At 67.4% G+C, this 42,942-nt stretch carries 48 protein-coding genes and 1 tRNA gene (1 of these 49 only partly in view); 25 read left to right on the top strand and 24 right to left on the bottom strand.

Going from position 1 to position 42,942, the window contains the following annotated elements:
- Positions 1–287 precede the first annotated feature (287 nt).
- The 5 genes from BIV04_RS02130 to BIV04_RS02110 all read left to right on the top strand — a co-directional run bounded on the left by BIV04_RS02130 (position 288) and on the right by BIV04_RS02110 (position 5,474).
- Positions 288–1,424, top strand: coding sequence for an LLM class flavin-dependent oxidoreductase (locus BIV04_RS02130; RefSeq protein WP_071253735.1), 1,137 nt, complete (start codon positions 288–290; stop codon positions 1,422–1,424).
- A gap of 19 nt (positions 1,425–1,443) precedes the next feature.
- Positions 1,444–2,085, top strand: a complete 642-nt coding sequence (locus BIV04_RS02125; protein ID WP_071253733.1) for an FMN reductase — start codon at positions 1,444–1,446, stop codon at positions 2,083–2,085.
- Between the two features lie 105 nt (positions 2,086–2,190).
- Complete coding sequence (locus BIV04_RS02120) at positions 2,191–3,069, top strand: DUF1684 domain-containing protein (RefSeq protein ID WP_071253732.1); 879 nt, start codon at positions 2,191–2,193, stop codon at positions 3,067–3,069.
- Between the two features lie 42 nt (positions 3,070–3,111).
- A complete protein-coding gene (locus BIV04_RS02115; RefSeq protein WP_071253730.1) occupies positions 3,112–4,773 on the top strand; it encodes a bifunctional 3'-5' exonuclease/DNA polymerase in 1,662 nt (553 codons plus the stop codon).
- A gap of 197 nt (positions 4,774–4,970) precedes the next feature.
- Positions 4,971–5,474, top strand: coding sequence for a DUF3145 domain-containing protein (locus tag BIV04_RS02110; RefSeq protein WP_071253728.1), 504 nt, complete (start codon positions 4,971–4,973; stop codon positions 5,472–5,474).
- A 105-nt stretch (positions 5,475–5,579) separates the two neighbouring features.
- Here the strand turns inward: BIV04_RS02110 and BIV04_RS02105 are convergent, their stop codons facing one another.
- The 6 genes from BIV04_RS02105 to aceE all read right to left on the bottom strand — a co-directional run bounded on the left by BIV04_RS02105 (position 5,580) and on the right by aceE (position 13,317).
- Positions 5,580–6,818 (bottom strand): beta-ketoacyl synthase, encoded by a 1,239-nt coding sequence (locus tag BIV04_RS02105; RefSeq protein ID WP_055972470.1) that lies wholly within the window; start codon positions 6,816–6,818, stop codon positions 5,580–5,582.
- Between the two features lie 156 nt (positions 6,819–6,974).
- Entirely contained in the window at positions 6,975–7,223 is a 249-nt protein-coding gene (locus tag BIV04_RS02100; protein ID WP_043592609.1) for an acyl carrier protein, read from the bottom strand.
- 81 nt (positions 7,224–7,304) lie between these two features.
- Positions 7,305–8,315 (bottom strand): beta-ketoacyl-ACP synthase III, encoded by a 1,011-nt coding sequence (locus BIV04_RS02095; RefSeq protein ID WP_071253726.1) that lies wholly within the window; start codon positions 8,313–8,315, stop codon positions 7,305–7,307.
- On the bottom strand, positions 8,312–9,232 hold the full coding sequence (locus BIV04_RS02090) for an ACP S-malonyltransferase (protein WP_071253724.1): 921 nt from the start codon (positions 9,230–9,232) through the stop codon (positions 8,312–8,314). Before BIV04_RS02090 ends, BIV04_RS02095 begins: the two co-directional genes overlap by 4 nt.
- Positions 9,233–9,338: 106 nt before the next feature.
- A complete protein-coding gene (locus tag BIV04_RS02085; RefSeq protein WP_255364114.1) occupies positions 9,339–10,565 on the bottom strand; it encodes a CdaR family transcriptional regulator in 1,227 nt (408 codons plus the stop codon).
- A 7-nt stretch (positions 10,566–10,572) separates the two neighbouring features.
- On the bottom strand, positions 10,573–13,317 hold the full coding sequence (gene aceE, locus BIV04_RS02080; RefSeq protein ID WP_055972479.1) for a pyruvate dehydrogenase (acetyl-transferring), homodimeric type: 2,745 nt from the start codon (positions 13,315–13,317) through the stop codon (positions 10,573–10,575).
- A 264-nt stretch (positions 13,318–13,581) separates the two neighbouring features.
- On the opposite strand from aceE, the gene BIV04_RS02075 reads away from it, so the two are divergent.
- The 5 genes from BIV04_RS02075 (at position 13,582) to BIV04_RS02055 (ending at position 17,808) form a co-directional block, all read left to right on the top strand.
- On the top strand, positions 13,582–14,055 hold the full coding sequence (locus tag BIV04_RS02075; protein WP_043592615.1) for a peroxiredoxin: 474 nt from the start codon (positions 13,582–13,584) through the stop codon (positions 14,053–14,055).
- 83 nt (positions 14,056–14,138) lie between these two features.
- A tRNA-Val gene (locus BIV04_RS02070) sits at positions 14,139–14,214 on the top strand.
- A 489-nt stretch (positions 14,215–14,703) separates the two neighbouring features.
- A complete protein-coding gene (locus BIV04_RS02065; protein ID WP_071253722.1) occupies positions 14,704–15,282 on the top strand; it encodes a recombinase family protein in 579 nt (192 codons plus the stop codon).
- 529 nt (positions 15,283–15,811) lie between these two features.
- Entirely contained in the window at positions 15,812–16,837 is a 1,026-nt protein-coding gene (locus tag BIV04_RS02060; RefSeq protein ID WP_071253720.1) for a hypothetical protein, read from the top strand.
- Positions 16,838–17,310: 473 nt separating this feature from the next.
- Positions 17,311–17,808, top strand: coding sequence for a hypothetical protein (locus BIV04_RS02055; RefSeq protein ID WP_071253718.1), 498 nt, complete (start codon positions 17,311–17,313; stop codon positions 17,806–17,808).
- Positions 17,809–17,956: 148 nt separating this feature from the next.
- Here the strand turns inward: BIV04_RS02055 and BIV04_RS17490 are convergent, their stop codons facing one another.
- A complete protein-coding gene (locus BIV04_RS17490) occupies positions 17,957–18,265 on the bottom strand; it encodes an ROK family protein (RefSeq protein ID WP_143048560.1) in 309 nt (102 codons plus the stop codon).
- Here BIV04_RS17490 and BIV04_RS17360 point away from each other — a divergent pair.
- From BIV04_RS17360 to BIV04_RS02045, 3 genes are all read left to right on the top strand, one after another.
- Entirely contained in the window at positions 18,155–18,463 is a 309-nt protein-coding gene (locus BIV04_RS17360) for a glycoside hydrolase family 125 protein (RefSeq protein ID WP_255364113.1), read from the top strand. The two genes, BIV04_RS17490 and BIV04_RS17360, sit on opposite strands and share 111 nt — an antisense overlap.
- A gap of 241 nt (positions 18,464–18,704) precedes the next feature.
- A complete protein-coding gene (locus BIV04_RS02050) occupies positions 18,705–19,961 on the top strand; it encodes an MFS transporter (RefSeq protein WP_255364112.1) in 1,257 nt (418 codons plus the stop codon).
- An 81-nt stretch (positions 19,962–20,042) separates the two neighbouring features.
- A complete protein-coding gene (locus BIV04_RS02045; protein WP_071253714.1) occupies positions 20,043–20,669 on the top strand; it encodes a DUF1349 domain-containing protein in 627 nt (208 codons plus the stop codon).
- Between the two features lie 188 nt (positions 20,670–20,857).
- Here the strand turns inward: BIV04_RS02045 and BIV04_RS02040 are convergent, their stop codons facing one another.
- The 4 genes from BIV04_RS02040 to BIV04_RS02025 all read right to left on the bottom strand — a co-directional run bounded on the left by BIV04_RS02040 (position 20,858) and on the right by BIV04_RS02025 (position 24,845).
- Entirely contained in the window at positions 20,858–21,607 is a 750-nt protein-coding gene (locus tag BIV04_RS02040) for a DNA-3-methyladenine glycosylase (RefSeq protein WP_218141785.1), read from the bottom strand.
- A gap of 96 nt (positions 21,608–21,703) precedes the next feature.
- Positions 21,704–22,390 carry a hypothetical protein gene (locus BIV04_RS02035; RefSeq protein WP_071253711.1) on the bottom strand — a complete coding sequence of 229 codons (687 nt, stop codon included), beginning with the start codon at positions 22,388–22,390 and terminating at the stop codon, positions 21,704–21,706.
- A 122-nt stretch (positions 22,391–22,512) separates the two neighbouring features.
- Positions 22,513–23,910 (bottom strand): MFS transporter, encoded by a 1,398-nt coding sequence (locus BIV04_RS02030; RefSeq protein ID WP_255364111.1) that lies wholly within the window; start codon positions 23,908–23,910, stop codon positions 22,513–22,515.
- A gap of 347 nt (positions 23,911–24,257) precedes the next feature.
- A complete protein-coding gene (locus BIV04_RS02025; protein ID WP_071253707.1) occupies positions 24,258–24,845 on the bottom strand; it encodes a TetR/AcrR family transcriptional regulator in 588 nt (195 codons plus the stop codon).
- Positions 24,846–24,900: 55 nt separating this feature from the next.
- On the opposite strand from BIV04_RS02025, the gene BIV04_RS02020 reads away from it, so the two are divergent.
- From BIV04_RS02020 to BIV04_RS02010, 3 genes are all read left to right on the top strand, one after another.
- A complete protein-coding gene (locus tag BIV04_RS02020; RefSeq protein WP_071253705.1) occupies positions 24,901–25,680 on the top strand; it encodes an SDR family oxidoreductase in 780 nt (259 codons plus the stop codon).
- A 133-nt stretch (positions 25,681–25,813) separates the two neighbouring features.
- A complete protein-coding gene (locus BIV04_RS02015) occupies positions 25,814–26,266 on the top strand; it encodes a nuclear transport factor 2 family protein (protein ID WP_071253703.1) in 453 nt (150 codons plus the stop codon).
- Positions 26,267–26,401: 135 nt separating this feature from the next.
- Complete coding sequence (locus BIV04_RS02010) at positions 26,402–26,701, top strand: putative quinol monooxygenase (RefSeq protein WP_071253701.1); 300 nt, start codon at positions 26,402–26,404, stop codon at positions 26,699–26,701.
- A 67-nt stretch (positions 26,702–26,768) separates the two neighbouring features.
- Here the strand turns inward: BIV04_RS02010 and BIV04_RS02005 are convergent, their stop codons facing one another.
- Together BIV04_RS02005 and BIV04_RS02000 are read right to left on the bottom strand one after the other, a co-directional pair.
- Positions 26,769–27,227 (bottom strand): nuclear transport factor 2 family protein, encoded by a 459-nt coding sequence (locus BIV04_RS02005; RefSeq protein ID WP_071253697.1) that lies wholly within the window; start codon positions 27,225–27,227, stop codon positions 26,769–26,771.
- Positions 27,228–27,328: 101 nt separating this feature from the next.
- Entirely contained in the window at positions 27,329–27,958 is a 630-nt protein-coding gene (locus tag BIV04_RS02000; RefSeq protein ID WP_071253695.1) for a DsbA family protein, read from the bottom strand.
- 117 nt (positions 27,959–28,075) lie between these two features.
- Between BIV04_RS02000 and BIV04_RS01995 the strand changes: the two genes are divergently transcribed.
- Positions 28,076–28,639 carry a TetR/AcrR family transcriptional regulator gene (locus tag BIV04_RS01995; RefSeq protein WP_071253693.1) on the top strand — a complete coding sequence of 188 codons (564 nt, stop codon included), beginning with the start codon at positions 28,076–28,078 and terminating at the stop codon, positions 28,637–28,639.
- A gap of 337 nt (positions 28,640–28,976) precedes the next feature.
- Here BIV04_RS01995 and BIV04_RS01990 read toward each other — a convergent pair whose 3' ends face one another.
- Entirely contained in the window at positions 28,977–29,834 is an 858-nt protein-coding gene (locus BIV04_RS01990) for a helix-turn-helix transcriptional regulator (protein ID WP_071253691.1), read from the bottom strand.
- Between the two features lie 106 nt (positions 29,835–29,940).
- Here BIV04_RS01990 and BIV04_RS01985 point away from each other — a divergent pair, with 106 nt between their 5' ends.
- Positions 29,941–30,705: an SDR family NAD(P)-dependent oxidoreductase gene (locus BIV04_RS01985; RefSeq protein ID WP_218141783.1), complete on the top strand. Its 765-nt coding sequence runs from the start codon at positions 29,941–29,943 to the stop codon at positions 30,703–30,705.
- 73 nt (positions 30,706–30,778) lie between these two features.
- Complete coding sequence (locus tag BIV04_RS01980) at positions 30,779–31,030, top strand: hypothetical protein (RefSeq protein ID WP_071253689.1); 252 nt, start codon at positions 30,779–30,781, stop codon at positions 31,028–31,030.
- A gap of 435 nt (positions 31,031–31,465) precedes the next feature.
- On the opposite strand, the gene BIV04_RS01975 is transcribed toward BIV04_RS01980, so the two are convergent.
- Complete coding sequence (locus tag BIV04_RS01975; RefSeq protein ID WP_071253687.1) at positions 31,466–32,041, bottom strand: VanZ family protein; 576 nt, start codon at positions 32,039–32,041, stop codon at positions 31,466–31,468.
- Between the two features lie 252 nt (positions 32,042–32,293).
- Here BIV04_RS01975 and BIV04_RS01970 point away from each other — a divergent pair, with 252 nt between their 5' ends.
- Positions 32,294–32,545, top strand: a complete 252-nt coding sequence (locus BIV04_RS01970) for a hypothetical protein (RefSeq protein WP_071253685.1) — start codon at positions 32,294–32,296, stop codon at positions 32,543–32,545.
- Between the two features lie 154 nt (positions 32,546–32,699).
- Here BIV04_RS01970 and BIV04_RS01965 read toward each other — a convergent pair whose 3' ends face one another.
- Positions 32,700–33,428, bottom strand: a complete 729-nt coding sequence (locus BIV04_RS01965) for a hypothetical protein (RefSeq protein WP_143048507.1) — start codon at positions 33,426–33,428, stop codon at positions 32,700–32,702.
- A 212-nt stretch (positions 33,429–33,640) separates the two neighbouring features.
- On the bottom strand, positions 33,641–34,582 hold the full coding sequence (locus BIV04_RS01960; protein WP_255364110.1) for an SDR family NAD(P)-dependent oxidoreductase: 942 nt from the start codon (positions 34,580–34,582) through the stop codon (positions 33,641–33,643).
- Between BIV04_RS01960 and BIV04_RS01955 the strand changes: the two genes are divergently transcribed.
- Positions 34,571–35,197 (top strand): TetR/AcrR family transcriptional regulator, encoded by a 627-nt coding sequence (locus BIV04_RS01955; RefSeq protein WP_056261578.1) that lies wholly within the window; start codon positions 34,571–34,573, stop codon positions 35,195–35,197. The genes BIV04_RS01960 and BIV04_RS01955 overlap by 12 nt on opposite strands.
- A gap of 95 nt (positions 35,198–35,292) precedes the next feature.
- Here BIV04_RS01955 and BIV04_RS01950 read toward each other — a convergent pair whose 3' ends face one another.
- Genes BIV04_RS01950 through BIV04_RS01940 form a run of 3 tightly spaced genes read right to left on the bottom strand, consistent with a single transcriptional unit; the run spans position 35,293 to position 37,180 of the window.
- Positions 35,293–35,499, bottom strand: a complete 207-nt coding sequence (locus BIV04_RS01950; RefSeq protein WP_043594869.1) for a tautomerase family protein — start codon at positions 35,497–35,499, stop codon at positions 35,293–35,295.
- A gap of 38 nt (positions 35,500–35,537) precedes the next feature.
- Positions 35,538–36,440 (bottom strand): SDR family oxidoreductase, encoded by a 903-nt coding sequence (locus tag BIV04_RS01945; protein ID WP_071253679.1) that lies wholly within the window; start codon positions 36,438–36,440, stop codon positions 35,538–35,540.
- Complete coding sequence (locus BIV04_RS01940; RefSeq protein WP_143048506.1) at positions 36,440–37,180, bottom strand: SDR family oxidoreductase; 741 nt, start codon at positions 37,178–37,180, stop codon at positions 36,440–36,442. Before BIV04_RS01940 ends, BIV04_RS01945 begins: the two co-directional genes overlap by 1 nt.
- Positions 37,181–37,275: 95 nt before the next feature.
- On the opposite strand from BIV04_RS01940, the gene BIV04_RS01935 reads away from it, so the two are divergent.
- On the top strand, positions 37,276–37,992 hold the full coding sequence (locus tag BIV04_RS01935) for a TetR/AcrR family transcriptional regulator (RefSeq protein ID WP_071253675.1): 717 nt from the start codon (positions 37,276–37,278) through the stop codon (positions 37,990–37,992).
- Positions 37,989–38,489, top strand: a complete 501-nt coding sequence (locus tag BIV04_RS01930; RefSeq protein ID WP_071253674.1) for a VanZ family protein — start codon at positions 37,989–37,991, stop codon at positions 38,487–38,489. Before BIV04_RS01935 ends, BIV04_RS01930 begins: the two co-directional genes overlap by 4 nt.
- A gap of 485 nt (positions 38,490–38,974) precedes the next feature.
- Here the strand turns inward: BIV04_RS01930 and BIV04_RS01925 are convergent, their stop codons facing one another.
- Positions 38,975–39,937: an NADP-dependent oxidoreductase gene (locus BIV04_RS01925; protein WP_071253672.1), complete on the bottom strand. Its 963-nt coding sequence runs from the start codon at positions 39,935–39,937 to the stop codon at positions 38,975–38,977.
- A gap of 136 nt (positions 39,938–40,073) precedes the next feature.
- Here BIV04_RS01925 and BIV04_RS01920 point away from each other — a divergent pair, with 136 nt between their 5' ends.
- On the top strand, positions 40,074–40,991 hold the full coding sequence (locus tag BIV04_RS01920) for a LysR family transcriptional regulator (RefSeq protein ID WP_071253670.1): 918 nt from the start codon (positions 40,074–40,076) through the stop codon (positions 40,989–40,991).
- A 16-nt stretch (positions 40,992–41,007) separates the two neighbouring features.
- Here BIV04_RS01920 and BIV04_RS01915 read toward each other — a convergent pair whose 3' ends face one another.
- The 3 genes from BIV04_RS01915 to BIV04_RS01905 are packed head-to-tail and all read right to left on the bottom strand — an operon-like array spanning position 41,008 to position 42,693.
- Positions 41,008–41,478 carry an EVE domain-containing protein gene (locus tag BIV04_RS01915; protein WP_083396054.1) on the bottom strand — a complete coding sequence of 157 codons (471 nt, stop codon included), beginning with the start codon at positions 41,476–41,478 and terminating at the stop codon, positions 41,008–41,010.
- Positions 41,475–42,332 carry an NAD(P)H-binding protein gene (locus tag BIV04_RS01910; RefSeq protein ID WP_071253667.1) on the bottom strand — a complete coding sequence of 286 codons (858 nt, stop codon included), beginning with the start codon at positions 42,330–42,332 and terminating at the stop codon, positions 41,475–41,477. Before BIV04_RS01910 ends, BIV04_RS01915 begins: the two co-directional genes overlap by 4 nt.
- A complete protein-coding gene (locus BIV04_RS01905) occupies positions 42,325–42,693 on the bottom strand; it encodes a VOC family protein (protein ID WP_071253665.1) in 369 nt (122 codons plus the stop codon). Before BIV04_RS01905 ends, BIV04_RS01910 begins: the two co-directional genes overlap by 8 nt.
- A gap of 57 nt (positions 42,694–42,750) precedes the next feature.
- On the opposite strand from BIV04_RS01905, the gene BIV04_RS01900 reads away from it, so the two are divergent.
- Positions 42,751–42,942: the 5' end (the start) of a MarR family winged helix-turn-helix transcriptional regulator gene (locus BIV04_RS01900; RefSeq protein WP_071253663.1), read on the top strand. It continues 267 nt past the right edge of the window; only the first 192 of its 459 coding nucleotides appear in the window; it begins with the start codon at positions 42,751–42,753; its stop codon lies beyond the right edge, outside the window.

Genomic DNA, 42,942 nt, shown 5'->3' with positions numbered 1-42,942 from the left:
CCGGAGTTGCCGACACGGGCCGGTAACTTCTGCCTCCTGCAGCACCGGTCGCCGTGGGTCCCGTGTTTCCGGGACTGGGCTTCGGCGGTGCAGCACCAGTCCGGAGTTGCCGACACGGCGAGCGCCGCACACGCAGGTCCGGGCCGGGGCCGGGGTTGAGGCCGGGGCCGGGGCCGGCGTCGGCAGCGGCACGTTCCGACGGCGGTGGCGCACCCGGGAATGCCACGCCCCACCCTCCGGTTCACCGAAGTGCATGCAAACGCATGCAGATGTTCTAAGGTGGAGCAATGCAGTTCGGAATCTTCAGCGTCGGCGACATCACGACCGACCCCACCACCGGCGTCACCCCGACCGAGGGCGAGCGTCTGAAGGCGATGGTCACCATCGCGAAGAAGGCGGAGGAGGTCGGCCTCGACGTCTACGCCGCGGGCGAGCACCACAACCCGCCCTTCGTGAACTCGAGCCCGACGACCCTCCTCGCCTACATCGCCGCGCAGACCGAGCGCATCGTGCTCAGCACGGCCACGACCCTCATCACCACGAACGACCCGGTCAAGATCGCCGAGGACTTCGCGCTGCTGCAGCACCTGGCCGGCGGTCGTGTCGACCTCACGCTCGGTCGCGGCAACACGGGCCCGGTCTACCCCTGGTTCGGCAAGGACATCCGTCAGGGCATCAACCTGGCGATCGAGAACTACGCCCTGCTGCACCGTCTCTGGCGCGAGGACGTCGTCGACTGGAAGGGTCACTTCCGCACCCCGCTCCAGGGGTTCACGGCGACCCCGCGTCCGCTCGACGGCGTCGCGCCCTTCGTCTGGCACGGCTCGATCCGCAGCCCCGAGATCGCTGAGCAGGCCGCGTACTACGGTGACGGTTTCTTCGCCAACCACATCTTCTGGCCCGCCTCGCACACGAAGCAGATGGTCGAGCTCTACCGCAGCCGCTTCGAGCACCACGGGCACGGGCGTGCCGACCAGGCGATCGTCGGTCTCGGCGGTCAGGTCTTCCTGGCAAAGAACTCGCAGGACGCCAAGCGCACCTTCCGCCCCTACTTCGACAACGCCCCGGTCTACGGCCACGGCCCGTCGATGGAGGACTTCACGAGCCAGACCCCGCTCACCGTCGGCAGCCCGCAGGAGGTCATCGACCGCACGCTCGGCTTCCGCGACTACGTCGGCGACTACCAGCGCCAGCTCTTCCTGATGGACCACGCCGGCCTGCCCCTGAAGACCGTCCTCGAACAGCTCGACATCCTCGGCAGCGAGGTCGTGCCCGTCCTGCGTCGCGAGTTCGCCGTGAACCGTCCGGTCCACGTGCCCGACGCCCCCACGCACGCCTCGCTCGTCGAGGCCGCGACCCGGGCGTCGCAGTCCACGACCGCACCCACCGCGCACGACGCGCTCACCGCGTCGTCCGCCCGCTGAGACACGCAGGAGGCGCGCCATGAGCACCAAGAAGATCGTCGCCCTGTCCGCGGGGCTGAGCCAGCCCTCGTCCACCCGTCTGTTGGCCGACCGCCTGGTCGAGGCCACCACGCGTGACCTCGTCGGCCGCGGCTCGTTCGTCGAGGTCGAGGTCGTCGAGCTGCGTGACCTCGCGCACGAGGTGACGGACGCGATGCTCACCGGCTTCGCGCCTCCTGCCCTCGCCGAGGCGCTCGAGAAGGTGACGAGCGCCGACGGCGTCATTGCGGTCACGCCCGTCTTCTCGTCCTCGTACAGCGGCCTGTTCAAGTCGTTCGTCGACGTGATGGACCACAAGGCCCTCACGGGTACGCCCGTGCTGATCGGGGCGACCGGTGGCACGGCCCGTCACTCGCTCGCCCTCGAGTACGCGGTGCGACCCCTGTTCGCCTACCTCCAGGCCGTCGTCGTGCCCACCTCGGTGTTCGCGGCGTCCGAGGACTGGGGAGAGGGCGACGGCACCTCGACCACGCTGCCCGAGCGCGTGACGCGTGCCGCGGGCGAGTTCGCCGAGCTCGTCGCCCGGCACGAGGGCGCTCTCGACGACCCGTTCGCCGCGGTCGTCCCCTTCGACGAACAGCTGCGACGCCTCGCCGTGGGCGGCGACGACCCACAGCCCTGAGACGTCGGACGAGGAGGCGCGGTGCCGGTCTCGACCACGTCCCGTCCGCCGGGGCATGAACCGCGCCTCCTCGGCGTTGCCCATCGTCAGACCCCAGGAGGACCGATGACCGACAGCACCGACAGCACCGACAGCACCGCCGGCGCCACCCGCACGCCCGAGGACGCGGCCGCGCAGGCCGAGCTCGATCGCTTCCACACCCTGCGCCGCACCCGCGTCCTGTCGCCGCAGGGCCCGCTCGCCCTGACCGGTACGCAGTGGGTCGACCTGGAGCAGACCGTCTGGGGCGTGCCGGGCCGCTGGGCGCCGACGCCGCAGGGCGTGTCGGGACTGGCCCTGACGGCCACCGCCGCGGACGGCATCCACGTCGACGGCGACCTGGTGGACGGCACCGTGATCGTGGCGGGTGACGACTCCCCGGCCCCGAGCAGCCTCCGGTTCTCGGAGACCACGACCGGCACGGTGATCGCGAACGACGACCACACCGGCTACGCCCTGCGCGTCTGGGACTCCGCGTCGGACGCGGTCACGGGGTTCGGCTCGATCGACGCCTTCCCGTTCGACCCGGACTGGGTCGTCACCGCCGACTTCGTGCCGACCGCGGCGGATGCCCAGATCGACATCCGCCACCAGAAGGACCTCGACCTCAGTCGCCCCAAGCCGCTGCCCGGTCTCATCCGGTTCACGCGCGACGGGGTCGACCACGAGCTCGCCGCCTTCCCGTCGGGTGACGGCGACCGGTTGCAGCTCGTCTTCGGCGACGCCACCAACGGTGACAGCACCTATTCGGTCGGGCGGTTCCTGTTCCCGACCCCGAACGGCGACGGCACCATCACGCTCGACTTCAACAGGGCCGTCCTGCCGCCCTGCGCCTTCTCGTACGCCTTCAACTGCCCGATCCCGCCGGCCCAGAACCGGTTCGCGACGGCCGTCGAGGCGGGCGAGAAGAACGTCCTCGACTCCGCCGGGCACCCGCTGCACTAGGAACGGGCCGACGGTGTCGGCGCGGGGTGGGATGATCAGGCGGTGTTCTTCCTGCTGCGTCGCCTGCCCGACGGCGACGTCGAGCTGACGCGGTACGAGCGTGGTGCGTCGGGCCGTCTCGAGGTGGTGGGCGTCGAGACGATCGCCGCGTCCGACCTGCCGACGCGCGTCGCCGGGCTCGAAGGCGAGGCCTCGCCGCGCTGGGTCTGGGACGACACCCCGAGGTGGTACCCGCGCCTCCTCGACGCCGGGATCACGGTGGCCCGCTGCGTCGACCTCCGCCTCGTGCACGCGATCCTGCGGCGGTCGACGGCAGCGCCCGGCTTCCCGGTCGGAGGCGCGGCCCCCGGCCCGTGGGACGTCGCCCAGGCGGTGCCCGGCGAGTCCGACGGCCTCTTCGAGGTCGTGCCCGAGTCGCTGCCCGACCCGGCGGGCGAGTTCCTGGCCCAGCGAGAGGCGATCGAGGCGTCGCCGACCCGCGGTCGACTCGAACTGCTCGTCGCCGCCGAGTCCACCGGCGCGTTGATCGCGGTCGAGATGCGACACCGAGGCATCCCGTGGTCACCCCGGGTGCACGACGAGCTCCTGACCGCCGCGCTCGGGCCGAGGCCCTCCCCGGGTGAGCGCCCGGCTCGCATGCGTGCTGCCCTCGACGAGGTGCGACAGGCCCTCGACGCCCCCGACCTCAACCCCGACTCACCGGCCGAGTTGATCCGCGCCCTGAACCGTGCCGGTGTCCTGGTGCAGTCGACGCGCCAGTGGGAGCTCCAACGGCACGAGCACCCCGCGATCGAGCCGCTGCTGCGCTACAAGAAGATGCAGCGGCTGCTCGTGGCCAACGGCTGGGCCTGGCTCGACGCCTGGGTGCACGGCGGGCGCTTCCGCCCCGACTACGTGCCGGGCGGCGTCGTGACCGGTCGCTGGGCCACGAGCGGAGGAGGCGCGCTGCAGCTCCCCAGGGCGGTCCGAGGCGCCGTCGTGGCCGACCCGGGCTGGAAGCTCGTGGTCGCCGACGCCTCGCAACTCGAGCCGCGCATCCTGACCGGGTTGTCGGGCGACCGCTCGATGGCGCGGGCGGGGTCCGGCGACCTCTACGAGGGAATCGTCGCCAGCGGAGCCGTCGCGACCCGCGCCGAGGCCAAGGTCGCCATGCTCGGCGCGATGTACGGCGCGACCCAGGGCGAGAGCGGCCGGCTCGTGCCGCGCCTGGCCCGACGGTTCCCCGACGCCATGGCATTCGTCGAGACGGCGGCCCGCACGGGCGAGGCCGGGGGAGTCGTCGACACGCTGCTCGGACGCAGCTCACCCCGGCCTTCCGACGATCCGGATGCCGCCGGTGGTGCCGAGGCGGGCGCCCTGCCGCCCGAGATGGGCGTCCGGCCGGCCGATCGCGACGCGCGCTCGTGGGGGCGGTTCACCCGCAACTTCGTCGTCCAGGGCACCGCCGCCGAGTGGGCTCTCTGTTGGATGGGCGCGCTGCGCCGACGTCTCCACGTGCGGTGGGGGACCGGCGTCCAGGCACCCCACTTCGTGTTCTTCCTGCACGACGAGGTGGTCGTGCACGCCCCCGCCGCCGCGGCCGACGAGGTCGCCACGCTGGTCGCCGAGAGCGCGGTCGAGGCCGGCCGACTGCTGTTCGGCGACGCCCCGGTCACCTTCCCGGTGACGGTCGCCGTCGTGGACGACTACTCCCAGGCGAAGTGACCGCGCGGCACGTCCGAGACGGCGTCTTCATTCGCAGGTGTTACACAGTTGTGATTTCTCAGGCGGGTCGGTCATAATTCACAGAACGGGCTCCGGTCCGTGTACCACCGGGCCTCGGCTCGCACAATCGAAGAACGCACACGAATCACGTCTGACAGGTCGATGGGGAAGTCGCACCTGAACCAGATGGAGGAATCGTGGCTGCTGCAACCGCTCGGGGAGTGCTCTACGTGCACTCGTCCCCTCGTGCACTGTGCCCACACGTCGAGTGGGCCGTCGGTCGTGCCCTCGGGCACGGCGTGAACTTCGCCTGGGTCGACCAGCCCGTGCTGCCCGGTGCCCAGCGCACCGAGTTCTCGTGGCAGGGCGACGAGGGCTCCGGCGCCCGCATCGCCTCCGCGCTGCGCGGTTGGGAGCACCTGCGCTACGAGGTGACCGAAGACCCGGGTGAGACCCACGACGGTGGTCGGTGGATGCACTCGCCCGACCTCGGCGTCTTCTTCGCGCAGACCGACACCGCCGGCAACACGGTCATCCCGGAAGACCGCATCCGCTACGCCATGGACATCGCGGGGTCGAACGCCCTCGAGCTGCACCGCGAGCTGCGTCTCGCCCTCGGCCAGGCCTGGGACGACGAACTCGAACCGTTCCGCTACAGCGGCGAGGGCAACCCCGTCGTCTGGCTGCACAAGGTCGGCTGACCCGCTGCGGCCCGGTGACGTGCGGCCCGGGCGCACCAGGTGACGACGCAGGAGGCGCGGGTGGCGTGATCACGCCACCCGCGCCTCCTGCGCTGCTCGCCTCGGTCAGACCGAACGGAACCCGACGACGGCGTTGTGGCCGCCGAAGCCGAACGAGTTGCTGATCGCGACGATCTCGCCCTCGGGCAGAGGGCGGGGCTCGCCGACGACGACGTCCATGTCGATCTCGTCGTCCATCTGCGTGACGTTGATCGTCTGCGGTGCGACGCGCTCGTGCAGCGCCTTGACCGTGAACAGCGCCTCGATGCCGCCCGCACCGCCGAGCAGGTGACCCGTGGCCGCCTTGGTCGCCGAGACGATCAGCTTCGAGGTGTGGTCACCGAACACGCGCTTGATGGCGTGGTACTCGGCGATGTCGCCGACCGGGGTGCTCGTCGCGTGGGCGTTGACGTGGACGACCTGGTCGCGGTCCACCCCGGCGTTCTCGAGGGTGGCGATGACGGCCCGGGCCGCACCGGTGCCCTCGGGGTCGGGAGCGGTGATGTGGTACGAGTCGCTCGTGACCGCTCCGCCGATGAGTTCGGCGTAGATGCGGGCCCCGCGGGCCAGGGCGTGCTCTTCCGTCTCGAGCACGAGCGCGGCGCCGCCCTCGGCGAGGACGAAGCCGTCGCGCGTGACGTCGTAGGGACGCGAAGCCGTGGCGGGGTCGTCGTTGCGCTTCGAGAGGGCCTGCATGGCGGCGAACGAGGCCAGGGGCATCGGGTGGATGGCCGCCTCGGAACCGCCGGCGACGGCGATGTCGGCGAGGCCGGACTGCAGGTGCTCATAGGCCATGGCGATCGACTCGGTGCTGGAGGCGCAGGCCGAGACGACCGTGCGGGCTCCGGCGCGTGCGCCCAGGCTCATCGAGATCGCGGCGGCGGGGCCGTTCGGCATGAGCATGGGGACGGTCATGGGCAGGACGCGTCGCGGGCCCTTCTCGCGCAGGGTGTCCCACCCGTCGAGCAGCGTCCAGACGCCCCCGATGCCGGTGGCCCAGTCGACGATGAAGCGCTCGGGGACGACCTCGGGCGAGCCGGCGTCGGCCCAGGCCTCGCGGGCGGCGGTGAGCGCGAACTGGCTCGACGGGTCGAGGCGCTTGATCTCTCGACGGTCGAGCACGTCGGCGGATGGGGTGCGTGCCTGGCCGGCGAAGGTGACGGGCAGCTCGTACTTGGCGACCCAGTCCTGCTCGAGCGTGGTGATGCCCGACTGGCCGGCGAGCAGGTTCTGCCAGCTCTCGGTGGCGGTGCCACCGAGCGGGCTCGTGGCGCCGAGTCCGGTGACGACGATCTTCTTGGTCATTGACGTTCCTTCTGGGAGGGCCGGTCGGTGGGCTGTGCCGATGTGGAACGACGCCGTGACCCGGGCTGCAGCCGAGGCTGGTGGCGTGGGGTCGACGGCGTCGAGGGCACAGCGGCGGGGCCCGGTCGCCCGAGGGGCGACCGGGCAGCCGACGTCTTAGTTCTGCGCCTTGTGGATGTACGTGACGGCGTCGCCGACGGTCTTGAGGTTCTTGACCTCTTCGTCGGGGATCTTGACGTCGAACTTCTCTTCGGCGTTGACGACGATGGTCATCATGGAGATCGAGTCGATGTCGAGGTCGTCGGTGAACGACTTGTCCATCTCGACGGTGTCGGTGGCGATCCCGGTCTCGTCGTTGACGAGCTCGGCGAGGCCGGCGAGGACTTCTTCGGTGGACAGTGCCATGGTGTTGTCTCCTTGAGGGGGTGTCGTTGTGACCGGGGTAAAGCCTATACAGCGCCCCGCGGTCGGGCGGGCAGCGGCGCGCTAGGGCAGCACGACCACCTGGGCGCCGAACACGAGTCCGGCACCGAAACCGATCTGCAGCGCGAGACCGCCGCTGAGTTCGGGGTGCTCGTCGAGCAGTCGGTGGGTCGCGAGCGGGATGCTCGCGGCCGAGGTGTTGCCGGTGGTCGCGATGTCACGACCGATCACGACGGACTCGGGCAGGCCGAGCTGCTTGGCGAATTCGTCGATGATGCGCATGTTGGCCTGGTGCGGCACGAAGGCCGAGAGCTGGTCGGCGGTGACGCCCGCGCGGTCGAGCGCCTCTTTCGCGACCTTCGCCATCTCCCAGACGGCCCAGCGGAAGACCGTCTGACCCTCTTGGCGCAGGGTGGGCCAGGGGATCTCGCCCGCGCCCTCGCGGTACTCGGTCATGGTGTTGGTCATGCCGATGGCGTCCCACTTGGAGCCGTCCGAGCCCCACACAGTCGGGCCGATGCCCGCGCTGTCGGACGGGCCGACGATCGCGGCGCCCGCCCCGTCGGCGAGGAGGAACGAGATCGTGCGGTCGGTCGGGTCGATGACGTCGCTGAGTTTCTCGGCGCCGACGACGAGGACGTACTCGGCGAGGCCCGACTTGACGAACGAGTCGGCCTGCGCGATGCCGTAGGTGAATCCGGCACAGGCGGCTGAGATGTCGTAGGCGGCGGCGGGGTTCGCGCCGACGCGCTCGGCGAGCAGCGACGCGACCGACGGCGTGACGACGCCCGCGCCGATGGTCGACACGAGGACTGCGCCGATCTGGTCGGGACGGATGCCCGACTTGGCGATGGCCTCGGTGGCGGCGGCCTCGGCGAGGTCGACGACCTTGACGTCCTTGCCCGCACGGCGACGGGTGACCACGCCGGTGCGCTGCTGGATCCACTCGTCGCTCGAGTTGATCGGTTCGATGATGTCGGCGTTCGGCACGACGTTCTCGCCGCGGGCGGCGCCGAGCGCGTAGATGCGGGTGAACTGCGCACCGGTGGTCTGGTTGAGCTGGGGGGTGGTCATGCTGCTCCCTCGATGAGGTCGACGGCGGCCTGCAGGTCGTCGGGTGTCTTGACGGCGACCGAGGGGACACCCCTCAGCGCGCGCTTGGCGAGGCCGGTGAGGGCTCCGGCCGGGGCGAGTTCGACGATGCCCGTCACACCGGCATCGGCGAACGACCGCATGGTCGCGTCCCACCGGACGGGCGACGAGACCTGACCGACGAGCAGCTCGACGAAGCGGGCCCCCGAGTCGACGGTGCTGCCGTCGTGGTTGGTCCAGAGCGTCAGCGAGGGGTCGGCGGCCGTGACGGTGGACGCAGCCGACCTGAGGCGCTCGACGGCCGGTTGCATGTAACGCGTGTGGAAGGCACCGGCGACCTGCAGGGGCACGACGCGGCTCTTGGCCGGCGGGTCGGCCGCCAGCTCGGCGAGGGCTGCGGTCTCGCCGGCGACGACGATCTGGCCGCCACCGTTGTAGTTGGCGGGGAAGAGGCCCAGAGCGTCCAGGCGGGCGAGCAGGTCGGCTTCGTCGCCGCCGAGCACGGCGCTCATGCCGGTCTCGACGAGGGCGGCGGCGTCGGCCATCGCCCGGCCACGCTCCGCGACGAGCGTGACGGCGTCGACGTCGGTCAGCACGCCGCCGACGGCCGCGGCGGTGAACTCGCCGACCGAGTGGCCCGCGACACCGGCCACCTTAGAGCGGTCCACGTGGCGGAAGAGAGCACGGGCGGTCAGGATGCCCGCCGCGACGATGAGGGGCTGTGCGACGGCCGTGTCACGGATCGTGTCGGCGTCGGACGTGGTGCCGTGGGCGACAAGATCGACGCCGGCCGCGTCGGAGAGCGACGTCAGCAGGTCGCGCTGGTCGGGGTCGGCCAGCCAGGGGTCGAGGAAACCAGGAGTTTGGGAGCCCTGACCGGGCGCTACGACAACGATCACTGGTCCATCATGCCAATGAGTCGCGGGTCTGCGGTGTAGCAACTCGACCAAAGATGCGCATGAACGTTGTCGAAGCGCACAGCCGGACCCTCGGGCGGCCCGACGGTCATTTGCGTCGGACGCCGGACCCGTCGGGGTCGGCGATCGATCCGAGCACGAGCGCGGACTGCAGGATGAGTGCCTCGCGGGCTCCGGTGGCGTCCCACCCGATCACGTCGGTGACGCGCTTGAGGCGGTAGCGCACGGTGTTCGGGTGCACGAAGAGTTCGCGTGCCGTGGCCTCCAGCGAGCGTCCGTTGTCGAGGTAGCACCACAGGGTGGTCAGCAGCTCGGTGGAGTGCGTCTTGAGCGGCTTGTAGATGCGGTTGACCAGCGTCGACCGTGCCACCGGGTCTCCGGCGAGGGCGCGCTCGGGCAACAGGTCGTCGGCGAGGACGGGGCGGGGCGCGTTGCGCCAGGCCCGGGCGACGGCGAAGCCGGCGAGGGCGGCCTTGGCGCTCTTCGAGGCGTCGACGAGGCTCGGCACCTCGTGTCCGAGCACGAGGTGCCCGTCGCCGAAACCGGGTTCGAGGGCTCGGGCGATCTCGGTGAAGCTGGGGTGCGTCGAGGAGGCGCTGCTCTCGTCGAGCGGGTCGGCACGCCCGATGACGAGCACCAGTCGACTGCCCTGCACGCCGATGAGCACGTCGGCCTCTCGGTGGCGGGCCGTGCGCCGCAGCATGTCGACGTCGAGCATCCGCGGAGCCGTTCCGACGAGAACGGCGACCTCGCCGTGACCGTGCCAGCCGAGGGCGGCGATCCGGCTGGGCAACTCGTCGTCGTACTCGCCACTGAGGATCGAGTCGACGACGAGGGCTTCGAGCCGGGCGTCCCAGAGGCCGCGGGCCTCGGCGGCCCGGGCGTACACGTCGGCGGAGGCGAAAGCGATCTCGCGCGAGTAGAGCAGGATCGCCTCGCGCAGCGAATCGTCGCCGTCCTTGACGCGTTCTTCGACGACCTCGACGGTGATGCGGATGAGCTGCAGCGTCTGGGTCAGGCTGACGGAGCGCAGCAGTTCACGCGGGGCGGAGCCGAACACGTCCGCCGCGATCCACGGGGTGGACCGGGGGTCGGCGAACCAGCTGATGAACGAGGTGATGCCGGCCTGGGCGACGAGCCCGACCGCCGAGCGGCGCCCAGGAGGCATGTCCCCGTACCAGGGCAGCGTCTCTTCGAGGCGCTTGATGGTCGCGGTGGACAACTCGCCCGAGACCGTCCGCAGCCACGCGAGAGTGCGCTCTTTCGTGGCCGCGGACGGCTGCAGGGGCGAGATGGGCACCCGCTCGGTGCTCACGGGGTCGTCAGGCCTCCCCGCCGGCGGTGCCGCTGGTGCCGGCGGTGACGTCGTGCAGTTGGTACCGATCGATTGCCTGCTGGACCACGCCCGGGTCGACCTCGCCCCGACGGGCCAGGGCCTGCAGGGTGCGGACGACGACCGACGGGCCGTCGATCTTGAAGAACCGGCGAGCCGCGGCACGGGTGTCGCTGAAGCCGAAGCCGTCGGCACCGAGCGTCAGGTAGTCGCCGGGCACGTACTCGCGGATCTGGTCGGGCACGGCCGCCATGAAGTCGCTGGTGGCGATGAACGGACCCTCGGAATCCTTGAGCTTCTCGGTGACGTAGGGCGTCTTCGGCTCGTCGTTCGGGTGCAGGAAGTTGTGCTCTTCCGCGGCCAGGCCGTCGCGACGCAGTTCGGTCCAGCTGGTGACGCTCCAGACGTCGGCCGCGACGTTCCAGTCGTCGGCGAGCAGCTGCTGGGCCTCGAGCGCCCACGGCACACCGACGCCGGATGCGAGCAGCTGGGCACGGGGGCCCAGGTTCTCGGCGTCCTTCAGTTTGTAGATGCCGCGCACCACACCGTCGACGTCGAGCCCCTCGGGCTCGACGGGCTGGGCCATCGGCTCGTTGTAGACGGTGATGTAGTACATGACGTTCGGGTCGGAGTGCGAGGCGTTGCCGTGCTCGTCGGTGCCGTACATGCGGTCCATGCCCGACTTGACGATGTGGCCGAGCTCGTAGCCGAAGGCCGGATCGAACGAGACGACCGCGGGGTTCGTCGAGGCGAGCAGCGGCGAGTGGCCGTCGGCGTGCTGGAGGCCTTCGCCGGTCAGCGTCGTGCGACCGGCCGTGGCGCCGATGATGAACCCGCGGGCCATCTGGTCGCCGGCGGCCCACATGGCGTCGCCGGTGCGCTGGAACCCGAACATCGAGTAGAAGACGTAGACCGGGATGAGCGGTTCGCCCTGCGTGGAGTACGAGGTGCCGACGGCGGTGAAGGCCGCGAACGCGCCGGCCTCGTTGATGCCGACGTGGATGATCTGGCCCTGCGGGCTCTCTTTGTAGGCGAGCAGCAGTTCGCGGTCGACCGACGTGTAGTGCTGGCCGTTCGGGTTGTAGATCTTGGACGTCGGGAAGTAGGCGTCCATGCCGAAGGTGCGGGCTTCGTCGGGGATGATCGGCACGATGCGGTGCCCAAAGTCGGGCGAGCGCAGCAGGTCTTTCAGCAGGCGGGCGAACGCCATCGTGGTGGCGACCTCCTGCTTGCCCGAGCCCTTCTTGACGACGTCGTACGTCTTCGCCTCGGGGACGGCGATCTGCGTGTACTTGCTGCGGCGCTCGGGCACGTAGCCACCGAGCGCGCGACGACGCTCTTGCATGTACTGGATCGCGTCGTCGTCCTGACCGGGGTGGTAGTACGGCGGCAGGTACGGGTTCTCGTCGAGCTGGGCGTCGCTGATCGGGATGCGGAGCTCGTCGCGGAACTGCTTGAGGTTGTCGAGCGTGAGCTTCTTCATCTGGTGGGTCGCATTGCGGCCCTCGAACGATTTGCCGAGGCCGTAGCCCTTGACCGTCTTGGCGAGGATGACCGTCGGCTGGCCCTTGTGCTCGGTCGCGGCCTTGAACGCGGCGTAGACCTTGCGGTAGTCGTGGCCGCCGCGCTTGAGGTTCCAGATGTCGTCGTCGGAGTAGTCCGCGACGAGCTCGAGGGCGCGCGGGTCGCGGCCGAAGAAGTTGTCGCGGACGTAACCACCGCTCTCGGCCTTGTAGGTCTGGAAGTCGCCGTCGGGCGTGGTGTTCATGAGGTTGAGCAGCGCGCCGCTCGAGTCGTTCGCGAGCAGGGAGTCCCACTCGCGACCCCAGACGACCTTGATGACGTTCCAGCCCGCGCCGCGGAAGAACGACTCGAGCTCTTGGATGATCTTGCCGTTGCCGCGCACCGGGCCGTCGAGGCGCTGCAGGTTGCAGTTGATGATGAAGTTGAGGTTGTCGAGGCCCTCGTTGGCCGCCACCTGGAGCTGACCGCGGCTCTCGACCTCGTCCATCTCGCCGTCGCCGAGGAACGCCCAGACCTGCTGGTCGCTGGCGTCCTTGATGCCGCGGTTCGTCAGGTACTTGGCGACCTGTGCCTGGTAGATCGCGTTGATCGGCCCGAGGCCCATCGACACGGTCGGGAACTGCCAGAACTCGGGCATGAGGCGCGGGTGCGGGTACGAGCTGAGTCCGCCGGAGGCGTGCGACTTCTCTTGGCGGAAGCCGTCGAGCTGGTCGGTGCCGAGACGGCCCTCGAGGTAGGCGCGGGCGTACATGCCGGGGGAGGCGTGGCCCTGGAAGAACACCTGGTCGCCGCCGCCAGAGTGGTCCTGACCGCGGAAGAAGTGGTTGTTGCCGACCTCGTACAGAGCGGCCGACGAGGCGTAGGTCGAGATGTGTCCGCCGACGGAGATGCCGGGGCGCTGAGCGCGGTGCACGGTGATCGCCGCGTTCCAGCGGACCCACTTGCGGTAGCGGCGCTCGAGCTCTTCGTCACCGGGGAACTCGGGCTCGTCTTCGGGGGCGATCGTGTTGACGTAGTCCGTCTTGGGGACCATCGGCACGCCCAGGTGCAGCTCGCTCGACCGGGTGAGCAGGCTCTTCATGATCTCGCGGGCACGTTCGTGACCCTGCGCCTTCACGAGAGCGTCGAGCGACTCGCGCCACTCGGCGGTCTCTTCGGGATCGCGATCGGCCTTGTCGACCGTGTACGGGTCCTGATCGTTAACCGTCACCCTTGACCTCAATCATCTGTGTGGAGCAGCCGTCTCTTGGAGGGCCACCGCGTGGAGTGGACAAACAGATGTCAGGCCCGTCGTGCCCGGGTTCCGAGACGTACTCCGCCTGACGCGACCACTCTAGTTGCCCCGACCGACACAGGCTCGGCGCCCGCTGGGAACGCCCGGCCGTGCCCCCGCTTGAAATCCGACGCGTGAGGCGTAGGATCGGCGATCGTGTCAGTCGCCGACCGCCCGGGTCGACGCGAAAGGAACGCACCCATGGCTCTGGAGAACGCCATCCAGGCTCCCGACTTCGACCTGCCGAACCAGTTCGGCGAGCGAGTGCGGTTGAGCGACTTCCGGGGCGTCAAGCCCGTGGCCCTGGTCTTCTTCCCCCTGGCGTTCAGCAGCACCTGCACCAAAGAGCTCTGCACGTTGCGCGACAACCTCGCGATGTTCCAGGACCACCGCGTCGAACTGCTGGTCGTCTCCGTCGACTCGAAGGCGACGCTTCGTGCGTTCGCCGAGGAGAAGGGCTACGACTTCACCCTGCTGGCGGACTTCTGGCCGCACGGTGAGGTCTCGAAAGAGTACGGCGTCTTCCTCGAGAACAAGGGTTTCGCGACCCGCACGACCTTCCTGATCGACGTCGACGGCGTCATCCGCGAGCACTTCGGCACCGAGCCCGGCCAGGAGCGTTCGCTCGCCGACTACCGCGCCGCGCTCGACCTGCTCGTCCCCGTCACGGCCTGAGGCCTCGGGCGACGGACCAGGAGGCGCGGGTCGGCTCGCTCACCCGCTAACCTGTACTCGCTCGCCCGGGTCACCCGGCGCGAGGGCCTTTAGCTCAGTTGGTAGAGCGCCACGTTTACACCGTGGATGTCATCGGTTCGAGCCCGGTAGGGCCCACCATCGAAAGTCCTGGTCAAGATCCTTTTGGCACGGCCCAGGTACTCTGCCGCAACCTAGGCCCGCGTTCCGTGTTGGTGTGGTGTTGGTGGAGCCCCACCGCAGTCCCTCAACCATGGGACGCGGGCGACTGCGCCCGGAGGATCGGGGTGAGGCCGTGGGGCTTTTGGTTCGGTTAGCGCTCAAGCCCCTGAGCCCGCGCGGATCGCTGAGCGTCAGTGGGTGACGGAGACCTGAATCACTCGCGGTTCCTGCCCGAATGCCGGTGTTGGCGGCTACGTAAATCTCTGGTGGCCGGGGCGGCCTTGGATCGACGAGGTGATCTCCCGTCGGGCTTCGTATTGTGGCCGCCCGCAAGTCGGTCGTTCATCGGGACACATGCTCGGACCGAATTCGACCGACGGAGGTCAAGTGCCGTCTGGCCTGCGGATTCGCGTATGCCTGTCCCGCAAAAATGCCCGGTGATGGGGGTCTAAACGCTACAGTCGTCGGATGCTCATCGGATACGCCCGCGTCTCGACCTCCGGCCAGGATCTTGCTGCACAACGCGATGGTCTCAAAGCACTCGGTGTTAGCGATGAACACGTTCATGTTGACCATGGATTGTCTGGGACGACTCGAGCGCGACCGGGTCTGCGGGAGGCGCTGGCCGCGTGCCGTGCCGGCGACATCCTCGTGGTGACGAAGCTCGACCGCCTCGCCCGGTCGCTACGAGACGCGACGGACATCGCGGACGAGCTCACCAAAAAGGGTGTCTCGCTGAATCTCGGGGGAGCGGTCTACGACCCCACTGACCCTGTCGGCCGGCTGCTGTTCAACGTCCTCGGCATGGTGGCCGAGTTCGAGGCCGACCTCATCCGTGCACGCACTCGTGAGGGCATGGCGATCGCGAAGGCTGCCGGCAAGCTCCGCGGCCGAAAGCCCAAGCTCACCGCGTCACAAGAGAAGCACCTAGTTCAGCTCCACCGCACCGGCGCCCACACGACCAGCGAGATCGCCGAGCTCTTCGGCGTCGCCCGTTCGACGGTTTACCGCGCTATTCAGCGAGGCGGGCAGGAGAAAAGCGACTGACTCGATGCTGCTGCCTGCTGCGTAATCGACGCCCAAATGGTTTTTAGCCGGCGACGTGCCTGGTGTGGTGTTCATGCCTGCGGCTGTTGCTGGCAAATGACAGCGGTGTAACTACCACGGACGGCGGCGGCACCGAGCATTTGGCTATCAGCGGGCCGCTACGGGGTCCCCAGCGGCCTACCCCGGGGTCCTTAAGCAGATGAGTCCAAATGGATCCTCATCGGCGCATATCGCTAATGACGGCGGATGTCGGTAGAATGGAGGACATAACTAAACAGCCCCGATCCGCGGCAACGCGGTAGGCGCTGAACGTGGATCGGGGCTAGGTGTCTTTGGACGGACATCCTGACCTTACGGGCTCCGAAGCTCGGACGCGAGTTGCACGCGCCATCGCAACTTGACAGATCTGCTGACCAAACGGTGAGTGAAGGATCAGGTGGCCGCCACGGCCGACATCGACTCGTCTAAGGCGACAATTGCCTGTCTTCGCTGACCCGATGCCCAAAACTGGGTAGATCGGTTGCAGCACATGACCTCTGTAAGTGACCTTCTCGACGATGTTCGAGATCAAATCGAAGCGGATGACGACGCCCTCGCGGAAACCCGCGCTCGCCTCGCTTTCGCCCGTTCCTGCGGAGCGAGCTTCTACGGCGCCCTCCGCACTTATCGCAGCGGCTCCCTGGCCGTTCACTCCATGAACGCCCCTGTCAGCGATGGGGACGGCGGTGTGGTTCTAAACCGGAATTACTACCCGGGCCTTGGCCCGGAAGGAACCGGGGAGGAAGCACCGGCCGACGTCGTTGAGGAGCTTCGCGTTCACCTTGGGCCGTTGATCTGCGAGCGATACCCGAACGCGACCATCGGAACGTCGAAGCGGGGGCCGATGATCCGTTTCGGCCAGCCCTTGCCCGACGGATCTGACCCCACCGTCGACCTTGTGCTTGCCCTGACGCGTAAGGACGGCGCCGGAATTTGGATTCCGAACCTCGACGAAGACGCGTGGGACGCCTCCCACCCGGAGAAGCACTGCGAGCTGTTCAACAGCGGCGCCACTGCCTTCCGATCCACTCGACGGAAGATCACCCGACTGGCGAAGGCGTGGAACAAGCAATGGGGTACTCCCGGCGCTTCCTCCTTCGAGATCTCTGTCTGGGCGTACGAGTTTGTCGAACCTGGCCTGGGCATGGCGAAAGGGCTTTGGACACTTTTCGACAGCGCCGCCTCTCGCCTGGAAGACGGTGAACCCACTCCCGACCCGGCCGGAGTGTCGGCTGATCTGCACCTAGAGATCGAGGCCCACGTCATGGCCAGGCGCCTCCGCACAGCAGCGGACCGGCTGGCAGAAGCCTTGGCCGCCGAGAGCGATGACGACATCGCCGACGCAGTCAGCGCCGTTTTCTGGAAGTACCTCGACAGCCCGGAAGCCTCGACGTCGGGTCTGGCCGCGGCAGCAGCAAAGGTCCGCAAACCGACAACAGCCGCCGCGCTCGGCCTCGGAGTCGCTGCCACCACGACAGGGGCCAGCATCGCTCGCGCCTACGGCGGCGAAGCGTGAAGAAGCGCCGAGGATGGCAACCACTTCCATGGTTTGCCCGCCCGGCGCCTCGAATTCGTTTTATCCGTGACCTCGGGGCGGTCGCCGCGACAGCGGCATCCCGAAGCGCTGCCTACCCGGGCGGCTTTCACATCGAGTTGACTTTGCATCCGGATGGCATCCCACCACGGCAAGTTCGAATCGACTTTGCAGTCGGCTCGCCTGACGTTCCCCGCGTTCTTGTTGATGGCCCCGTAGATTCTCCTCATCGATACCCCGACGGCAGCTTGTGCATGTGGTATCCCAGCGACCCGCGAACAAATCGATGGGTCCCACAGGATGGCAGCGCCGACCTGATCACACGAATCGCGGTGCACCTCATCCGAGAAGCTTGGTGGCGGAGAACCGCAGAATGGATCGGAGCAGAAGTCGTCCACGGCCGGTCCGACCCACATAACGATCCACGACGGTCCCCTGAAAACAAGAGGTGAGCTATGTGCGTTGACAGCTTTTGGGCCAGCGCTCTGACCTGGCTGGCCGGCGACGGAGCTGCGACGATTATTGCGGCTGTTCTCGGCGCCGGCGTCGTCGTTGCTGGCTACGTTGTGCAGCAGCGCGCCGTCCGTCGTGAACGCCGTGCTGCGATCTACAGCGAAGCCATCCGTGCAGTTGAGGACTACCTCGAGGCGCCGTTCCTTGTTCTCCGCCGTGAGGAAACCAAACCGGCTCTGCGCGAGCTCACGACCCACATCAGCGACATCCAGTCCCGGATCGCCTACTACAGCGCTCTGCTCCGTGTGAACGCACCCCCGAATATCGCCGGTGAGTACATCGCACTCATAGCCGCGGCCCGAAGAGAGGCCGGCACAGCTATGACGGCAGCCTGGAACACCGACCCGATCCGACGTGGTGCTGATGTGCCGCTTGGAAGCCGGTTCGAGCGGGGCGACAGCGATGCAGCGCTGACGCGCCTCATCTCAAAAATGCGTTAGCAGTGTGGCGGCGTAAACGATGGCGGCGATATGTCCTAGTAGGGGATCGCTCACCGGGATCAAATTCGGACTGACCTAGGAAGGCGCCCAGAGCGCACTGGCCGCGTGGGATTGACGAGCTTTCGCGGCTGATCGACGACCGACCGCTCTAAGCAGCGCTTGAAAGCGAGTGCAGCATGGAGGCGCCCAAAGCAGCGATTGGTCCGGAAGGAGCAATTCCAACCGGCACATCTGTGATGAGGGCGTCGACAAGGGGTGAGGTGAAAGCCCACTCGGCCAACTTGGCTCGCACGGGGTCGAGAATGACGTCTCCGAGGCTGCTGAGTCCGCCGCCAATGGTGATCTCTTGAACGTCAAAGCTCAGCAAGAGCAACCGAACGGTCGCAGCGGCACCCTCAACAAGGTCCGCGAAAATAGCTCGAGCAAGAGGGTCTCCCTCACGAGCTGCAACCTCGATCTCGAGAACTGGGAACTGACCCTAAGAGACGACATTCTCGCGACGCTCTCTTCGACTACCGGAGGAACCGGGCGGATGCACGAATCATTTGACCCGGACCACCCCGAGGACTTCACGCGACCCTGGTTCTCGTGGGCCGATGCCATGTTCTGTGAGCTTGCTCTTCGCTACGCAGACATCTCCTTCAGCACGAGGTAGCTAGCCGAGTCGGCGTAGTCGGAGGCTCATCGACTTCGGTGGCACCCTGGTAGAGGCCTCGTCCGCCGGTGCGGAAGGCAACCCTCGGATAGTTGCGATCGCCGTCCAACTGGTTAGCGGCCTCTCCGAGCAGCTGGCCGAGGTCGTGCGGCACGGCGTCGGACACGCGGTCGGTTACAGACTTCGTTATCGAGGTCGTGAGGCGGGTCCCGGACCACTCGCCAACAAGAACGGGACAGCCATGAACAGCACCGCCAAGAACGGAACCCCAATGAGTTACGGTGCACAAGTAGACGTGAAGCGAGACGCATTGCGACGCCAATGGGCCCTCTTTGCCCTCTTCTTCGTGCCAGGGATCAGCATCTCGTCGTGGGTGACGAGAACGCCCGCTATCAGGGATCTCCTCGAAGCGTCGACGGCGGAGATTGGGCTGGTCCTGTTAGGGCTCTCTGCAGGTTCCATGATCGGCATTTTGAGCGCCGGTCCTCTCGTCGCCCGCTTCAGCACGCGCCCGGCCATGGTGGTCGGAACGACTCTCATCGTGCTGAGCATGCCCACCATCGGCGTCGGCGCATCAGTGACGCAGAGCGGCATCGTGACTGCGGGCTTGCTCCTGTTCGGTCTCGGGATGGGGGGACTCGAGGTTGCCCTGAACGTCGAGGGCGCCGACGTTGAACAGGCTTTGGACAAACCCGTTCTTCCTGCCCTGCACGGCTCGTTCAGCCTCGGCACGTTCGTCGGTGCCGTCGCCGGGATCGTCTTCACGGCCACCGAGTACCCCGTCCTGAACCACCTCCTCATCGTCAGCGCCATAGACCTGCTCATCCTCGTCGTCGCCATCCGCCAGATCGCCCCCGGCGTCGGCAAGACAGACCGGAAGGCCGGAGCGTCAGGCATGGCACCCGCCGGTGGGCTGCGTGCGTTGGTGCGCGACGGGCGCCTCCTGATCATCGGCGCGGTGGTGCTCGCGATGGCCCTGGCCGAAGGAACTGCGAACGACTGGCTGCCCCTGGTCATGGTCGACGGGCACGGCTTCGACGCCGCCCTCGGGTCCGCGATCTACGCGGTGTTCGCCGCGTCCATGACCATCGGACGATTCGGCGGCGGCTGGTTCATCGCACGCTACGGCCGCGCCGCCGTCCTCTGCGCAAGCGCAGTCGCTGGCGCCGCCGGGCTTGCCGTGGTGATCTTCGTCGACAACCAGGTCGCCGCTGGCGCTGCCGTCGTCCTCTGGGGACTCGGCGCCTCGCTCGGATTCCCGGTCGCCCTCAGCGCAGCCGGCGCCTCTGGCCCGAACAGCGCCGCACGGGTCTCCTTCGTCGCAACACTCGGATACGTCGCCTTCCTCGTCGGCCCCCCGGTGCTCGGTTTCCTCGGCGAGCACTACGGTCTCCGCGACGCCCTCATCGTGCCGCTCGCACTCGTCGTGGCCGCAGCGTTCATCGCACCGCAGATCGTCCGGCGTCGGGTACAACTGCATGACTCGAGCACTCGATGAGGAGTCGCCAGCTTCGGCCTTCGGGGTGGGAACACACTGCCAAAACCCGAGCGAGTGCACGTATTTCGCTAGCGTGACCGCATGACGATCTCCATCCCCAGCATCGAGACTCCGTTCCGACCGTTCCCCGACGACCGCTGGTCGGTGGATGCTGCCTCAGGCAGCATCAGCGTGTCCAGCATCCCGGGCACCGACATCTTCACCGATCCGGGCGGCGACGACGGCGGCCAGGTCACCTCGTCGACGCTGCACAACGCCGCAACGCTCCTCACCGACGCTCCCGCCGGCGACTTCCAGCTCAGCGCGCGCGTCCGCGTGCGCTTCGCCGGCACGTTCGATGCCGGCGTGCTCTTCCTGCGTTATGACCTCGAGACGTGGGCGAAGCTGTGCTTCGAGTTCTCGCCACGCGGGGAGGGCATGATCGTCAGCGTCGTCAACAACCTCGTGTCGGACGACGCCAATGCCTTCACCGTCGACGGTGATCACGTGCACCTGCGTGTCTCTCGGAAGGGAAAGGTCTTCGCCTTCCACGCGTCCCTCGACGGCGAACGATGGATGCTGATCCGCGCGTTCGCACTCCCAAACCACGACAAGCCGTTGGAGCTCGGGTTCGAGGCCCAGTCGCCCCAGAGCGACGGCTGCGACGTTGTGTTCGAGGGCCCACGCCTCGTCGAGAAGACCATCATCGACTTTCGCGACGAGTCGTGAGCCACCGCTCTGCTCGCTGCTGATCACCGTTCATGTCATCGAAGCTGCACCTATAGCGCTCGTTTCCGGGAAATTCCTCGAAGAGGGTGCCGATCTGAAAATAAGGCTCTAGCCACGACGACTAAGAAGGAACCGCCTGCGGAGGGTGCGTGTTGATCATCGCCGTACCACTCCGCCGAGCGGCTCTGTCAGCTGCCCTGGAGCGCCCGCAACGCGCGCAGGTGAACCGCTGCCCACGAGCGGAACGGTTCCCACGCCGCGGTGATCTGGTCAGTTGACCGGTCGTCGCCGTAGAGCCTTGTGATCTCGTCGCTCAGTTTGGCTTCGTGGCGTGGCAGCACGTCGGGGAAGTTCGCTCCGCGGATGACGACGAGCTCGGCCGAGAACGGTCCCATTCCGAGGATGCTCTGCACCTGGTCAAACGCGTCAGTCGGCTGCAACGAGCGCAAATGTGACCCGGCAAGCTGGCCGTCGAGAGCGGCTGCGGCGATGGCGTGCAGGTACTCCGTCTTGCGGTCGGGCAGATCGGGTGACGCTGCGAGCAGGGCGGTCGGAGACGGGAAGGCTCCGTCATCGCCGAGCTGCTGCGTGAGTCGTGTCTTGACGGCGGCCGCCTGTGGGATGTGGAGGCGTCGTGACAGGACCGTCCACACGGCCGCCTCATAGGGCGAGAAGAAGCCGCACGGCCGGAACCCGGGCAGCCTGGCCTGCGCATCAGCGATGACCCCGTCGCGCGCGGCGACGTCGGGCCAGCCGCGCCCGTCGATGTCGATCGACAGCAGCCGACGGACCTGGTCAGTCGCGGCATCGAGATCCCCCGGGCCCTCGACGACGATGCGGACGGACGGCCCCTCCTGGGTGACGACGGCATCCACTCGTTGCCAGTCCGCATCGCAGAGAAAGACGGTGTGGAGGCCCTCGGCCTTCGTCCGAGACACGAGCTTGTTGGGGGTGAAGCCCTCCCAGAACTCCTTGCTGGTGGTGAGCGACCAGGGCCCGACGATCTCGTGGACGGTCTCGAGTCGAGTCATGTCTCAGGCCTCGCCGGTCGAGCGTTCTCCGAAGAGGCGAGCCTCCCCTTCGGAGTAATGGCTGTTGACGCTCATGTGCTCGGCGAAGCGCTCGTCGTCGAACGCCGCGGTCAGGTCGCCGGCCGAGCGCCACTGCACGTACTCGATGATCCGATCGCTCCGGAGATCACGGAAGAAGCTCGTCGAGACAAAGCCGTCGAGGTGCCGGATGTGATCGCGCGTCTCGCTCTCGTTGTACTCGCCAATCCACTCCTGCTTGCCGCTGACGGGCGTCATCGTGATGATCTCGTGTGCCGGCTCGGACTGAGTCCTCATCGAGTCGAGGCGTTTCCCGCTGTCCGGGCTCGCAGTCACCGTGGTGCTGAACTGGTAGACCCCGTCGTCGAGAATGAGCCCGTCATGGAGCTCGCTGTCGAGCTGAGCGCGGCGGAGTTCTGCGGCGAAGCTCTCCGCGTCGCTGCTGCTTCGCCAGAGGAGCAGTCCCAGGAGGAGTTCGCTGTCCGGGGCGGAGGGCGGACCGAGCACGCGGCCCTGCGTCAGCCAGATCGCTCCGCCGTACCCTTGCCGCGGCCGTGCAAGCGCCCCGGCGGACGTCGCGAGGGCAGTCCACTCGCCCTCCGCGGCCCCTCGGGCTGTGTCTGCATTCACCATGATGACGAAGGGCGCCTCATCGAAGTCGATGCTGTCCATGTCGGTCTCGTCTGCCTTCTTCTGTCGGGAGTGATCGTCGTGCTCGTCGAGCAGTGACTGCGAGTCGCCTCGTCGGTGCGGGCAAGGGGTGGCACCCGGCGAGCGAGGAGCCTGATGCCCCGTCAGTGCACTGGCACTGCCGTCTCCGTGTCGGACCCCTGGGGCAGCAACTCGGACTTCGAGCCGCGGATGAACACGGCTGCGATGACCGCGGCGAGCACCAGTCCGATGGCCGCGGCCAGGAACGCCGCCGCGTAGCCGCTCGTGAAGGCGTCGAGTTCGGACCCGCCCCCGGCGTAGTCGGCCACGGTCGAGGCGTAGAGAGCGGTGAACACGGACAGGCCGATCGACCCGCCGATCTGCAGCGCGGAGTTCAGCGTGGCCGATGCCGCACCCGCGTCCTGCGGCTCGACGCCCGTCAGTGCGAGGTTCTGCAGGGGGACGAAGACGAAGGCCATGCCGAGACCCAGCACGATCAAGCCCGGCAGCACCTGTGCGGCGTAGGAGCCGTCGGCCGTGATGCGGCTGAGCCAGGCGAGTCCGATGGCCGAGATCAGAGGCCCGCCGATCATCATGGGGCGCGGGCCGATGGTGGACAGCAGCTTCGTCGCGACCGGCACCACGACCATGATGCTGAGCGTGATCGGCAGCGTCGCCAGGCCGGCGGGAAGAGGGTCCATCCCGAGCACGATCTGGAGGTGGAAGGACACGTACAGCAGGGCCCCGATCATGACGCTGCCGACGATCATCTGGACCAGGAACGCTCCACCTCGAACGGAGTCCGCGACCACGCGGAGCGGCAGCAGGGGCTGAGCCACACGGCTCTCGATCACCACAAAGAGCACGAGCAAGCCGGCGCCCAGAGCCAGGAACCCGACCGTCTGGATCTGTCCCCAGCCGCTCTCGGCGAGGGTGAATCCGTACACCAGCGAACCCAGTCCGAGCGTGACGGTGACAGCCCCCAGCAGGTCATAGCGGTTGTCGCCCTCGGTCTTGGACTCCTTCACCAGCAGCATGCCGCCGATAAGTCCCGCGATGACGAAGAACACGTTCACGAGCAGGCACCAACGCCAGGTGGCGTACTCAGTGAGCACGCCGCCGAGGACGAGTCCCACGGCCGCGCCCGCACCCGCGACCGCTCCGAACACGGCGAACGCAGTGTTCCGCTCGCGGCCGCTGGGGAACGTCACCGTCAGCAGAGCCAGGGCGGCCGGGGCCAGCAGGGCAGCGAACACGCCTTGGAGACCGCGAGCAAGAATCAGCTCAGAACCGTTCTGGGCCAGACCGCCGAAAGCGGAGGCAAGGCCGAAACCGAGCATGCCCATCAGGAAGGTGCGCTTGCGGCCCCAGTAGTCAGCGACGCGACCGCCCAGGAGGAGGAGTGCACCGAAGGCGAGGGCGTAGGCAGTCACGACCCACTGGCGCTCGATGTCGCTGAGGCCGAGTTCCTGCTGCGCCTGCGGCAGAGCGATGGTGACGATAGTGCCGTCGAGCACAACGACGAGCTGAGTGAGCGCCAAGACGACGAGCGCCCACCAGCGCTTGGCAGATGCAGATGTGCGGGATGCAGTCCGCGATGACACAGACATAGGGAAACCTCCGGGCTTCGATTGGGAACGCCGGAGGTTTTCAGCCCCGGATCAACTGCGCTCGCGCGACGGGTTGACCACACCGATGTAAATCGGTCAGAAAATCATTGTAACTCGAATCGGCCTCGTCTGTCAGGAACTGCTAGCCGCATCATGGGCTCAGATGTGGCCCTCGGTGGCGCGGATCTTCTGGGCTCGAGGAGTCAGGCACGCCTTCGGAAATGATGGAGAGGGGTCGGAGCTTGACGACCGACCGTAAGCAGGGACCTGGGGCTCCTTCATCGACTTGGGGCGGCGAGCGAGATGCCGTCGATCGCCGCGTGAGCAATGCGTCTGCGTGTTGCCGTCTCGACTCCTGCCTTCGCTAGCGCTTCGAGGCCACGGTGCGTCGCGAGGACGACACCCCCGAGGGCCTCGGCGTCTGCGGTGGGGTCGACGAGGCCGGCGCGTTGAGCTTGCTCGACGAGCTGGTGGCAGCTGTCGAGTAGGGAGTTGTGGGTGTCGAGCGAACGCGCGGCGATCGCGTCGTCCTCGGACGCGAGCTCTGCAGTGCCCTTAGCGAGCAGGCAGCCATATCGATCTGTGCCGAGCGTTGAGAGCAGCCACCCACGCAGCCGTTCGAGGGACTCCTCTTCGGGCCCGTCGATGAGATTGGAGATCGACGAGGATGCGCCGGCGCAGTAGTCATCGAACACACGCTGGAACAGGGCCTGTTTGTCACCGAAGGCGCCGTAGAGGCTGCCCTTGCTCAGGCCAGTTGCCCGTGACAGTTCATCCACGGACGTCCCATGAAATCCGGTCTCAGTGAAGCGCCGCTTGGCGGCATCCAAGACGTCTGCTTCCTCGAAGTTCCTTGGTCGTGCCATGCCACCACTTTACGGCGATCTGGACATTTGGTCCAGAACCCGTATTGTGGACTGTGTGTTCAGAACTATTGCAGACCCCGACCCGTCTGAGTTCGCCGGGAAGCGAGTCGTCGTCACTGGCGGATCGCGCGGCATCGGTGCAGCCATCGTCCAACGTTTCCTCGACGGCGGCGCCACAGTTGTCGCAACTGCACGGAGCGCCACTTCCGAGACGCCACCCGCGGCGAGCTTCATCTCAGGCGACATCTCGAGCAACGATGGCGTCCGGGCCTTCGCGTCCGGTGCCCTTGATGCTCTTGGCGGCGTCGACATCCTGATCAACAACGCCGGGGCGGCCCGTGCCTACCCCGAGGGCATCGACTCCATCCCGGACGAGGAGTGGCAGGACGCCCTTGATCTCAACTACCTCTCTGCGGTGCGACTCACAGGAGCGCTCCTGCCCGCCCTCCGCGAGGCCGGCGCGGGCAGCGTGGTCGTGAACATCTCGTCCGGTACTGCGCTTAGTCCGCAGGGGCCCACGGCCCACTACGGCGCCGCGAAGGCTGCCCTTGCCAATTACGGCAAAGCCCTGGCTTCCGAGCTAGCCCCTGCTGGTATCCGTGTTCTCACCCTCACCCCCGGGAACGTCCTGACACCAGGCGCTGACGCCATCCGACAGGCCATCGCCGACACCATGGGCGTCACTCTCGAGGCAACGACCGCGGGCGTGCCCCTAGGCCGCGCAGGGGACCCGCGCGACGTCGCCGAAGCCGTGGTCTACCTTGCCTCCGACCGGGCCCAGTGGGTCACGGGAACAAATCTCGTCGTCGACGGCGGGGAGCTCCCCACCTTTTAAATACGGGACTCTCAGCCTGTGCCCGACGCTGCCGCCGCACCGTCCTGCAGCGCTGCGCTGCGCTGTGACTTCGACGAGTCCAAGCGCACGTACCGAACCCTCAGACCGCCCCCACAGAACCGACAGGATCCTCATGACTGCCAACGCTGATGCCCGCCGCGAAGAGATCGCGAAACGGTACTTCCGCCTAGCTGACGCTGGCGATCCCGCCATCGTCGACCTCTTCACGGACGACGCCCAGATGTTCTATCCGAAGTTCGGCTACGCCCGCGGCAAAGCGCAGATCGGTGCCTTCGCCGGCGGTCTCGGACGCGGAGTCGCGTCCCTGCGCCACGACGTCGACGGGTTCACGGTCATCTCGGCCGGCGACCATGTCGTCGTCGAGGGAACCGAGCGCGGGACGACCACCACCGGCGTCGAATTCCCCGACGACAAATCCTCGTTCGGGCTCTTCTGCAACGTGTTCGAGTTCGAGGGCCTGTTGATCAAGCGAGTCCACGTCTACGTCGACCCTGATTTTGCCAACACTCACACTCAGGGCGTCGAGTGGGGACAGTCAGTTCAAGCGGACGTCGCAGCTCTCTAACCCCGCGAGAAGAACTGAGGGGGCAGGCGGTCACGGCCATCTGCCCCTCGATCTTTTCGTGCAGCGCTCGACGAGCGGCCTGCCGCGACACCGGTTGAAGCGGAGCACATTCCGCATGCAAATTTAGGGATTACCATGATCATGATCGCCGGACACGTCCACCTTGACCCCGCTGATGTCGACGAGTTCATGGTGGACGCGCAAGCCACCTACCCGGTCGCCGCCGCCAACCCCGGCAACGTCCTCCTCAGCTTCGCAGTCGACAACGCGGAGAAGGGCACCGTCACGGTGCTCGAGGAGTGGAAGTCCACGGACGCCCTAGCGGCGCACCTTGCCACACACCAGGTCCAACAGATCTTCGTCAAGTGGACCGCGCGCATGCGCAACGAAGTTCGGATGTTCGACGCGACGAACGAGCGGGACCCCAGGGCATAACGCGACTTCCTCGGGGGCGTCTCGTCGTCGTATGCAATCCTGTGCCGGTTTCCTGCGATGGCCACGATTACATGTCGGCGGCGAGGTTCGGTCCGATGGTGCGCATGGAGATCATGTGCACAGTGCGGCTGCTGATCCGGTATCCGCCGTTCGCGGGGACGAAGATGTCGTCGTACCAGGCGTTGGCGATGGTGCCAGTGATGTTGTCGGCCTGGAAGACAACGGCGTCGCCGTAAGTACGGGCGGTGAGTTCGCCAGTTGCCGTGCGTGTGGTGACGGTGTTGCTCATACGGTGCAGGGTCCGGCCGGCGGGTTCGTGGGTGTCACGCATGAAGGTGGTGAAGGTGTCGCCACTTGGCCACGAGGCGAAGCCGAAGTCGATGACGGCGTCATCAGCAAAGGCGGTGCGGAACAGGTCCCAGTCCCGAGTGTCGATGCCGGTCGCGTAGCGGTAGACGGCGTCGAGGACTGCGAGCCGCTCCTCGACGGTGACGACGGGCTCCGCGCTTATGGTTTCGGTGGTCATTCTCTCTCCAATTGGTTCGCCGACCGGGTCCGGCCGGGTGGGAAGGATGCAAGAACCGTCGGCGCAGAGCATGCCGGCGGCCAGGGCAATGAGCGGGCTTGTCATACGCGCAAGTTGTGAAGCAGGGCCACCAGCTGCGGGGTCTCGAGCGCACCGGGCACCGCGTAGGTGCCGTTCAGGACGGCGAAAGGGACTCCTCGGACTCCGAGCGCGGCAGCCTCCGCGCTGTCGGCGTCCACTGCGACGGCGTAGGTGCTCGCAGTGAGTGCGTCGTGTGCCCGCCGGGCGTCGAGGCCGGCCTCTGCGGCAAGCTCCGTAAGGGCGTCGATAGTGCCGATGTGACGGCCCTCGGCGAAGTAGGCGGCGAAGAGGCGGTCTCGCATCGGCTCGTCCTGCCCCATGACTGCCGCATGGTGCATGAGCTGCAGTGCCAGATAAGAATTCGTGGGCCGGATGCGTTCCGGCTCGTACGGGAGCCCTACGGCGGCCGCGACGGCACGCATTTCACCGAATGCGCGTGCCTGGCTGTCAGCGTCCATGCCTCGCGCACTAGCCAGATATTTCTTTGCATCGAATTCGATCGGGAAGTCGGGCTGCAACTCGAACGAGCGGTAAGTCAACTCGACGGCACCGTCGTATTGGGCAATCGCCTCACGCCACCGGGCGTCACCGATGTAGCACCACACGCACTGCACATCAGACCAAATTTGCACTCGCACCGTTTCTGCCACGACTCGCTCCCTAGCTCTACATCCGGTAAAGTGGGGGGGCACGCCGGTTAGTCCAGCATAAGTGGTGGGTCGCCCCGTTTACAAGAGGGGCGATGTGATCAAGAAAGGAAGTGGGGGATGGCAGAGCAGCCACGCCCGTTGCGCGCAGATGCGCAGCGCAATCACGACTTGATCGTCGCGGCCGCGTCCGCCGAGTTTGCGCGTGTTGGCTCGGAGGCGTCGTTGGAAGAAATCGCACGGCGCGCAGGAGTCGGATCGGCGACCCTGCATCGAAGGTTTCCGACGCGGCGCGATCTCGTGCAAACGGTGTTCGCCGAGCAGATACGACAGCTCTGCGACCGCGCCGTACCGCTCTCGGAGGAGCACACCCCCATGGCTTCGCTACGGGCCTGGCTCGTCGAGGTGGCCGTGTACAGTGCTCAGGCCCGCGGCCTCGCCGACACCATTCGATTCGATGATGCCGAGCCTCCGGACGGGTCGTGCGAGGCCGGACTTGCCGTCACTGCGGCGGTACTAGTGCGACGGGCACAGGATGCAGGGTCTATGCGCGCCGCCGTCTCCGCCTTGCAGCTTCTCACTCTCGTGAATGGAATCTCCATCGCGGCGAAAGACCACTCCGACCCAGCTGCGTCTGCGTCGTCGCTCACCCTCCTCGCGCTGGATGGAATCGCGACCCGTTAGTACGGGCGCCGCTGGTGGCACGTGCGGCCTACTGCTTGCCTTCAGCCACCCGGCTCGGAGTGGACCCAAGGAAGTCGCTTCACCGGGTCTGTCTTGAGCGTGTCCGCGTGTCCGCGTGTCCGCGTGTCTCGCCGACGAGACACAAAATCGATGGGCCCGTCGCGAGCTGACGTGTGACGATGTGGCTGCCGAGGTTTACCGCGTGCATCCATTGGTCATTTATGTCGGCCGACGTCACCCACAGACGCTCGTTTTCGGGTGCCCGATAGAGGATCGGCCACCGAGACTCGGCCGCGATGTTGGTCGATCTCTCGGAGCCAAAGCTTGGATGGGTCGTTCAGGTGCCCCGCGGTCCGATGAGGGGTTCGGAGCCGATCACTTCCAATAGGGCGAGGTTCTCAGCGTCTCGGGAGCCCGCTGGTGCGGTGTAGAGCACGAGGTGTTGGTCCCGCTCGGTGATGGCTAGGGAGTCGCAGTTGACGGTGATCGGTCCGGCCGGTGTGTGGCGGAAGGTCTTCTGCAGGGGCGGTGGTGTCTGGACGTCGTGTCGCTCCCAGAGCTGTGCGAACTCGGCGCTGCCGGAACGGAGGTCGTCGATGAGATCGCGGACGCTCGGGTCAGATGGGTAGACAGCCTGGGCGCTACGGAGTTGGGTCATGACACCTTCCCGGAATGCGGCCTCGTCGGAGATCCCGTAGATCGCCTCTGACTGCTGCCCACCGTTGAGGAAGGTCTTCCTCGCGAGGTTGCGATCGCGGGGAACGAGCAGGGAGAAGTCCTCCATGAGAGCTGCCGCCAGGTCGTTCCAGGCGAGCACTTCGAAGGTGGCCGAGAGGACGATTCCGGCGGTGTGGGGGAGTCGTTCGAGCAGGGTCAGGATGCTCGGCCGTACGTCGCGACTATGCAGTCCCGTCGGAGTGGGGGCGGTGCCGGCCAGCCGGTGGAGGTGGTCGGACTCTTCGGGGGTGAGACGCAGTGCGCCCGCGATGCCTGCGAGGACGACGGCTGAGGGCCGAGGCGCGCGGCCCTGTTCGAGTCGGGCGTAGTACTCGGCCGAGAGGTGAGCGAGGACGGCGACCTCCTCGCGCCGAAGACCTGGAGTCCTTCGCCGAGACCCAGACGAGAGGCCGACGTCTTCGGGGTGGAGACGCTCGCGGCGACTCCGGAGAAAAGCTGCGAGCTCACCTTTGTCCATGCCGCCATTCTCCGCCCGGTCAGGCCGCGGACCCTCGTACCGTTTGTGCCTGGATGCGGATTCCGGAGGCGAAGACGCTCATCACATGACGAATAACAACGAGAACATGCCGGTCGGCCTGCTGACCGGGAAGGTCATCTTCATCACCGGAGCCAGCCGCGGTATCGGCGCCGCAGCGGGCCGTCTCTTCGCGAGAGAGGGAGCATCTGTCGTGCTGGCAGCCCGCAGCATCGGGGCGCTCGACGCCCTCGTCCGCGAGATCCGCACCCAGGGTGGCACGGCTGACACCGTCGTGATGGACCTCGCAGATCGAGCCAGCGTCCGCGCGGCCATCGATCGCGTCGAGGAGCTCCACGGACGCCTCGACGGGGCATTCAACAACGGCGGCGTGAACCAGCAAGAGACCGGTCCGCTCGACACCACGTCTGACGCCGACATCGACGAGCAATTCGCCGTCAACTTCCGCGCACACTGGGTCGCGATGGTCGCCGAGGCGACCCTCATGCGGAAGTCAGGCGGCGGCGCGATCGTGAACACCTCGAGCATCGGCAGTCGACGTGCTGTGCCGCCGCTGCCGGCGTACGGGGCCATGAAGCGGGCACTGAACAGCATCACGGAGACCGCGGCGGTCACCTGGGCTGCCGAAGGAATTCGGGTGAACGGCCTGATGCCCGGTGGAACGGCGACCGAGATGATGGACGAATGGGAGAGGAAAAGCCCAGGGATCATCGAGGCGAACAACGCAGCCAGCCCCATCGGCCGCATGGCAACCGCTCTCGAAGTCGCCGAGGTCGCGGGGTTCTTCCTCAGTGATCGCGCCTCGGCGGTGACAGGTGCCATCGTGCCCGTCGACGGCGGCGCCGGCGCCTGAGACGGGGACGCGCACTCGTCCTGCGGCCGCACCTGAGTGGGCCTGTGGCCGTTCTCGTGGACAGGATGAGGCGATGACAGAGCTGCAGGGCGCCGCCGTGGTCTTTGCGCCCCTGTTCGCGATCTTCGGGGTCTGCTTCATCGTGTTCCACCAGCACATCTCCGACGCCGCTCGCAGGGCCTACAAGGATCAGGGGCGGCGGATCGGCCCCCAGACCCAGTCGCCAGGGCTGATGATCGTCGGCGGGATCGGCATGCTGATCATCTCGACGGTCATCGTGCCCTACGCCTTCACCAACGTTTTTCCACCGCCTCCTCCGCAGTAGCTCTCGACGGGAGCGCTGCCCGATAGCCGATCGGCTGCCGGACTCCTAGGGTGGGCGCATGAGACCCGAGAGAGAGCGACGACAAGGCAACGTGGCCCTTGTTGCGGCTCTCGTCGTCATTACGGCCGGGGCCGCAATTTTGGTTTGGTTCGTCAATTCGACCGGAGGGGTCAGCGCGCTCTGAGTCAGCTCGCGTTCCCCCAATATCTCAGTCCCGAACGCACCCGGTAGCGGACTGGGAAACGAGACGCTTGGCGAAGGCGCGGGGCAGCAGCACACTGAGGCGGTGATCTATTACGTCGCACCCTTGGTGCTCGGGGCATCGTTCGTGGGGCTCTGCTTTGTTCTGCGCGGAGAGCAGCGGTCTCGTCGGCGCAAGTAGATCTACGGCCCACTGCCCGATAGACGATCGATTAGAGGACGCTTTCGACGGGATCAGGGGGTGTCGGACGCCTGGTGATCGCTGTGCCAGCGGAACTCGGCCATGAATCGAGACAGGATCGGCACACGGATCAGCGCTCGATAGATCGCAAATCCGCTGACACCACCGAGGGTGTTCCAGATAAAGTCGTTGATGTCCGCCACGTGACCTCCGGAGAACAGCTTCTGCGTGACAAGTTGCAACACCTCGATCGTCAGGCTGACCGCCGCCGCGGTGAGAAGCACTTTCCATCCGGAAGGGCGGCGCATGACGAGTGGGATGAGGATGCCCAGCGGGATGAACACCACCACGTTGGTGAGTGCGTCTCGGAGTTCGTAGTCGTGGAACGGAATCAGCGCCAGTGCCGGCGACCACAACTCGCTGCGCGGGGCCGGGTCGAGGAAAATTGGAAAGACCGTGTTTGCGACGATTCCCGCGGCGTAGATGGCGATAGCGGCCGCGATGGTAGCCCGCGGCCATGTAAATCGCTGTCCTCGTGTCAGGAGAAACAGTTGGGCGGCGAACACGATGATGCCGAAGGGAATGGCAATCGGCAGGGCAGGGACTTCGCCGAACGGGTTGGGAGACATGTTGCGTGAAGCCTAGTGACGCTAAGCCGCTGCGGCGGATTGACGTCGATCGTCCAATAGGGGATCGCTCAGCGACATTCCTGGTTCTCGGCGCTATTCGTTCGGTCCGGCGTATGCGTGGGGCCGGTTCAGCGCGGCTTGCGTCGGGGAGGACTCGAGCCGCCGTGCATGCGCCCCGGTCCCCAGGGATTCAGCCGGTGTCGGTGATCGTGCCGGCGACGGCTGCGACCTTCGCTGTTCACAAAGGCCACGGTGGAGCTGGCCGATCGCGATCCCGAGGTCGCCGAAGCCGCTCGTTGCGCCTATCGGCACCTCGAGGACGAGTACGCCGGGTGCATCGAGCAAGCGCAGACAGCCGGGGAAGTGGACGCGACTCTCGACGCCCGGGCCCTGGCGACGTACTTCGTGGCGGTCACTCGCAGCATGGAGGTCCTCGGCACTGCCGGCGCCGACCGGTCGGTGCTCCTCGGTGTCGGCCGAGCGGCGTTCACCCTGCTCACTTGAAGCGCGAGGCAACCCAGACCCGGTCAAGTGCTTGTAGCGACCACGCTGGAGGTGACCGACAGGAGGTGGGCCGAAACTCGACGGGAAACCAGGGCGCTCGTCGAGCGCGACCTCGACTTCGTCCATCGGTGTGCCGTCAGGCCAGGCTCTGGAGCTACCTGTGCTGGTGGCGTCCCTGCGCGGCGATGGTCATGAAGCTCATCGCAGCCAGGACGATGGTGACCCCGACTGCCGCGACGGTGATGGCGTCGGGGTGGATGACCGATTGTCCCCGCAACGCCTGCCACAGGGCGATCGCGGTGACGGCAGCGTACGTCGCTCCGGCCGCGACGACGATACGGAGCCGATCGGCCTCACTGAGCGCCCGGGGGAGCGTGATCGCGAGGATCGGCAGCACCTGCAGTGCGTGCATGCCGATGAAGTGGGACACGCGGAGATCTCCGTGGGCGGTGTTCCAGCCGAGGAAGAAGATGCCGCCGGTCGCGTCGTCACCGCCCACGGAGTGGGAGCCGTAGGTCGACGATGTCGGGTCGGCCAGCTGGGCCGCAGTGGGGATCACCATGAGGAAGCCCACGGACAGGCCGACCAGGGCGATGATCAGTCCGAGCCTCAGGGACCACGCCAGCGCCCTGTCCTCGATCCGGGAGAACATGGCCAGGAAGGCTCCGATGACCAGTGTCGCGCAGTACATGAGGGTGACCCCACCGGCCATGAGCTGGTAGAAGAGCTGGTTCGTCGGAGTCGAGACGTTGAAGTGGCTTCCCACGCCGCGAACCACTTGGATCGAGATGACGACGATCTCCAGGAGGGAGGCGGCTGCGCCGATGGTTCCGGCCCACCAGCCGATCCGACGCAGGACAGGCCGCTGCACCATCGAGAGCATCCACGCAAGGGTAATCGCGTAGAGCGCGAGGGAGATCGAGAACTTGAGAGGTTTGGCCCAGATCGGGTCTCCTGCGAATGTCCGCGGATCGAGGATCAGCCCGACGAGGCACACCACAGCCCAGAGGCACATCACTGCGGTGAAGGCGACGAGAGGTCGGTGCCATCCGCGTACAGCGGTCCAGAGTGCGCGGGGACGGTCCTGGACGAGGCTCACGGGCGGGTGCCCGCTGCTGTCATCCGCTCGGAGATCGACCAGAGTCTCGCTGCGGTCTCCGGGTTCCGTGCCTGCTTCGACTGGCTGATCACCTCGGCCCCGCCTCGCATGTGCATCATCCGCTGGGGTCCGACGAAGGTGCCGCCGGGGAGGTCAGCTGAGGCGGCGAGCAGCGACGGCAGCGCACCGTCTTCCGGCTCCTGCCCCAAGATCGGGACGAGCCGGTCCCAGAGGTTGGGGCGCTGACCGGCCGGCCGGTCGTAGATGGCTGTCTTGACCAACCCCGGGTGGGCGGCCAGCGCCCGCACTCGAGAGCCCGACGTCCGCAGCCGCCGGTCCAGCTCCGACGTGAACAGCAGGTTGGCGAGCTTGGAGTCCGCGTACGCCCGGCTCGCCTGGTACGGGCGTCGGTGCCAATCGAGGTCGTCGAGGTCGAGACGAGCCATCCGTTCCGCCTGGGACGCGACGGTGACGACGCGGTCGGTGATGTGCGGCAGGAGCAGCGTCGTCAGGAGGAAGTGCCCCAGGTGGTTCGTGCCGAACTGGAGCTCGTGACCGTCGGCCGTCCGCTGGAGGTCCTTCGACTCGACGCCTGCGTTGTTGACGAGGATGGCGATCGGTTCGTCGATCCGGTCTGCGAAGTCGGGCACCGTCTCAAGCCGCGCGAGGTCGAGTGGCAGGACGCGGTGCGTTCCCGGAGTGCCGGGGAGGGTCGCTGCCATGGCTTGCCCCTTCTCCTGATTCCGGACAGCGAGGATGATGCGTGATCCGGACTCGGCCAGGGCGACCGCGGTCGCTCGGCCGATGCCGCTGGTGCCGCCGGTGATGATGACGGTCTCGTTGGTCGGTGCCTGGCCTGCTCTGGTGTCGTCCATGCCCCCAATGTAGACACCGGCCACATTGTTGTCAACGTCTACACTGTTCGGATGGCACAGCAAGCACGCTCCTACCACCACGGGTCGCTGCGTGAAGAGCTCGTCCGCGAGGGGCGCGCGCTCCTGATCGAGGAGGGGCAACAGGCGGTGACGGTGCGAGAGCTCGCGCGCCGCGTGGGCGTCAGCCATGGTGCGCCGCTCCGTCACTTCCGTGACCGGGACGCCGTCCTCGCCGCGATCGCCGCGGACGGTTTCGACGAGCTGCGTCGCTATCTCGAGGCCGCGCGGCAGGTGGGCACCCTCGAGCGCCGGCTCACGGAGTACATCCGCGCTCATGCTCGCTTCGCGCAGCACAACGGCCCCCTGATGCAGCTGATGTTCGCGTCGACCGACGACGGCACGAATGCGGGGCGCGACCCCGAGGCGCAGTCCTCGGCCGAGCGCTTCTTCGCAGTGGGCGCGGAGCTGCTTGGGGAGAGCAGTCCGGAGTCGATGGGCCCGATGCCGTTCCTGGTCGCGGCGACGACAGAAGGCATCAGTGCCTTGGCCGCCACCGGCCGGCTTCCCGAGGATCGCGTGGACGAAGTCGTCGTCGCCGCGGTGCGGGCGCTCCTGCCGCAGATCGAGCAGCAGCTCGGAACGGCCGCCCAGGGACCGGTCACCGCCCCCGACGGGTGAACCGGGACCGGCGCGCTCGAGTCGCGGCAGGCTCGGTGCCGCGAACGCGATGAGGGGCCCGGTCGCCCGGGCCCCTCATCCTGTGACATGCGGTACTAGACGCGGCCGAGCATCGCTTCGTTGAGGATGGTGCCGCCGAGCATCCAGCCGCCGTCGGCGACCTCGTCGAGGATGACGAGGGTCGTCGGGCGTGCTCGTTCTCCGTAGACGTCGACGATGGCGTCCGTGACGGCGTCCTGAAGCTTCTTCTTGGACTCAGGCGTGAGGGTGTCCGCGGGGACCTTGAGGTTGGCGAAGGGCATGGTGGTTCCTTTCGGTGGTGGCCCGGACGTTCCGGGGGTCAGAGGGCGGCGTTCGAGGGCAAGAGATCCTCGATGCCGACGCGGCGGTAGAACTCGGCACGGATGCGGTCGGCGACCGCGGACACGACTTCGCTGCCGTCGCGGGACGGGTCGACGTGCGACCGGAACGGGCGCGTCCCCTGGGGCAGGCCGACCAGACGCACGATCTCGTCGGCGACGTCCTGCACGTCGGCCTCGGGCGGCACGATCGCGGCGAGGCGATCGGTCAGCTCGCGGCGGAGCGTGCCGTACTCGGCGTCGTGGTCGGTCACCCGCGCCTCGTCCACCGGGGTGGTGGCGTTGGTGAAGTGGTTCGTGCCCGAGGTGAACGCCCCGGGGACGACGATCGAGCTGTCGATGCCGAACCGGATCGTCTCGGCCGCGTAGCTCTCGGCGAGGGCGTCCATGCCGGCCTTGGCGGCGAAGTACGGGGCGAGGAACGGAGGGTGCCCGCCGCGGGTGGAGGAACTGCCCACCCACACGACGAAGCCCGAGCGCTGGGAGCGCATGTGCGGCAAGACGGTGCGGGCTACCCGGTGGCCGCCGACCACGTTGACGTCGTACAGGGACGCGAACTGTTCCGGCGTGAAAGCCTCAGCGGCACCGAAGGCCATGTGGCCGGCGTTCTGCACGACGGCGTCGATGCGGCCGTACGCCCTGATGACGGTGTCGACCGCAGCGTCCACGGATTCCTGCGACTGGACGTCGAGCTCGACGGCGCCGAGCCTCAGCCCCTCACGAGAGGCGAGGTCGGCCAGGGCGTCTCGATGAGCCGAGTTCCTCCCGTCAATGGCGCGCATGCCCGCTGCGACGACGTGGCCTGCGCGTGCCAGCGATTCTGCCGTGAGTCGACCGAATCCTGTCGAGGCGCCGGTGACGAGGATGACCAGTGGCGCCGTCATCAGACCATGCCGCCGTTGACACGGATGGTCTGGCCGTTCACCCAGCGCCCGTCCGGCCCTGCAAGGAACGCCACCACGCCGGCGATGTCCTCCGGGGTGCCGAGGCGCTCGAGCGGCGGGACCTTGGCCAGGGTGTCGATCTGCTCCTGCGTCTTCCCGTCGAGGAAAAGCTCCGTCGCGGTCGGGCCAGGAGCGACGACGTTCACCGTGACGTCCCGGCCACGGAGCTCCTTCGCCAGGATCAGCGCCATGCCCTCGACCGCGCTCTTGCTCGCGACGTAGGCGCCGTAAGTGGGGAACTGCGTTCCGACGACGGATGTTGACATGCCGACGAAGGCACCCCCGGAGCGCAGTCGACGTGCTGCCTGCTGTGCGACGACGAAGGTGCCGCGGACGTTCGTCCTGTGCAGGGAGTCGAGGGCGTCGAGGTCCTGCTCGGCGATGGTCGACAAGCCGAGGCGTCCGGCCGAGTGCACCACGACGTCGACGCCCCCGAAGTCGTTCGCGACCCTGTCGAAGATCGCCGCCACGGCGTGCTCGTCGGCGACGTCGGCCTGCACAGCGACGGCATGGCCGCCGGCGCTCGTGATCTCGTCGAGGGTCGCGGCGGCCGCGGTACCCCCGCTGGCTGATGCGACGACGACGGTGAACCCGTCACGGGAGAGTCGGGTGGAGACGGCGCGGCCGATGCCGCGGGAGCCACCCGTGACGACGGCGACGCGCTGGGGATCAGTGCTCATGGTCTGCCTTTCGTTGCTATTGGTCGGCAATTTCGCCGATACGCAAGAACTATCACAGATACTACAAGTGATAGCAAGTGCCCTAGGGTGGGGGCATGATCCGATCCGACGACGACCTCCGGAGCGCCCTGCTCGCGGCAGCCGAGGAACGACTGGTCGCCGCGTCTGACGGCGAGATCGCCACACGAGCGGTCTGTGAGGCTGTCGGTGTGACCCAGCCGGTGCTGTATCGGCTGTTCGGCGACAAGCGGGGACTCCTCGACGCCCTGGCCGAGACGGGCCTGCAGCGCTACGCCGCCCGCAAGGCCGAGCTCGAAGCCACCGACGACCCGGCGGCGGACCTGCGCCGCGGGTGGGGTGACCACCTCGACTTCGCGAGGGAGAACCCCGCCCTCTATCGCCTGATGTTCGCGCCGCGACCCTGGGCGGGCGGTCGCGCAGCGGACGGTGTGAGGGCGCTGCTCGAGCGGACGCTCTCTCGGTGCGCGGCCGCGGGGCTTCTCCGTCTCGAAGTCGACGTCGCATCGGGGATGATCTTGGCGGCCAACGTCGGGCTCGCCCTCGACGAGATGACGACCGTGCGTCCCGCGCAACGGGCGAATGCGGTCGCCGACGCGCTCCGCGACGCCGTCCTCGGTGCCGTCCTCGTCGCGGGTTCCCCGCCGGCGTCGTTCGACGCTGCCACAGCCGCCCGGCGGCAGCTCCGTGCGCAGCTCGCTGAGGGCGGGCCTGGCGCCCTCCTCCCCGAGGAGTCCGCGCTCATGAACGTCTGGCTCACGCGCCTCGACCGAGAAAGCGACGGCCTCCGGTGATCTCCACGTTCCTCGTCGAACATGCGACCCTTGTTCGCATCGGCTTCTGGGTCGCCGTCGCGGCCGCCACTCTGCTCGCCTGGGTCCTGCACCGGTTCCGGCTTCGGCGTGTCCTCCTCGGCCTCTCGGCTGTCGCACTCGTCGCGGTGCTCGTCCTGACCTTGCTGCCCGACGGGGCTCGGCCCGGCGGTGTCACCTGCACCACACAGTTCAGCGTCCCGTTCCAGGGCATCGAACCGCTCGCCAACGTCGCGATGCTGCTGCCGCTCGTTCTCTTCCTCGGGACGGCGACGAACCGGCCGCTCACAGTCCTCACCGGTGCGGTCGCCCTCTCCGCCGTCATCGAAGTCGTACAGGCCCTCGCACCCGTCCTCGGTCGCCGGTGCGACACGAACGACTGGTTCATGAACATCGTCGGAGCGATCCTGGGCGCGGCCATCGCTCTCGTCATCTGCGCGATCGACCGGCGCCGCAGGGCAACCGCGTCGTCGGGATGAGTCACTGGCCGCCAGCGGTGCGCCCGACCCGCGGCCGATATGCCTACTGGCGATCAGGGCGTGATGTGCACGGGCTCATCGGCAATGGTGAGGATGGTGGTCTTCCCTCTGCAAGCGGGGGCGCTCGATGTAAGAAGCACCTAGTACGGCTCCTTGAAGGTGTCCGATAGGGGATCGTTTGCCGGTCGCTGGGTCATTCCTGGCGGGCTACCGACGCCGCGTACCGCCAGGCCGCTCCTGACGGTCAGCCGGCGATGCGGTCTAGCTCGGTATGCACCGAGAGGCTCGCCCTGCCGCCTCGTGCAGCGCGACCACGCACACTGCCAGCACTAGTTAAAGGTGCCCGGAAGATATCGCTACTGCAGGACCGATGCCCGACAGCCCATCAGCTCGGGGAGGGGCGGGTGTCTCACATGCATCTCGCACATGGGGCACCTTCGGAACGGCCATGCAGGCGAGGGCGCCGTCACCGAGTCTGGAGGTGCTCACGGCCGCAGGACGATCTTTCCGGTGCTGCCGCCGGCCTGGCCGAGGCGGTGAGCTTCCGCCGCGTCGGCCAGCGCAATGGTCCGGGCAATGACGATGCGGACATCCCCGCCTCCCACGAGCGATGCGAGGCGGGACCGAGCCGAGAGGCGGTACTCGGTGCCGGCGTCTTGCCCGGGGCCGTATCCGATGAGCTTGATGCCGGCGCCGAATCGTCGCTCGGACCCCGTGATCGATGCGATGCGCGACCGGTCACCCACGAGTTCGAGCGACACCTCGAGTGCCTCGTTGCTTCCGACGGTGTCGATCGCGGCGGTGACTCCCTGTGGCGCGGCCGCACGAACGCGGTCGGCGAGGCCGTCGCCGTACGTCACGGGGATTGCACCGAGTCCACGCAAGAGATTGTGATTGCGGAGCGCCGCGGTCGCGACGACGTCTGCGCCGGCATGGATGGCCAGTTGGGCTGCGATGAGACCGACTCCTCCGGCTCCCCCGTGGATGAGTACCGTGTCACCGCCAACGACACGGGCGGCGGCGATCGTGTGCATGGCGGTGAGCCCGGCCAGCATCATCGCGCCCGCTTCCTCCCAGCTCACGCCGGCGGGTTTCGGCGTGAGCGACATAGCGGGCACGACGACGTGGTCCGAGTAGGCGCCTGTAACGGGATACACGATGACTTCGTCGCCGACAGCGACTCCCTCGACATCCGACCCGAGAGCCGCGACGACGCCCGCGCACTCGACACCGAGGCTTGGCAGCGGCTCGGACAGGCCCGCAGCATCCCTCTCGTCCTCGTCGACCTCGTGGAACGCACCGCTGTAGAGCTTCCAATCGAGTGGGTTGACGCCGACCGCACGGACTTCCACGACGACCTCGCCTGCGCCTGGGGTGGGGACGTCGACGTCTTGGACGATGAGGACCTCTGGTCCTCCGAAAGCGCGGGGACGGACGATTCTGGACATGGGATCTCCTGTGTGCTGATGCCGCCGCTCGTGCGGTGGCTATTGGGCCGGCGGCCCGTCTCTATGCTCCCTTTCGACCGTAGTTTTGTGAAGCGCAACCTTTGCAACACTGGCTTGCGTCAGACACAATCTGAGCGTGCGCGCCGAACAGCTTGATCTGAACCTGCTCCGAGTGCTCGATGCGCTCATCCGCACGAGCAGCGTCTCGAAGGCCGCCGAGTTGTTGCACCTATCCGTGCCGGCCACCAGCCGGGCGATGCAGCGTCTGCGTGGTGCCATGCACGACCCGATCCTGGTGCGAGCGGGTCGAGGCATGGTCCCGACGCCTTTCGCGACGAGTGTCGGGGCCCGGGTCCGAGGGCTGCTCGAAGAGATCGACCACCTGCGGTCGGACACGATTGGCAGTCCGTCGACGTGGCGTCGATCGTTCTCGGTGCGGATCAACGACGCCTTGACCCCGGTGATCGCACCGCGGCTCACGCGCCTTGTCGCCGCTGAGGCGCCCTCCGTGCAGCTCGCGTTCGTCGGTCAGGACTCAAAATCCGTCGACTCGTTGCGAGACGGAACGCTCGATCTCGATGTCGGCGTGCTCGATGGCAGCCCTGCCGACGTGTACACCTCGGTGTTGTTCGTCGACGTGTTCGTCGCGGTCGTGTCCGCCTCTTCGGCCTTGGGGCGGCAAGAGCGCCTCTCGATCGACGATCTCTGTTCGGTCCCACACGTTTCCGCTTCGCGGAGGGGACTCGATCACGGACCTCTCGACGAGGTGCTCGCACGCACAGGTCGTGCTCGCCGGGTCGTCGCCGTCGTTCCGTCGTACGCAGTCGGTGCGTTGATGGCGCTGGAGGACGACCTCTTGTGCCTTGTTCCTTCGCGATTGGCGTCACATCTCCAGGATCGAGGTGTTCCGCTTCGTGCCCACCAGGTGCCGGCGACCCTCCCAAGCGCAACGGTGGAACAGCGATGGCATCAGCGGGCCGAGGCCGATCCGGCCTCGCGCTGGCTGCGGACCATGATGCGTACGGCCGTCTCGACTCTGCCGCCACCGCGATGACGATGCGGGCGCTGCCTCAGCCCCGCGACGAATGGGACGTGATCGTTAGGAAGTCTTCCTCGGGGATGGTGAACAGGCCGCGGCGGAACGGAAGCCCCCAGTGGTTCGGGTCCGCGACGAAGGACAGCTCGTCGACGAGCGGTTTGGCGTCCACGGGCTGCCAGGGGTGGAACATTGCCGCGAGTCGCCAGGGGTGGAAGTCGTCAGAGACGCGAGCCTGATGGGGCTCGTCCGCAGTGATGGTGGCCCATGCGGTGAACTGTCGGACGGGTGTCCGGTCGACGAGGGTCGTGCGGGGTGAGTAAAAGAGCATCTCATCACCGCGTCGTGGCTGCCGGAGCTTGCCGGCGGCGCCGTGCTCGGCCTGGGTGAAGCCGCCCCTCACCGCTTGCTCGACGTGGTCGAGGGTGACCGCGTTGATCCAGAAGCGCGGTGCGGGCTGGGTGCCGCGGGCAGGGTCGTTGCCCGCAGCGATCCGTGACGTCATGCTGATCGCAGTCCCTCGGTCAACCCGGTCGTAGGTCGTCCCAGGAGGCGGCGGAGGTCGTCCCCAACCCGGGCGAAGGCGCCTGCGGCGATCGTCTCGTCGAGCCCGACGATGAACGCTGCGGCATCGGCGGCCAGGCCGCTGCTCTGAAGCAGGTCGCGCATGGTCCCCGGGCTGACGGGCCGGTAGACCACTTCGCGCCCGAGGACCTCGGACATGGCCTCGGCGATGTCGTCGTAAGAGTAGTCGACGTCCCCGGACAGGCTGTAGGTCCGACCCTCGTGACCTTCCGTCGTCACCACGACCGCAAGTGCTTCGGCCAAGTCCTTCCGGGTGGCCGCCGCCACGACGGCACCGCCCGCGGCGGCGGTCAGGACGCCCGTGTGGCGGGGCCCTCCGAGGGACTGGAGGAAGTTCTCGACGTACCAGGTGTTGCGAAGGACTGTGTGGGTGACCCCTGATGTTGCGAGAGCTCTCTCGGTCGCGAAGTGATCTGCGTTGATGGGGAACTGGTCATCGTCGGCCCGCACGCCGCTGGTGTAGTAGACGTGAGCGGTGTTCGCGGCTCGGGCGGCGTCGATCACCGTCTGGTGCTGGCTCGCTCGGTCGGGGTCGCCGCCGGAGATCAAGACGACTTCGTCATGCAGTGTGACGAGCTCGGCGACACGCGCCGCATCTGACATGTCCACGACCGCCGTTTGGAACCCGGCGGCGTCAAGTGCGGTGAGGCGCTCTTTGTTTCTGCCTGCGGCGGTGACGCTCCCCCGGGGGAGGCCGCGGTCGGCGAGGGCCTCGAGGAGGTGCCCGCCGAGCGCACCAGTCGCTCCGAAGACCAGGATGCTGCGCTTAGGCACGGTCGTGGAGGGTGATGAGGTAGCCGTCGAGGTCGACGAGAGTAAAGGTGCGCCCGAACGGCCCGTCGATCGGCGCGGACGCGATGGGGTGGCCATCCGCCACGAGCGTGTCGTGGATGTCTTGCACGTCGGTTGCGTGCAGCCAGATCGCTGCGCCGATGCCGGGCTGAGAGACGGAATCGAGATCGGTTCCGGGTACAAGGTCTCGAAGTGCGAAGGCGATGGGCTTGGTGTCGAACACCACCGCGTGCGCGGGCCCGGACGGGGACTGGACGAGGCCGAGGTAGCGCTCGTAGAACGCCTGTGCCGCGGCGAGATCGCGGACCTGGAGTGAGATGAAGTCGGGACCGGTGACAGCCATGATGCCTCTTTCGATGTAAGTTTTCTGACATCAATCAGGCTATGTCAGACTACTGACATGAGTCAAGAAAAAAATGCGATCGATCTGGAGACATCGATGGGGTACCTACTGAAAGAGGTCTCGATGGCGCTCCGGGTGGCGATGGAGGACATCCTTCGCCCTCTGGGCATGACGGTGACTCATTACTCATGTCTTGAACTGCTCGCTCAGCGGCCGGGGATGACCAACTCCGATCTGGCTCGAGGGGCC

Source organism: Frigoribacterium sp. MCBA15_019 (assembly GCF_001864945.1).
Lineage (GTDB): Bacteria > Actinomycetota > Actinomycetes > Actinomycetales > Microbacteriaceae > Frigoribacterium.
This window is presented reverse-complemented; position numbering and strand designations above follow the sequence as displayed.

Bases quoted from the DNA above. Each gene is read 5' to 3' on its own strand.
- BIV04_RS02130 (WP_071253735.1), top strand. From the start codon at position 288: ATGCAGTTCGGAATCTTCAGCGTCGGCGACATCACGACCGACCCCACC.
- BIV04_RS02125 (WP_071253733.1), top strand. From the start codon at position 1,444: ATGAGCACCAAGAAGATCGTCGCCCTGTCCGCGGGGCTGAGCCAGCCC.
- BIV04_RS02120 (WP_071253732.1), top strand. From the start codon at position 2,191: ATGACCGACAGCACCGACAGCACCGACAGCACCGCCGGCGCCACCCGC.
- BIV04_RS02105 (WP_055972470.1), bottom strand. From the start codon at position 6,818: ATGACCAAGAAGATCGTCGTCACCGGACTCGGCGCCACGAGCCCGCTC.
- BIV04_RS02100 (WP_043592609.1), bottom strand. From the start codon at position 7,223: ATGGCACTGTCCACCGAAGAAGTCCTCGCCGGCCTCGCCGAGCTCGTC.
- BIV04_RS02095 (WP_071253726.1), bottom strand. From the start codon at position 8,315: ATGACCACCCCCCAGCTCAACCAGACCACCGGTGCGCAGTTCACCCGC.
- BIV04_RS02075 (WP_043592615.1), top strand. From the start codon at position 13,582: ATGGCTCTGGAGAACGCCATCCAGGCTCCCGACTTCGACCTGCCGAAC.
- BIV04_RS02065 (WP_071253722.1), top strand. From the start codon at position 14,704: ATGCTCATCGGATACGCCCGCGTCTCGACCTCCGGCCAGGATCTTGCT.
- BIV04_RS02060 (WP_071253720.1), top strand. From the start codon at position 15,812: ATGACCTCTGTAAGTGACCTTCTCGACGATGTTCGAGATCAAATCGAA.
- BIV04_RS02055 (WP_071253718.1), top strand. From the start codon at position 17,311: ATGTGCGTTGACAGCTTTTGGGCCAGCGCTCTGACCTGGCTGGCCGGC.
- BIV04_RS02050 (WP_255364112.1), top strand. From the start codon at position 18,705: ATGAACAGCACCGCCAAGAACGGAACCCCAATGAGTTACGGTGCACAA.
- BIV04_RS02045 (WP_071253714.1), top strand. From the start codon at position 20,043: ATGACGATCTCCATCCCCAGCATCGAGACTCCGTTCCGACCGTTCCCC.
- BIV04_RS02035 (WP_071253711.1), bottom strand. From the start codon at position 22,390: ATGGACAGCATCGACTTCGATGAGGCGCCCTTCGTCATCATGGTGAAT.
- BIV04_RS02025 (WP_071253707.1), bottom strand. From the start codon at position 24,845: ATGGCACGACCAAGGAACTTCGAGGAAGCAGACGTCTTGGATGCCGCC.
- BIV04_RS02015 (WP_071253703.1), top strand. From the start codon at position 25,814: ATGACTGCCAACGCTGATGCCCGCCGCGAAGAGATCGCGAAACGGTAC.
- BIV04_RS02010 (WP_071253701.1), top strand. From the start codon at position 26,402: ATGATCATGATCGCCGGACACGTCCACCTTGACCCCGCTGATGTCGAC.
- BIV04_RS02005 (WP_071253697.1), bottom strand. From the start codon at position 27,227: ATGACCACCGAAACCATAAGCGCGGAGCCCGTCGTCACCGTCGAGGAG.
- BIV04_RS01995 (WP_071253693.1), top strand. From the start codon at position 28,076: ATGGCAGAGCAGCCACGCCCGTTGCGCGCAGATGCGCAGCGCAATCAC.
- BIV04_RS01990 (WP_071253691.1), bottom strand. From the start codon at position 29,834: ATGGACAAAGGTGAGCTCGCAGCTTTTCTCCGGAGTCGCCGCGAGCGT.
- BIV04_RS01985 (WP_218141783.1), top strand. From the start codon at position 29,941: ATGCCGGTCGGCCTGCTGACCGGGAAGGTCATCTTCATCACCGGAGCC.
- BIV04_RS01980 (WP_071253689.1), top strand. From the start codon at position 30,779: ATGACAGAGCTGCAGGGCGCCGCCGTGGTCTTTGCGCCCCTGTTCGCG.
- BIV04_RS01975 (WP_071253687.1), bottom strand. From the start codon at position 32,041: ATGTCTCCCAACCCGTTCGGCGAAGTCCCTGCCCTGCCGATTGCCATT.
- BIV04_RS01965 (WP_143048507.1), bottom strand. From the start codon at position 33,428: ATGCTCTCGATGGTGCAGCGGCCTGTCCTGCGTCGGATCGGCTGGTGG.
- BIV04_RS01955 (WP_056261578.1), top strand. From the start codon at position 34,571: ATGGCACAGCAAGCACGCTCCTACCACCACGGGTCGCTGCGTGAAGAG.
- BIV04_RS01950 (WP_043594869.1), bottom strand. From the start codon at position 35,499: ATGCCCTTCGCCAACCTCAAGGTCCCCGCGGACACCCTCACGCCTGAG.
- BIV04_RS01945 (WP_071253679.1), bottom strand. From the start codon at position 36,440: ATGACGGCGCCACTGGTCATCCTCGTCACCGGCGCCTCGACAGGATTC.
- BIV04_RS01940 (WP_143048506.1), bottom strand. From the start codon at position 37,180: ATGAGCACTGATCCCCAGCGCGTCGCCGTCGTCACGGGTGGCTCCCGC.
- BIV04_RS01935 (WP_071253675.1), top strand. From the start codon at position 37,276: ATGATCCGATCCGACGACGACCTCCGGAGCGCCCTGCTCGCGGCAGCC.
- BIV04_RS01925 (WP_071253672.1), bottom strand. From the start codon at position 39,937: ATGTCCAGAATCGTCCGTCCCCGCGCTTTCGGAGGACCAGAGGTCCTC.
- BIV04_RS01915 (WP_083396054.1), bottom strand. From the start codon at position 41,478: ATGACGTCACGGATCGCTGCGGGCAACGACCCTGCCCGCGGCACCCAG.
- BIV04_RS01905 (WP_071253665.1), bottom strand. From the start codon at position 42,693: ATGGCTGTCACCGGTCCCGACTTCATCTCACTCCAGGTCCGCGATCTC.